Raw genomic sequence first — 40,549 nt, 5'->3', positions numbered from 1 at the left:
CTCGGAAACGATGTTCACGAGCAACCATCAGGTGGGGCCAGATCAAACCGTCGCAACACCACCGGCGAGTCGCAAACGGGGCCAGGTCTAGCCGTCGAGCCGGGGCCTCTTCAAGCTGTCATAGCCAGCCCCGTCATAGTCGAGCATCAGAAGACAGACAGCGTCATACGCGTCGTCTTCTTGCGCAAGCTTTCCGAGAAGGTCGATAAGCCAACGCGCCTTGTCCGGCTCTGAGTCGAGGATCGTGGACCGTAGCCCGTAGACGAACCCATGTGCCGCGAGTGGATGGCGCGAGCGCAGATTCTTCGCGTCGCCGTACGCCTCCTCAATTCGATTGGCAGCGTTCTTGCCAAATGAGGAGTCCATGCGTTTCGTGGAGATCAGGATTTCGGGCCCCGTCTCCCATGCACTCATGACTACATCAACTTGCTTGATGTAGTGTCTCCCAAGCACTTTCGCGTCGGTCGCAACAACACCTGGCAGTGGCGTCTGACGTGCCAATTGGCTCCCGATCTTGGTTCGGAGATCCTTAGTAGTGGCGCCGACAAGGAAGTTGGCGATCGGAGCCGGCACGACCCGCGGGTGCTCCGCACGCGGCCAAACCGCATCGGTAGCAAATCCGGCACGACGAAGCTCATACGCCACCCAAACATCGAGGGCGAGTGCGGGCACACCGCTCTGGCTATTCGCGTTCAGATACAGCGGGACACCAAGCAGCGCCTGAAGCGTCTCAATGTCTGGAACGTATTCGTCACCGTCCCAAGGCCCATTCGTGAACAGTGGAGTCGCTGCCGCGTCTGCGACGATGCGATCGAACAGTGGCCATGCCTTCTGTTTCATGCTCGGCTCAGCCACTCTTGCCCCTCGTCACTCGCCGCTGCAGGAAAGCAGCGTGATCCTCGCGCACGGCACGGAGCTGCGCGTCACTCAGGTCACCCAGCACAATCTCGTCGACCACAGCTGCGGCAGCCAGCAGATCCTTGGCCCGGAGGAGCCGCCGAACTCTGGGCTTCACCTTGATGAGGGATTCACGATGACTCACCATCGTTGCTGCACTCGGCATCCACCACCGATCAGCCTCTCGTGGTTCGAGCTTCAGGACACCCCCGCCGTAGCTCCGTCCGACGAGCTCACCGCTAAGCAGGGTCAGAGAATTGAGGCTGGCGACCGGGAGCACATCCCGTGCAAGGTCACGGATCGCCGGCTTGAGGTGTACGCCATGCACACTGTTTAGGTGCCGGACGTTCGCCTGGTTTGTTACAAGGCGCGGCGCGTCCGCGTTCATGTACGTGAGCAGTAGGTCCGCAGCACGGAGCACTGGCACTCGCCACCATGGATCTCGCACTTTGCACTTGTACGCCGTATCGACGCCGGTCGTGTGGCCGCTGTCGATGTATGCGAGCGTCTCAGGTGCGGGGCGCCTGCTCGGGTACAGAAGCCACGTCGCCTTGCCCTCCTTACCGAGCTGCGTCATCGCTGAATCTGTAAGGGCGAGACCTCTAAGGTGAGACGATCCCGGCGGAGAAACCCGAAGCAGGTCACGCCGCGGTATGCCGAGTTCGCGTACTCGCTCCGGCGAGAGGGTGAAGAACTTGTTTGCTCCCGTCACCATACCAAGCGTCGTATCGCCAAGGTCCTCGAGCGGGGCGAAAATGCCCGTCGGGATGACCTTGCTGATGGCCGATACAGTCTCATCCTGTACGAGCAGCGGCCTCCACCGCGCTGTCGGATCGGTCGTTGACCAGGTTGTTCCCATGTGCAGGGAATCGAGAGTCGTTGCATCACGGGTCTGCCGGAGCGTCGCTACCCCCGCCGGTTCACCCAACCATCCAGATGCCTTCACAAGCACAGTGTCGGCCTCAGCATCAGGGAAAATCTGCGTCTCGAATGTCACTAGTTCGACCGAGCTAAAGCGCTCCAAGAGGAATTGCCGAACCGGTGCGGCATAGTTTGTGGAGAGGAGCTCGGCCGGGAGCACCATACCTAACCGACCTCCAGGCCGAAGGTGCGCCGCTGCGTGTACGACGAAAGCAGCCCAGGACGAAGCAAGCCCTGTGAGCGCGACACCCTGCGCCTGCGCCGCGAATCGTGCGCGATCGCGTGCCTCGCCGGCGAAGTCTTGATAGCGGATGAAGGGCGGGTTGCCGATCACCGCCGCGTACGTGCCGGAGGGTTGGGTCAGGAAGAAGTCGCTGACGCGGATCCTGGCGGTGCCACCAGCCTCAGCCACGACCTCGCGCGCTGCCTTAGCCGACGCCTGATGAAGCTCGACCCCATGAACAACAGGCTCAGCTGCGCCAAGGGCGTGGAGACGCTCAACCGCAGCGACGAGGAACGCAGCCTCCCCTGCAGACGGCTCGAGAACCGAGTCTGTGACACTCTGAATAGCCCAGTCAGCCAGGTGCCTCGTCACGCCCGAAGGGGTATAGAAGGCCCCTCGCGCCTTCCGCAGTGTCGGGGTGTCAGGGTTCGGGGTCACTATCCATCTCCAGTTTGTGCGGGTCGACGATGCCGCAGCTGCCAAGTACCCGGCGCGAACGATACCGGACTACTCCCCCTCGATCCTTCGCACCAACCGCCACCACTCGCGCTCACGCGTCATGTGCTCCTCGAACCAGTCGGGCAGGCGTACGCCGTCACCTGCAGCAAGCAGGTCCTCGGCGTACTCGTCGCCTGGCGAATCGGGCAGGGGATCCATCCCCCGACCGTACGGCTGACCGTGCACGCACCGGTGTAGCCACGCCGTCGGCTACTCTGCCAGCTCCGCGTGAGCGGAGAATGCCGGCGCCCGTTCCGCGGTGAACCCGCTGCACGGTTGGCCTGTCAGCTGCGCGACCGCGCCGAGTACGGTCGCATGGCCGGTCGGCCGCCCTTCGGTGATCTGTCCATCTCCGTCAACCGTGACGTACCGCTTCTCGAATAACACGTCGCACCCCAACAGGCAGAACAACATCGCTGCGGCATCGAAATCCCACCGCTCCTCCTCCGAGCACAGCGCCCGCGGCTTGATGTGCCCGGCGACGAGCAGTTCCGCCGGGAGGACGCGGCCGCACAACCCGCAGGCAGCCGAACCGGCGGCACCCAGTAGGTGAGCACGAAGGGCTGCTTGCTCAACGCGCACCCTCCCGGCCGATGCCCGGTCAGTAGCACCGCCACCGGCCCGAGCCGCATCGCCGGCGCCGCCGGTCACCAGGTCGCTCAAGTCGGCCAGCGCCAGCAGGGCAGTGCCTTCGTCGTCGGTCAGCGGCGAGAGGTACTTCTGCGCCGCCGTGCCGTTGACGGTCAGTGGTCCATGCTCACCGTTCCTGACGATCCGCTGGTACACCTCGAGCGGAATCTGGACGGACGTCGTCAACGGCTGCACCCGTACCAACCAGCCGTTGTCGTGGTCCTCGTCGCGCTTGGTCGGGTAGCCGACGGGGCGAGAAGCAGCGCGCCACGGCTCAATGACCACGCTGACCGCACGAATCATCTTGTGCTCGTGATGGAACACGATGTCGCCGCGCTCAAGCTCCTTGATCGCGCTGCGGTCAGGCGGAATCCGCCCGGTGAACCACGGGCACGTCCACAACGTGCCCTGCTCGATCGCCACTGGGTAGTTCTTGCCTTGGCTGGCCCACCAGTACGCCATGATCAGTACAACCGGAACGAAGGGATCGAGTTCCGGATGGCCTTCAGCGCGATCGAAATCGGGACGTAGGAGTCGTGACACGTGTCCGTCGGAGCCGACGACACGATCCCGAGCACTCCGGAGTCGTTGTACACCGCTCCCCCGGAATCACCAGGGTATGTGCAGTAGGTCGCCGTGTTCACCACCTTCTTCCAGTCGTAGCCCTTCACCTGAATCTCTGCGCCCACTTCGGTGACCTTGCCGCACGTCGACCGCTCGTGGTTCTGGCCAACGGCGCAGGCAGTGTCGCCGACCCGGCTCGTCGAGGCGACCGCGGGGATCTGCTTCCAGCCGTAGCCCGTGAGCTTCTTGCCCGAGCGCATCTGCACCACTGAGATGTCAACGTAGTAACCGCCGCTGGGGATGGTGTACACCCGCTCCCACCCGATCGACACCCCTGGGTTGGCCGGGTCGTACACATCGAGCGTCGTCCCGTCACGGCGCTCGTAGTGGCTCCCGCTGCTCGTCCGGAAGCAGTGCCCGGCCGTGATGAAGTACCGGTTGCCGGCGTTGTCGGTGCCCGGGTACCCCACCGAGCATGACTTCGTGCTGTTGCCCCCGATGGCCACCACGAACTTCTGGCCCGGCCAGGCCCAATCAGCCGACGTCGCGTTCGCAGTACCGACGTTCGCCGCCAGTACACCCGTCGCCGCCACGATCGCCGCTGCCGCCCCTGCAAATAGTCGCTTCATGCTGGTTCCTCCCCAAGCTGCTGTCTGAACTTGCGGAGGACGCTAGCGCACGGCACCGACAGTTTTCTTGGGCTAGACCAAATCGCCGCCTGAGCTGCGACGTTGCCGTCTTCGTTGCTACGGTCCGTGCCCGTGGATCAGGCGGCCAAGCTGCACCAACTGCGGTCCGATCGGCAGTCCCGTCTCCGCCCACCGTCGGATCATCACGATCGTGGCCAGGTCGGCCATCGCCTCCACCAGCTTGACGAGCTCCATCACCTGGTGGTTGAGCGGTAGCGGCTCCAGGTCCTGCCGCAGACACCGAAACGTCGGCACCCCCTCGGTCGACAGCACCAGCACCTCGAGCGCCTGGCGCCAGTGCTCCTGACGTACCTGCTTGTTGTCCCCCATACCTATTGGACGCACCAGCTCCGCGTTCGGTTCCCAACTCGGGCGGATAGGGCAGAGCGATCAGGGCACCACCATTTCGCCAATCCGCCCCACTTACGCAAATGTCAAATTCTTGCTACTATAGTTTAGTAACCCACTTTAGTAACGCACTCACCGATGAGTGCAGAGGATTCAGCTATGAGGACCGAAATGGCGCCGCATCCAATAGAGAACGAACAGCACCCAGAATCAGCAGGCGACACACCGCAGCCGATTGACTACGGCAACGCCGAGCAATATTTCGGGAAGGCAGCCGTCGACGTTGCGCTCGAGCTCTTCGGCGATGACCTGACGCGTCCCGGTGTGCTGTACAGCGAAGCGGGCAGTGACTTCGACGTGCCATACAAGATCATCTGCACCGGCAACGGAAATCTGATGACCTACAACATGCTTGACGGCAAAGATGCTCCTGCCGGGAGTAGTGGACTCGACGGCTACGTCATCTCTCATGCCAAAGCGGAGCGACTGGCACATATCGTCATGGACTACACGCCGCCCTTCTCAACCGACTCAGCCACTCGATCTGACACCGAGCGATAGAAGTTTGCGCTAACCGCACGTAACTTTTTCTTGAGCCTGATCTCGGCAGCGCTGGTTCCGTTCAATGATCGCCTAATCTCGTACAGTGGATGCTCCGCTACTGTGGCGGCCGCCATCTCAGGTGTCGCGATGACCATCTCGGCTGATACCTCATTGCCGGACGCCTTGTCGGTTAGCTTGATCGTGATCTTCGTGTCCAGATACTTCGGCTGGCCGCGGACCGGAAGCGGAGTCCCATTCTCGGCGATGTAGTTGCGCTTGATCAGCTCCTCGCCGGTCGTCCGATCACGCATGATGCTGAATCCCGCGTCCCGCACTGCTGCGATGTATTGGCCATCATCGCGCAGGTCACCCGGGATGATCAGCCGGCCACGCACGACATCCTTGATCCTACTCACGTCGCCGCCGTTCTCGCGCTCCGTCTTCTCGGCCATCCGTCCGATGCTCTTGACCCCTCCTGGCGAGTAGGCGACACCGAGGCGTTCCCCGACGGCGGCCATCCGAGCTTGGTACTCACCGTCCACCCGGTGCGCCGCTTCCACCAGGAGGGCGCACTGCCGCATCACCTCTGGGCTTCCTACGTACTCCACCGCGGCTACTGGCTCGCCGGCGAACGACGCACGTGCTGCTTCGATCATGTGCTGCAGCTCGGCGTTGTTGGCGATGAACTGCTGCTCGGCATCGGTCAACCCACCGGCCAGCAGCTCGCCGAACATGCCGGCCAGTTGGTGCCTGAACTGGCGCTCGTACTCCGTCGTCCGGCGGAGCAGCTCGCCCGGCGCCGTCTCGTCCTCATGCTCGCGGTCGGTCTTGTCCAGGGTGGTGAGGGCAGCAGCTTCATCCGCCAGCGTCGCTACGTCGGCCGCCGCCTCGGGATCTTCCGCCGCCAGCGCTTCCACACCGGCGGTCACCAACTCGCCGTGACCACGCGCCTCCAACTGCCTGATCGCGTTGTCCTCAAGCGGCACACCCAGACGTTGCTCCTCGAGCCCCGCCAGCTCGGCAGGCAGTACATCCGCCTCGACGACCTGCTCACGTACCGCTGGCGAGAGGGCGGCATCTCCCCCGGCTTCGGCGACGTCATGCTCGGTGGCGTGAACGAAGAAGTCGCCCGACGTCTGCGCAACTTCACGCTCGGTGGCGCCTGGCAACCGCTCGCGCACCGTGGCCGCGACGTCCCGAACAATCTCTCGGGCTCGCTCCACTCCCGAGGTCACCCGCTCGCGAATCTCGTGGACTACGTCGCGCGGATCCATCTATATTGTTTATGCTTGTTCACTATCTTTAGTTATACGACAATCCGCGAGAATCCTCAATCCTTATTCTTACTTTGGACCAGCCGGGCCGCCGGCCGCAGCAATTTCGAGGTTCCGGATGCTATTCAACTGATCCGGCAGAAGCTGAATGGGACGATGCTCGATATTTCGATCCTTCGGAGAAAATAGGAGAGCAGTCATCTGCCCCTCGCGCTGCCCAATGCTGATCACTGCGCCCGCGAACGCGTCGCCGTCGGGTACGCGTTCCATGACACAGTATTTCATCTCCTGTCGGTCCCACACGAGACTTCCCGAAAGGGTGATCGTATCGATTTTGTACGGCTTCCCATCCACGACGATATGCGCTCCCAGGGTTCCGGCATCCAACGTGTGCGAGTGTGGCCGCTCTCCCAAGTCAGGAATCGTTGACGGTGGTGAGTGTGTTTCTATCGCGGCATTCATTGGTGCCACGATCGGATCCAGGTTGACCAGCAGGTCGACTGAGCGCATCAGCGCCTTCTTAACCAGCGCCGAGTACGTCGGCGCGAAATCAAGCGGCCGCCCCGTCTCGTCAAATATGGGCGCGTTCGCGTCGATCGTAAAGTTGGGAACGTTCCCCTCCATACCGAGCCACACCGACCAGTCCTTCCAATTCAGAAAGAAGTGCATGCCACGAATCGCCTCCTCGGGCTTTCCGCCCATCGGAGCCAGCTCAGGGAACTGCTCCTCCAGCGGTTTGACCCAGTCTGCGATCACATACAGATCAACCCCGTGATGTGCGGCCTTCCGGATCGCCGGTTCCGTGTATCCCGAAGTGGTGACGATCGCACGGTGTGTCACTGACGGCATATCGTTAAACTTGGCTACTAATGCCTCAACATCGGCAACATCAAGCTTGTTCTTCCAGTGCTTGACTTCGTATCCTTTGAAAGCGTGGACACCGCCATCTGGGTCCGAAGCTGTGACCGTGACGTCCACGTCGCGAGTCGTCTCTGATGCCACGTCTTGGACCATCCCGCCCAGAGTGACAGACACGTCAACCGCCTCAGCGTCCCACCTCAACGCACACAGTCCCACGAGGTACTGCACCAGCATCGGTGACAGTGGCAACTTCTCGGTAGATCCGGTCATGTCCGAATCTTAGGTCAGAGGCACCTCTGGACTGGCGAACCCCATCTCGCGTCACTCATCCCACCCCGGATCCAGCTCTGCCGACCGGTTGTGCCAGATCACCTCACCCAGCAGCTCGGGTGGGTCGATCACCACCACCGCTTTCTGGCTCAGGTGCCACGCGGTGGTCGTCGTGGCACCTCGCAGGTACCCGCGCACCGCCGTCACCGGGTCATCCCCGGCCGTCGCGCCCTTGACCAACGGCACGTAGAGGTCAACATGCCGGCCTCGGTACCCCTCCGGCACGTCCAGCGGATGCACGCCATGCACAGACCGCCCGAAGTCTCGCACCTGTCGTGCACGTCGCAGCTGATGCCTGCCCGGGTCGATCTTGGCGAAGAACGAGTGCACGTCGAGATCCTTCACCCGATGTTTGCCACCCGACGCGTAGTGCAGCGCGGCACCCTGCGTGAGGGCCGACAGCAAGTACGCATCCCGGTAGTCGGCCAGGTGCGGGTTGCGGTCGAAGAAGCCATCGAGCTCCTCGCGAGCGATCGCCGCCAGACGCCGCAGGTGCTCCTCGGTGACCAGCTCGCGCGAGTACTCAGAGACGTCGTCTGCTGCCATGCTCGCGAGCCTAGCGGCTGGCGCCGACAAGACAGGGTGATCGGCAGCAGCCCCTCGCCCCGGCTATCTGCTCGGTGTTCAGCCACCTGCATCAATAAGGGACGTCCTTCTGCCCATGCGTTGTCTCCACACCTGCCATCACACCAGAGGCCGATCAGTTCCGCTTCTCATGACAGTTCGTTCCGGCGACCTTCGTTGCGCCGTTCAACGGCACTACCACAACGTCTGTGCCACTATATGCACTGCGATCTCATAAGTAATGTTCTTTGCCGATCGAACCACAACGCTCAAGACTGTCCAGAACCCCGACGACGCTAGGGATGCACCGCTTGACCGCCGCGAGAAGCCATCGAGGAGTTCTCACCCTCATTCTGACGTTCGCCGCCGCGACTTGGCAGGTATGGTTATTTGGCTTCACTAACGCATCGCCAACACTCATAGTTGGATCGGCGGTCACGTGGATCCTGATTGCACTGTTCATCCTTACCGCCCCGCCCGAATGGCGCGAGCGCCTCACCCGTGTCCAGATTTCTGCGATTCTTCTATTCCAGGTCGTATTCTTCTGGGGACTCGCGAGCCACAGCAACGGCGTACAGAACCTCTCAAGCAGAATCCAGTCAGCCATACAGAACAACAACCCGAATAACACCGAGAAAGCGAGTGTAAATACATACGATCAATCGATACCAGGAACCGACAGGCTCGGCTTTATCGGTAGCCGGGCGCGATGCAATACATCGGATAGCGTTATCCTCCTACTGAGAACCACGGCACAGGGACGCCCCGGATCGAAGGTGGCAATCTGCCGCACCTCCATCGGCAGCCTATATTACGCTGGGGCGCGCGATACGCCATCCGATCCCGGCATCACGATCCGCAATGTAGAGTCCACTGCCTACGGATTCACTGCGCGCAACCGCGACCATGTTTACGAAGTTTCGTCTAGCCAGCTCGCAATCCGCAAAAATGGTGTGACGATATCACTTGAACCTGGAGTTCAGTATTGGAGATCTAGGTAGTCGATCACTCAGCAAGCTGAAGACCTCAAGCAGCTTTCACGCCCCAACAACTCATGACAGACGAGGATCCGCCAGATGTCAACCCAAGAACTTGTATCGTTCCATGATGGAATCATTTCTTACGGAACACCAGTGCTCGAAGCAACCAAGGCGGTTACCCCAATTCTCCGTTCAGCAGGATCGCTAATCACACGTATTTCTGCATGCTCGGTGGAAATCAAGGCGATTCGAATGCAGGCAGAACGCCTTGAGCGACGTCACCAGATGGCCGACGAATTGCTGGTGCAGAGGGCGAAGCAATTGGTCAACCATTTTGACGAGCTCGAGAGGCAATCTGCACAGGAGTCGATTCGGCTTTCGCAGATTGATCTCGCAATGTCGGGACTAAGTACGCGAATTATAGATCCCAGTCGGTCGGTTGAAGAAATAAGAGTACTTACAGAAATGCTTGACCTTCTCCTCGGCAGGAGCCTAGAGTTCGTAGCGTTGGCAAATGATCGTATCATTCACCTCAGTGATGCCATCTCAATCGAATCGACCGCTCGCGCCATCCGAATGCTGGATCTGTAGAAACAGAATGAATCGATCATCGGCAACAAGTTGGACGCTCTTCGCTCTTGGTAGCGTAGAGGCAGCGCTGTTATTGCTATCAATCGGACTCACCGTACAGTCGGTGGTCTTGATCGCAATATTGTGCATATTTCTAGCGCACTACTTGATGTCGGCACCATCGTCCACCCCAAAGCGACTTCCACCGTCGCATCGACGGAAGACGACTGTTGGCCACGGCGTCACGACCAGGTCAGCTCCCGCGATGAATACGAATATCGCAGTAACACCCCTCTACGCCCAAACTGTCACCGATGAGGCTCTAGCTGATTCGCGAGCGCTACGGATCGCGGTCTCGAAGGTCGAGACCGAGCGGTCAAAGACACAAGCACTTGTTCAGAATTCGCGAACAAAGATCGTCTTTGAAATCGCGCGGCAACAACACTACGCTAGTTTCAGAGCTGCAGATGCGGCTCATGCTCAGATCGAGTCTGTGCGTACCAGGATTGGTACGCTTGACGGTCAAATCAAGAAGGTTGTCGAGGCCCGCACCAGGTCGATCGAAGTCCGAAACAATGCGGTCGGAAGCAGCCGCGCCGTAGCCCAGAGTAAGGTGGACGCATTCCAGTCGGCCGTCACTAAAATGCGCTCAGCAAGGGACTCCCTAAGATCTGAGAGAGATCGAATGTCCGCAGCGCGTAACTCACTCAACGAACAAACAGCGCTTTTGCGCGACGCAATACGAGATCGCGGAGGTCACGAAGGACGACTTTGGTACGAACGGCTGGAGGCTCGAAAGAAGAAGAGGTGATTGCATGTCAAGCGCAAAGCAAGATGCATGCAATACGCTTGACTAATTAGTCATAGTATGTTATATTTGACTGAGAGTTTGCGGCGGGCTCAAACAATCCAGATTTGACGGATTGCGCTGGCCTGCCGCAAACCGGCAGGCCACGTGCCAGAAGATCTGAGCGGTGGATTTCGCAGAGGAGAAGCTGCGATGTCTCGTTCGTTGGAGAACTCAGAATGCCACCCCGAAGGGGATCTCGTCGGCCTCTTGGAGACGATCGCCGAAGATTGGCGATCTGACGAGCCTAGTTCTGAAGATCTCAGGAAGTTCGAATCGTGTATCGATCGCATCCGACACATTCTGTGACACGTAGGTCCCCCGTCCGCTGGGCGGGGGATTTTACCTATTCGAAGAGATGTCTTCCAATTCGCCTAGATTCCGCAGCATTGCTCCCGCATCCACCTCCAACCCCTCCGCGATCCGCACAATGTTGTGCAGGCTCACATTCCGCCGGCCCCGCTCGACCTGCCCCAGGTACGTCCAGTGCAGCCCCATGCGCTCGGCGGCAACCTCCTGCGTCAACCCCAGCTCCTTCCGGCGCTGCTGCACCCGTCGCCCGAACTCTCGGGCGACGTCCGACAGTGGCTCTGGAGATGGCTTTGACATGGCCGTACAAGCTCATCGGTCGCAAGACTAAGAATCCAGAGACGATGAGTCGGGTAGTGTTCGGCGATCGCTCCACCAGCATCGTTCGCGGAATCGGCCGGGACGACAGGGAGGCAGTAGGGCGAACCAGCGGCTCGTCCGCCTGGCCGGCTACTCCCCCTCGACCACCGGCGCCGGCAACCCGTCGATCAGCTCCCCCGGGGTGATCTCCAACCCCTCGGCAATCTTCAGGATGTTATGTAACGTGACGTTTCGCCTGCCACGCTCTACCTGCCCCAAGTACGTCCAGTGCACGCCGATCCGTTCGGCTGCCTTCTCCTGGCTGAGCGCCAGTTCCGTCCGCCTGGCGGCCACCCGTCGCCCGAATTCCCGCGTGGCGGGCGTAACGGTCGACTTGGACGGCGGGGGCACCCACTAACCCCACCTGTCACAACCCTGTGAATCCAGAGACTATGAATCCCTAGACTTTGAATCCTGGTACTGTTCTAGCGACCGCACCGGGTGCCACGGGCACCGGGCGCGGCCATTGACCTGCAGAAACCGGGAAAGGGGGTGGGTGACATGCGCGGAGGCGGTGAGTTCGTGGGTGGCGGCGAGTAGGCCCCACGTCACAGAAGAATCAGATCAGGCTGCCTCGCGATCGTCGCGGGGCAGTTCTGCTCTCAGCGCCCACGTGAACGCGAAGCCGCTGTGCGGCATGAGCCACCCTCGCGACTCGACGGTGATCGTCTTACCGGCCACTCCCCGCGGAGTACGAGTGACCTGCGGCGCGCGGGCTGAACCGACGGTGTCGCTGACGCGCATATCCACGATGTCGGTATCGGTGTAGTCCATCGTCAGGGACATGTTCCGTCCCGGCTGCGGAAGCTCAAAGAACAGTCGGTGCCCCCACTGCGGCGTGATCGTGCGGAACACTTGGCGGATGCGCACGGGTTGGCCGGATCTCGCAGTATCGGCCAACGCCACCGAGTAGGTCTGTCCGTTCTTGCGCACCGTCCGTCGAATCACCTGCGGGATACCATCCACCGTCAGCTCGAGGAGTTCGTAGCTCTCCTTGCTCGAGGCATCCATCCCTGGACGGTTGGTCATCAGCCACGGCGACGTCGCCGGAACATCGAGCAGCAGCTCGTTGTACTCCGCGCGATCGGAGGTGCAGGCGAACCGGCGCACTGTGCCGCTGGGCACCGTGGTGTACTCCCATTCCACGGTGACGTCGAACAGAGGAGTGCCTCCGGCACTCCTCTCTAAGGCCTTAGAGAGCCTGATGCGAACTTCGACGTCGTGCCAGCGTTCCGCTGCTTTGACCGCCTGGTCGCGGATGTCGGCGTAGATCTCTCGAGCGAACTGCTCGTCGCCGAGACGCAGGCTCATGGCGTTGGCCGCCAGGTCATCGAGCAGCTCCGGCGTGGCGACGCGGCGAAGATCCTCAGGGTGGATGGCGAACGCTTCCACGACCGCATCGCGGATCTTCGGGATGCTCCGGTCGATCCCCTTGTCCACCTGCTCAACGACCACGGCGGCTTGCTCCTTGCGCATGCCGTACTCGAAGTACGCCCCGATGACGCCGGCACCAAAGAGAATGCCGCCGAACTCACCGAAGGGGATGACGTGCAGCCAGTTCCACGGACCGAGCTCCAGGCCGTCGAACCATCCCGCGAAGGTGATCAGGAGGACGCCGGCGAATGCCGACGAGACGGCCAAAAGCGCCGCCTTGGTCTTGCGGAGTTCAGCGTTCACGGATGGGTGAGTGCGACGTGCCATTACTTAGGCATAAGTATAACAAACCGGCGGCCGTCTGCCCAGAGCAAAACTGTTGCTACACAGTCGAAGTTCCGTCAACTGAATCGGCGAGCAGGGCATAGACTTCGATGTCGCGGCGAGTACCGGCATGCTGGTACCGCGCCCGGAGCGTGCCCTCGTGCTCGAACCCCAGCCGCTTGAACAGAGCCGCTGAGCCGGTGTTGCCCGCCAGGATCCACGCCTCCAGCCGCAGCAGCCCGAGTTCACCGAATCCCCACACCACCATCTGCTCGACGCCGTACCGGCCAAAGCCTGAGCGACGATCCACCGGCGCCCACACGCATACCCCGACCTGCGCCACGCGGTTTCGCCAGTCGATGGCGTGAAGCGAGCACTCCCCCACGAGCCGCCCGTCGTCCTCCAGCACGAACGTGTACTCCGTCGCTGGCGCCGGCCCCGCGGTCGCCGCCACCTTGCGCCGGAGTTCCGCCTCGCTACGCGGCCGCCAATACGGTGGCCCAAACGCCGCCAGTTCCCGCCAGTCGGCGCAGGCGGCCACCACGGCGGGCACATGGGCGTCGGCTAGGGCAGACAGGACTACGGGCACGGGACCCCCTGGGGTGGCCTTACGGCGTCGTGGCGCGGGATAGGACTTATAGTCTATATCGGGAGGCAATTGCTTTGGCTCCCTACTATTTCCAAGCTCAAACCTGTCGGCGCTGACTTGTAGCCTGAAGAGCGAGTCGGAAACTCCGGCGAACGAAGGAGCGATCACGATGGCCAAGGGTGACATCGATACGTATCACGAGGGTGACAGCTGGAAGAACAAGGTCGAGGGCAACCAACGCGCCTCTGCCACGTTCAACACGAAGGCGGAGGCGGTCGCTGCTGGCCGCGAGGCAGCCATCAACCGTGGCGTCGAGCATGTCATCAAGAACATGGACGGCACGATCGGCGCGAAGAACACGTACCCGCGGTCACGTGACCAGCACCCGCCGCGCGGATAGCGCCAGCCATGGACAGGCCGTCATCGTTTCGGCCACCAGAGCCGTGCACGCATGACGCATGCGCTGCATCACGCACGGAGATGCACGCGGTAGCACGGGTTGCGCAGGCGCTGAGCGATGACGGTCTCCAGCGTGTGTGTACAAGGGTCAGGAGCGGCGCAGTACCTGACTACTGGTCAAGCCGGCACGTTGTCGAGATCAAAGAGATCACCGACGGAAAGATCAAGTCCTTCGAGGATGGATACCGGCGCGAGATCGGACAGCAGCCACACGTCGTCATCCCCGGAATGAAATCCGTATGGACCGTCATGATCAGCGCCGGGGATTCTCCCGAGATTCCCGGTCAATTCAGACGACCTCGGCTCAAGCATCTCGCTGAACGGCTCGCTCCCTACCTGCTCGAAGTCGAAGCACGCGATGTTGCTCATCCCCGCGAGGTACCGCATCTGTGGTATCCGATTCGCACCATGCTCGGAGGTGGGCAGTGCGATCCGATTGCGGCCACCGAAGCACCGCCGGGGATCTATTTCCTCGGGTGGGGTATCGGCCACAGTCGCCCGTGCGACATGAACCGCGTCATCGTCGACAACGTCCAAGACTGGCTGGCAAGCCCGCAGGCCACGAACGTCGTCGCGAGTCTGTGGGAGGCCCGTGTTCACCGCGTAGCGGCACTTACATGCGGCACCCTCGGCCGAGGACTCGACATCTGGCAGTCACTCGATCGCGACTTCCCGGACATCCACTCGACGCCGTCGCGAGAGCTGGAATTGCCCCACAGCATCGACAGCCTCGTGATCGTCGCCGGCGATCACATACTGCGGCATAGCTCATCGCTGCGCCAGAGCAACCAAGCATCGACGTGGTCGCGTACTCGATACACGCCGACCACAAGCTTGAGGTTCGCGGGGACAGCGATCTGACCACTCGTCGCCAGTCGCTACCCCTGGGACGGTGCTACGACGCAGCGTCCGAGTGAAGCCACCCGCTCTTATTTGCTTCTGTTTACTACTTTGGGTCGCAGGCATTGCCTGCTCGTACGCTCCCGCGCAGCAAGCTGGTCGTAGATTTGGCTGCGACACGACCGGCTTCTCTGAAGAACAGCCGTGTGCGCATGACAGAATCGTGAACTGGAGCAACCCGACGCGCCGAGCCGGAAGAGGGTACAAGTGGTCGATCTCACCGATATCGGAGATGATGAACTGTGGGACTCTTCGATCCAGCGGGTCGTGACAATTCGAGATCCAGTTCACGACTACGTCGAGCTCCCGTACGCCGTTGCGCCTGTGATTAGCCATCCTTTCATGCAGCGATTAAAGTCCGTCTCGCAAACGTCTATGTCGCTCGCGTCATTCCCCTCCATGACCGGTCATCGATTTGGGCATTCAATTGGTGCAGCTCATATCGCCGCACTCGGGTGGCGATACGCCTGGAAAAACACCACCCCTCTAGTGCGCCGGATGTTCCAGCAGGATGTTCTTTCGACGTTTGATTCCAACGGGGTCAAGATATTAGGAATTCACCTGGACACCGCAGATACCCAGCAAGAGTTTTTCGAACTTGTCGAGAACTCCATCGCTGTCGCCGCACTAATTCACGACATCGGCCATCCGCCCTTCTCGCATGCACTTGAAGGGTTCTATGCGAGTCATTTAGATACGATTCTCGCCGATCTCCCGAGACCGTATCGCGACGAGGTTATAGATCGTATGTCAAGGAAGTCTCCGCCACACGAAACAGCAGGCATCCTCATCTCGGAGCGGATACGTGAGGACCTACGCTCGCACGAGCAGATCAAATGGGAATTGGTACATACGATCCTCAGCCCTGCTGACGGCCTCGGATCATGGTCGCATAGCCTCCACGACCTAATATCAGGAGACATCGACGTCGATCGAATGGACTACCTGCTGCGGGATGCTCACTATTCAGGTACCGAGTTTGGGCTTTATGACCTTAGTCGCTTGGTTCATTCCCTCGAGCTACACCTATTGCGAGGAAGGGTCGATCCCTACGGCAACTCAGATGAGTCACAGGCACACTGGGCAATCGGTTTTGGTTTACGCGCAATATCTGCAGTCGAGGCGATGCTAGTCGCTAGATTTCAGTACTACCGGTGGGTGGTGTTTAACAGTCGCGTTGTCGCCATGAATAAGTATCTCGGTATATGCGCAGACTACTTACTGCGACTCGATTCCCGCGGCCCGAGCTCAATGGCCCATGTCCCAAAATTGAACTATTTCGCATCAGCGAGCAGAAGTACGAGGGACGTCTCCCGGGAGATGGCCACCGTCTCGGACAGCACTATAGTCGAGTGGATTAGATCCGGCAGGCGCCGCTACTCGCATGAGCGAATTGCTGTTGCGAGTGTCCCTCTCGGTGACGCAGATGAAATCGCCGAGTACGAGATCATAAGGGTTCGATTCTTAGCATTGGCTGACATCGTTCTCTTTCAAGGTGAGAACTGGATGCCCCTGTGGCGTACTCAGTGGGCATATCGGCAACATTGCCAAAGCTTGCTACCGCGACTATTGACTGGTGTGCGGCGTGCAATCGAAGAATATGAGCACTGGGCTGACGTACAGGAGCAGCGAAACGGAATCGACACCGAATCGGTGCGTTTCCGTCGCTCGCTCGTCCGAAAACTGGAATCCGCCATGCCAGCACATGACTCCGGCGACGGACCTCCGAAGGCGAAGGAAGCTGTCAACTTCATGAACACTGTCACCCGGATTCTACTTCGCGAGGGGGCGGAGACTCCCAACGCTGTACTAACTCGAGAGATCGAAGAGGCTGGATTCTTCGGTTCGTTCATGAACGATCGCGAGGGCATGGAGTATGGATTCTGGGTCTTCACCTACGATGATTTCGAACCCCTCAAATCTGACGGATTTGACCGCTGGACGACCTCTGTTTTTGCAAACAACGAGCGCAGGGCGGTTGCAGACATCGGTGACTCTTCGCTCATCCGGCTCGAAGAACGAGAGGCCGAGCGCGCCCATTTCAATTGCTACTTCGTTCACCCGAATCTCGACCGTGCACTGGATCTAGTGGAATCGGAGCGAGTTCAGACTTGGTTTACTCGCCACTTTCCAAGGTACGTCTACGACTCACTACTTCACTTACTGGTCCCGTAATTTCTAGGTTAGGACAGGTAATGATACAATGGAACACAGAGAATGCTAACGACTCCAGCGAAATGAAGGGAGGTGATATGGATGAGTTTGACGGACGCCCGAGGAGGCCTGGAAGAAATGCCCACATGGCCACCAGCGACGCAATAATTGAAGAACTTCTAATTTCACCAGGGACAGCGAAGACTGTGTCGGAACTGGCGAATGTCGCTCTAGAGGTACGCGGAGTGTCGAAATACCAGATGGCATACGCTGCGGTCGCAGCGCTCGGCCGGTACGGAATTGTCCAATACGACGAAGAGAGCGACACCGTCCTCATTACCTAGAAGTCCGGAGCAGGGCAAGTAGATCTACTCCCACGCCAACCCCGCGTACAGCCCGCCGCCCAAATCCGTGAACCGCACCCCCACGCGCCCGTGCTCGTCTGGAGTCAGCAACGTCTGCCGGTACGGCTCTCCCGGCACCTCCAAGTGCGACAGCCCTGAGAACCACCACACCCACTTCGGCCGTACACCACGGAACTCCGCCTCGAAGATTGCCACGCGGGTGGGTTCGTGGAACGCCTGCCAGTTGCCGACCAGCGGCTCGGGATCATCGGCCGACGTGGTCGGAGCGACGCGGTAGGCCAGGGTGTACACCTGCCCTCGCTCCATCGGGGAGGGGGCGTAGAACCGCAGGCGCCGGCCACGAGCGACCGCCTGCTCGTCGAGCCGCCAGCCACCGCCGAGGACCGAAACCTGCTCGGTGGCGGTGCTGGTGATCGCGAAGTACTCGGCTTGGTGGTACGTGGTCAGTAGCTGGAGCTCGTGGACGTTCTCCACCAAGTGCCCATCCTGGAGTACCACCCGGTTCTTGACCGCGATCAGAACGGCTCCGCCGTGCGACACGGCCGTTGGCAGCGGCACTGGTGACAGGGGGTACCACCCGGTCAGGAGTTGCGAACGCAGGCGCAGTAGTGCCTTCGCCTCTCGATCGGCCACAGCGTCACGTCGTATCCCCAGCTTGGCCCCCGCCACATCCCGGCGGGGGCCAAGTGCTGTTTCCGCCCCTCCCTCCGGGCTCAGGCCGAATACATCGAGCAGCAGCTGCGCATCTCCGGACGGTTGGCCGTCGAGCAGGCTCAGCGACTCGATCGCTGAAGTCAAGCGATCGACCAGTACGGGGAACCATTCATCGACGGGCCGTCCTCGTTCGTCGGGACTACGAAGCAACCCCACCAGTTCGTCGAGCCCGCCGACCCGCTTCGGCGTGACGCCGGCCCCCTTGCGGAGGTAGAGCAACTGGTCGAGCACGGTGTCGGCGAACCGGTTACGCCCTGCGCCACCGTTCTCCGTCGGCTGAAGTGGTGTTTGGCCACCTGCTCGTGTCCGATTCGACTCCAACTTTCCCTCCGGTTCAGTCCCACTCCGGTGGCCCCTCTGGTCAGCCTGAAAGAGCCTCTCTAGCGTCGCTACCAGCGATCAGGAAGTACCGGATGACCAGCACAAATGATCATCCCACGATCGCCCTCGGCGCACATGAACATCGGCGTCGAGCACCCCTAATCGTCTGCCGAAAGGTGATTCGTCATGCCCGAAATCCAGCCCTACACCCCCGCCGTCCCCTCGGTCCTCAGCACCGGCCGTCAGGCCCGCCAGGAAGCACGTGCACATTCGGCGCAGCTGGCACGTATCGAGCGCACCACGGATCTCCGCATCGCCGCCGTGCAGGCCGCCGCGGAAGTCCAGCAAGCCAAAGCTGACTGCGTAGCGAGGACGGGCGCCTACGCCATGCAGCAGGCGGCGTTGGTGAGCCAGATGGCCACCCAGCTGGCGATGGCCGCTCCGACAGCATCCGGCGACCTGGACTACCTCAAGACACTGACCGTCATGCAGCTCGGCCAGGTGGTCACCGACTGCGGGCGTCAGGTGAATCGCTCGTGATCCTCCCGTTCATCGCCGTTTTGGCGATCGGGACGCTGGTGGTCATCCTGTGGTGGTTCGCCGCCCAAGGTGCCCGCCAGCGAGAGCTCGACCGCATCGCCAGCCGCCGCCACGCCGAAGTCCTCCGTACCCGCCAGCTTCAGCGGCAAGCGGAAGCCCACATCAACGACGTCGTCACCGATGCCCTGCAGCAGATGACCCGTGCCGCAGTCAGGTCGCCCCACTCAGCAGCGTGCCTGTGCAACCGGTGCATCGCTCGCCACTGAACCATCCCCTCGACACCACAGGAGCTCCTCATGCGCCCCTACCGAATCATCATGACCAAGCTCGGCTTCGCCCCCGACAAGCAGCCGACCCCACCCGCGGGCGACGATCCCGCCGCCGTCGAGCAACTCGTCTACGATGCCCTGCGCGCCGTCGTCAACCTCGAACACGCCCTGCACCGCGTGACCGACCGAGCCGCAGCCACCGCCCCGGTGAGCACGGAGCACGTGCACAAGCTCCGGTGCGAGCTGGCTCTGTACACCATGTCCTGGCTGTCCAACTGGCCGACTGACCACGTCGATCCTGACGACGAGCCGTGGGACGAGTGATCCGCAGCTCCTGCACGTCGCCCGTTTCCATCCGCTTCATCCACCAGCCCCTGCAGAAAGGAGGGCACCGCCATGCCCAAACACGCCCGCACCACCTCCCGCTCACCCCAGTTCGCGAAGTACTTGACCTGCGTCGACGCCATCGCCAGTCCGGTCGTTCGCCGTCCGGATCCGGAACAGCTCCTACGTGCCCGCAAGACGCTGGGCGAGTTCATGACGGCGACGGTGCAGGCCGCGGCCACCGAACTCGGCTTCGGCTACATCGGGACGCCGGATGCACCGAGCACCTACCAGCAGCTCCGTGCAGCGTACGACCGGTCGGCATCAACCGGCGAACCGCTGCCCATCTCGGATGAGTACTGCGACGGCACCATCTACCTGACGCCCGAGGAGAACATCAAGTTCCGCTTCTGGCACGACACCAGCCATATCGCCCGGGGATTGAGCTTCCGTCTCGAGGACGAATGGGAACTTGCGCTCTGGCACCTGGAGCAGCTCCGACTGGCCGGGCTCGGACCGGGCACGTTGGAGTACGAGCTGTTCCGCATCGACGTCCTGGGACAGGTCATCGTGCAGGCACTCATTCAGCGGTTCCCGTACGACCAGCGGCTGTTCTCGCTGCATAGCCTCGACGTCGGCATGGACGCCGGCATCCTCGCCGAAGTCAGGCGGCGGCCATGAACAGCGGGGGAAACGACCCCGGTTCGTGGGTGGATCGACTGGTCGGATGGTGTTTCGGCCTGCTACTGGCCGCGGTGGCGATCAACTGCGCGGTGGCGCTCATCCAGCAGGTACTGCCGACGCTGGTGGTCGTCCTCGGCATCGTCGGCGTGGTCGCCGTCGTCATCCTGGCCGTGCGCTGGTGGCGGGATCGCTGGTAGGACCCGGGTGAGCGGGCGCACATCGAGCGTTGGCGCTCACAGAATGGCGCTCATTTCATCTCCAATTCACCTCTGGTCGGATCGTTTCAATCGGTGTTGTAGTTTGCGCAAACGCTCTTTCAAAATGGAGCACGTAGCCGCATAGTAGGGGCAGGACAACGAGCGCAAACGCTCGAAAGGTCACCTGCCGCAGCATCGGATCCATTCGCCCGATCGGCGGCATCACACAAACCAAACCAATTTCAAGGAGGGCGGAGCTATGTCAAAGACAGGAAGAATCAATCAGCGGCGGGGAGAACGGGGTATTCCGAAAACCCGGCAGCCGCGCCACATCACGGTCCGCAGTGTCCGGCGCGAACCGCCGGATCTGCGCAAGCTGGCCCGGGCGATCATCGCGCAGGCGCTGGCCGAAGCCAACGCCGACGCTGACGCAGCCAGCGATCGCGTACCGCCAGCCGCTGTCCACGAGGGCAGGGAGGAGGTGCGTCATGACTAATAACACCGCTCCCCCGGCATCACCGTCGCTGCGTCCGGGATCGCTGGTGTGGCAGCTGCTGTTTTTCCCGCAGCCCCTCGGTGAGACGGCCGCCCTCGGGCTGGTGCGCCACTGGGCAGCGCAGCGCCATGCGCCGCAAATCCTGCTCGAAGCCCGTGCTGACCGCAGCGGGGTGGAGTACTTGGTGGGCAGCCAGCTCCGGCATGCCGGGCAGCTCAAGCGCCAGATCGAATCCCTGATCCCCGGCGCGCTGGTGGTCCCCTTCACTCCCGAGGATCGGCAACCGGCTCGGGTGGCGCGCCGCCTGGTGCTCACCAGCCGTACCCGCCCCTTGGCGCCGGTTGACCGCGAGCAGTCGGTGCGGTCGGTGCTTTCGGCCATGACCGGCCTCCGCCCCAGTGAATCCCTGACCGTGCAACTGGTGCTTGGTCCGCGCCGTCGCCCGACGCTGCCGCCGGTTCGTCCGGCCCGCAGTGGTCAGTCTGTCGCCGGACGGCTGCTCCGCGGTGTGGAATCGGAACGACCCGACGCTCGTCAGGCGCTCATTCGCAAGCTCGGCGAGCACGGGTTCCGCGCCGTCGTCCGGCTGGCGGTGGACGCTCCCACCGAGGAACGCCGCAAAAGCCTGCTGCTGGGATTGGCGTCGGCGGTCAGCACCGTCGAAGCCGCCAGCAGCAGCCTCCGGCTCGCTTCGGAGCAGCCTCATCGGGTGAATGCGCCGCGCGCCAACTGGTCACTGTTCACGGCCAGCCAGCTGCTCAACGTGGCCGAAGTCAGCTACCTGAGTGCCTGGCCAATCACCGAGCGCGACGACCCGCTGCCCGGCCAACCGCCGAAGCACCCCAAGCCGCTGCGCCCGAGCGCGGCGTACGCGACGGGCGAGCGGATCATCGGCATGGCCTCAGCGCCGGGCACCGGAACCCCGGTCGGCTACAGCGTCATCGACAGCATGCGCCACACCTGGGCGCTGGGCCCGAATGGCACCGGCAAGAGCACCCTGCTGCTCAACCTCATCGTGCAGGACATCGCCGCTGGCCGGCCGGTCGTCGTCATCGAACCCAAGGATCTGGTGCGCGACGTTCTCGCCCGTATTCCGAACAGCCGCATCGACGACGTCGTACTGCTGGACCCGCTCGACGAGGCACCAGTAGGGATCAACCCGCTGGCACGCACACTGGGTGATCGCCGCTCCCCCGACCTTGTCGCTGACACCACCTTCGGATTGTTCGAGGCGCTGTACGGCGACAGCCTGGGACCACGCTCCAGCGATATCCTGCGCTACTGCCTCGGTGCCCTGGCCCTCCGCGACGACGCCTCCTTGGTGATGCTGCCGCTGCTGCTGAGCAATCCCGGCTTCCGACGCTCGATTACGCAGGTAGCCGTCAAGCGCGATCCCATCGGTGCGGGCAGTTTCTGGGCCTGGTTCGACGCCTTGTCGCCGGAAGCCGCCAGCACCGTGACGGCGCCGCTGAGCAACAAGCTGCGGCCCTTGCTCACCCCGACGCTGCGGGCTGTCCTCGGCCAAACCGCACCGCGCTTCAACGTCCGCCAAGTGCTGACCGAGAACAAGATCCTGCTGGTGCCGCTCCAAGTCGGCGTCCTCGGGCACTCCGCTGCGCAGCTGCTCGCCGCTGCGGTGCTGGCCGAACTCTGGCAGGCCATCCGCGAACGCGTGGCCATCCCTGAGGACAGCCGCACGCCGGTGCAGGTGTACATCGACGAGGTGCAGGACTTCCTGCGCCTGCCGACCAACCTGGCCGACGCGCTCGCCACCGCCCGATCCCTGCGTGCGGGCTTCACCCTGGCGCACCAATACGGGGCCCAGCTCCCCAAACCGATGCACGACGCCGTGGCGGCCAACGCCCGCAGCCGGATCTGCTTCCAGCTGTCGGCACCCGATGCCCGCCTGATGACCGCTGGGCAATCCACCCTCGCGCCCGAAGATTTCATGAGCCTGCCGGCCTATGCCGTCTACGCCCAGCTGGTTCGGGACAACACCGCGCAACCGTGGGTGTCAGCATCCACCGCGCCGCCGCCCGCTAAAACGAGCGATCCCGACGCCGTTCGTCGATCGTCCCGGGAACGCTACGGCCACCCCCTCGACACCGTCGAAGCCGCCTTCATGGCACTGGTCGATCCTCCCGCCGCTGACACCGACCAGCCCGTCAGCTACGGACGGAAGGCGAGGCGGCAATGAGCGGCCCGATCCACCTCATCACCAGCGGCCGAATCGAGGCATTGACGAGTGGCAGACGACTGACGAACGACGTCGAACCAGCAGATTCACCTGTTCCGATCGCTGTTCCGATCGCAGCACCTCATCCCAGCCCATCCGGCCAGCTCAACGCCACATCCGTTCCACCTCTGGAGGGGACTGATGCTGCGCAGCCGCGCAGCACACCCGCCCGCCAGACACGGCGTCGACTCGACCTCGAGGCACTACGCGGCGAACTCGGCGCACCCGGCTGGAACACGCTGGAGCTCATCGAGCAGCACCGTTTCCTGAGCACGCCGCAACTGACGCGGCTGTACTTCGCTGAACGGCACACACCCGATTCCGCTCCCGTGGCGGCCGGTCGCGTCACCCGTTGGCTCAAGCGGCACCGGCTGATCGATCGGCTGGAGCGTCGCATCGGCGGCATGCGGGCAGGCAGCAGCGGCATGGTGTGGTTCCTGACCGACCGCGGCCACCGACTGCTGCATCCGGATACCCGCCGCCGGTACCGGTCACACGGACCGAGCACCAGCTTCCTCACGCACACCCTGGCGATCGGGGACGTCCACGTCCGCGTGGTCGACGCCGCCCGGGCAGGGCAGCTCGACCTGGTGACGCTGGTGACCGAACCGCATGCCTGGCGCCGTTTCCTGACCCCGGCCGGCGTCGTCCAGCCGCTCAAACCGGACCTCTACGCCGAGCTGGCCATCCCGCCCGGGGGCGACGATCTGTTGAGCGTCTTCATCGAGGTCGATCTCGGCAGCGAACACCTCCCCACGCTGCTGCGCAAGTGCCGCACCTACGCCGACTACGCCCGCAGCGGCCACGCCGAACGCGATGGCGGCATGCCGCTGGTCATCTGGCAGATGAGCGCCCGCACCCCGGAAATCGCCCAACGCAGGCGCCAGCAGCTGGCCGACGGCATCGCCAAGGATCCCCGCCTCGACGCCCGCATGTTCCGCATCACGACCCCTGAATCACTCACCACAACGCTCTGCGCAGAAGCAGGGCAGGAAGGAGACGCCCTATGACCATGAGCACCACCACGAGCACCGTGCCGACGCGGTTCGGCACCATCCTGGCGGACCCGCCCTGGCTGCACCACCAAGTCGGCGGCCACGGTGCCAGCAACCACTACTCGCTCATGACCTTGGACCGCATCAAGGCCATGCCGGTCGCCGACCTCGCCGCCGACGACGCGCACTGCTGGCTGTGGGTGACGAACGCGTCCTTACGCGACGGCTACGACGTCCTCGACGCCTGGGGATTCACGCCGCGCTCCACCATGACCTGGGTGAAACCACGGCTCGGCCTGGGCAACTACCTGCGCAACGCCACCGAGCACATGCTGCTGGGTACCCGCGGGCATGCTCCGGTTCGCTTCAAAGCACAACCGACCTGGATGTTCGCACCGCTCCAGGCGCACAGCCACAAACCGGAGGAGCAGTACGCGATCATCGAGCGGATCAGCCCGGGCCCGTACTTGGAGCTGTTCGCCCGCCGGCCGCAACCAGGCTGGCACCGCTGGGGGAATGAGGTAGAGGCGCAGGTGGTCATTCCGGGCTACCCCGTGCCGAGTGATCCACCGTCGCCACCCCGCACGACTCACCAGGACGAGCAGCACCGTGTCGCCGCATAGGGCAGGCAGCACCTCGTCGGCAGCCTGCGGCTCCGGTTCCCTGACACATCCCGTGTCAGCCGAAGTCGCACCACGCCGAGGAGGGCACCATGTCCACACCCACCCCTGAGACGGGACTCAAGACGCTGGCCATCCGGCTCGCGCCCGACGTGCACGCACAGTTGGCGTTCATCGCCCAGCTGCGTGAGCACACGATCAACGACGAAGGCATCCACGCCATCGTCGCGCACATCGAGGAGGCACGCACCGATCCCGACCTCCTGGAACGAGCCGAAGCTGCTCGCCAGGAAGTCGAACGGGAAGCCGCACTCAAGCGGGAAGCCATCTCGCAGATGTTCGGCACCGAACCGCCCGTCAGCAAGTCCCGTCCCCGCCGTGGAGCCGCTGCCTCCAAGGCAGACGATTCCACCGGGTAGGCACCACCCGGCACCGGAGCCGGATGCTCACCCCGCTGAATTCCGCAAGGATTCGTGCGCGGTGAGCGTCCGCTCCGGCTCACTCCCAGGCCGCCACAAGGGCGAGCGGCAACGCTCGGAAATAGCTACGTCGAACGCCAGAGGAGATGCGTCCACTCGAGGTGAAAAGAGCAACAGAATAACGTTGTAGAAACGTACGAAATAATTGCATTGGCGCGAATAGTCGAGCTAAAATAGAAATAGAAAAGGAGAAATGCCGACCATGGCGATCAACGACGATTTACCTACCACCTTACGCACCCGCCGAAAGCAGATCGGCATGTCCATCCCCCGGTTGGCATCCCTGACCGGCATGGCTCACAGCAGCTACCGCCGGATCGAATCGGGCGAGGTCACCGCCCCGAGTCCGGAGCGTCTGACCGCCATCGCCGGGGCGCTCGACATGCCCGCCAGCGACCTGTTCGTCGCCGCTGGCTGGCTGTCGCCGAGGGACATGCCCACCCTGCGCCCGTACATGCGCACCAAGTACAACCTGACCGCCGAAGCCGCCGCCGCCATCGACGCCGAATTCAACGAAATCGGGCGCAAGTACGGCATCCAGTTCAACCGCGACACCGACGGACCACGCACGGGAGAAGACGAATAGCACCCAAGTAACCACAGCACATAACCGCCAGCCATATCGGACTGAGCAGAGAGGAGCCCACCGCCATGAACGACACCACGAACACAAGCACCATCGAGAAGAGCGTCCTGGCCACCCTTCGCTCGCTCAGCCCGACTCGCGACGACATTTCCTTCAGCGACGCCCTCCGTGTCGCCGAACTCCAGGCCAACACGCTGCTGCGCCTGCACGGCATCACCACCTGGCCGGTGCCCCGGGAGATCATCTCGGAACTGCCGAAGATCCGCATCCTGCCCAGCAGCAATGCCGCCGACGGCGCCAACTTCTGGGACTGGCGATCGAAGCAGTGGATCATCCTACTCAACCGCGCCGACTCCTGGCGCCGCCAACGCTTCACGCTCGCCCACGAGTACAAGCACATCATCGACCACCCGAACCGCGAGCGGCTCTACCATGGCACCCTGGCCGACCGCCACGCCGAACAAGCAGGCGACTACTTCGCTGGCTGCCTCCTCGTACCCCGACGCCTTCTGAAACGCGCCTGGGGCAACGGCATCCAGCGCCAGGACGACCTGGCGCGCGCCTTTAACGTCAGCGAGCAGGCGATTCGGGTACGACTGCGACAGACCGGGCTGGTCATGCCGACCGACACCCAAGTAGCCCGCAGTTGCCGTCCAACAGCGCGCAGCCGCTTCGACTACGCGCGAACACCCGCACTACAAGGAGGATTCTGATGGTCACGCTCAGCGACACCCAGCAGCAGTTGCGAGCTTTGGGCGACGCGGCCATCCGTCTCGCGGACGGCCAGCTTCTCGATCGCGAGTGGTTGGATCAGCGGCTGAGTAGCAGGGCGCCAGGCACGCCGGAGGTTCCAGCGAACGGACCTCTCCTGACCATGACAGAGGCGAGCGAGCATCTTCGTATCAGCCGATGGAGCCTGTACCAGCTCATCAACCGTCAGCAGATCGCCACCATCACGATCGGACGCCGTCGCCTCGTACCGGCCACCGAGATTGAGCGATTTGTCGGGTCACTCGCAACGACCGGAGGCGTGCAATGAGCCGCCGTCACCTCAACGAGGGGTCGATCTACCAGCGGCAGGATGGCCGGTTCGTCGGTGCTGCCTACATGCTCACCGCCAGCGGTAACCGCAAGCGCATCCATGTGTACGGCAAGAGCAGGAAGGAGGCGCACGACAAGCTGCTCGAATTGCTCGCGCAGGCAGCCAACTTCATACCTGTTGCGGACCGCCCCTGGACGGTTGGTGACTACCTCGACTACTGGATGACGGACGTGGCTCCTCGTGACCATCGACCCCGCACGATGGAGCTCTACGAGTCGTCGATTCGACTGCACCTCAAGCCATACATCGGGAATGTGCCGCTCAAGCGACTGACCGTCAGCATGTTGCAGCGCTCCTTGAACCAGCAACTGGAGGAGGGAAAGTCTCTCCGCGTCGTCGGCGTGGCACGCACCGTACTGAGCGCCGCATTGACCCGCGCTGTGCGGGAAGAAGTCCTGACCCGCAACGTCGCCCGGATCGTCGAACTCGCGACCGACGAGCGCAAGGAAATCACCCCGTGGTCGATCGAAGAGGTCAATCGCTTCCTCAACGCGGCCGCGCAGCACCGGCAGTACCCCACGTTTCTGCTGCTCGCGGTGTACGGCATGCGTCGCGGTGAGGCACTCGGCCTCCGGTGGCAGGACATCGACTGGGACAAGAGTCAGCTGCACATACGGCAGCAACTCCAGCAGGTACGAGGCCAGCTCCACGTTGGCCCCGTCAAGACGCGTGCCGGAAGGAGGAGCCTTCCGCTCATTCCTGCCGTGCGCGCTGCGCTCAACGCTCACGAGGCACGCAAGCAGCCGGCCGCTGACGATGCTCCTGCCGACATGCGCGACCTCGTCTTCCTGAGCGACAACGATATGCCCCTCTGGCCGCGCAACTTCGCGCGGATGTTCCATAAGATCGCGAGCGGAGCCGGGCTGCGTCGGATTCGCCTACACGACCTACGGCACTCGACCGCCACGCTGCTCAAGAACCTCGGCGTACCGGATCGCGACATCCAGCTGATCTTGGGGCACGCCCACATCTCGACGACCCAGCAGATCTACCAGCACGGCGACAGCGAAATCCAGCGCCGCGCCCTCAGCAACGTCGGCAAACGACTGCTGACGCGTGAGTTTGACAGCACACGTAGCTGTCAAAAACTGCTGTCAACCGCAGAATCTGACGTATCTTTCACAACAATACTGGGGCAAGAAAAAGCCACCCAACAGGGGTGGAATCATCTTGGAGGGCCATCCGGGGATCGAACCCGGGACACCCTGCTTAAGAGCTCGACTCAGCTCACCTTCGACCCCGCGCTCACCTCTGCTATCAACCAACTACGCGCACGGACAACCATGCACATAGTCGGCTCTGTTGCTGTCAAAGATTGCTGTCAACAATTCTCGTTCACGACGTACGAAGCATCTCTCGGCGAATGGCACAGCCTCCGGCGAGTGCTGACGCCCCGCTCGCGCCCGTGGCTTTGATCCCCTGATCCATCCGTCCCTACGATTTGGAGGTCAACATGACAACCACCCGCGAATCGGCGCTCGCCGTCTCGTACATTCGTGTATCCACCAAGGAACAGGCCGAGCGTGACGGTGACCCAGAGGGCTACTCGCTCCCCGCGCAGCGCGCTGCCAACGAACGCAAGGCCGCCATGATCGGCGCGCAGATCGTCGCCGAGTTCCCGGAGCGTGGCGAGTCAGCGAAGTCGGCCGACCGTCCGAAGCTCCAAGAGATGCTGCGATACATCGCTGCGCACCCGGTCGACTACGTCATCGTGCACAAGGTAGATCGCCTCGCTCGCAACCGCGCCGACGACGTGGCGATCAACCTGGCGATCCAGAATGCTGGCGCGCAGCTCGTGTCAGCTACAGAGAACATCGACGAGACTGCCTCGGGCATGCTGCTGCACGGCATCATGAGCTCGATCGCGGAGTTCTACTCGCGCAACCTCGCGACCGAAGTCATCAAGGGGATGGAGCAGAAGGCCAAGACGGGCGGTACCCCTGGACTGGCTCCGCTGGGCTACCGCAACGTCGGCACGATCAACAGCGAAGGTCGCGAAGTTCGCACCGTCGAACTCGATCCCGACCGCGCCCCTCTCATCACGTGGGCGTTCCAGCAGTACGCGACCGGCGAGTGGACGATTCGTCAGCTCACCGACGCGCTGGAGGCACGCGGCCTGACGTCACGGGGTACCCGGAAGCGCCCCGGCGCCCCGATCCGGGCGAACTCGCTGGCCAAGATCCTCAAGACGCCGTACTACAAGGGCACCGTCACCTACCGCGGAGCAGCGCACCCTGGCCGACACGTGCCGCTCATCGACGCCGACACCTGGCAACGTGTCCAGGAAGTCCTCGAGAGCCACAAGGTCGGCGAACGGAGCCGTGAGCACCCCCACTACCTGAAGTCCACCGTCTTCTGCGGCACGTGCGGCTCCCGCCTCATCGTGACCATGGCCAAGAACGGCCAAGGACGCATCTATCCGTATTACATCTGCATAGGGCGTCAGCAGAAGCGGACAGCCTGCCAACAGAAGGCGCTCCATGTCGCCACGGTTGAGGAGCTGGTCGAGGATGCGTACCGCGGATTGCAACTCACCACCGCGCAGCAAGCTTCCATTCGTGAGTTGCTGACCACGGAGCTGAGCAGCACCCGGTTCGCTGCCGATGTGGAGCGCCGCGACCTGACCATCCAGCGCGATCGTCTGCTCACCGAACGCACGCAGCTCCTCCGTGCGCATTACGCCGATGCCGTGCCCCTCGACCTCCTCAAGAGCGAGCAGGATCGCATCGCGCGCCAGCTGGCCGAGATCGATACCAGGCTCGCCGCCACGGACACTGAGATCAGCACCGTCGAAGCCAACCTGGAAGTCGCCCTTCGATACGCGAGCAACTGCCACGCCGGCTACCTCGCCGCAACGGATCAGCACCGCCGCCTGTACAACCAGGCCTTCTTCACCCGAATCGAGGTCCACGAGGACCGAGCAGAACCAACGCTCCGCGAGCCGTTCGGAGGCTTCTCGGACATCGTGAGCACTGTGGAGGTGGAACGCCAAGAGCCAGGTCAGCCGCTTGTGACCGTCGACGATTTACTAAGGTCGGACAACGAAAAACTTCCACCTTGCGGTGAAAGTTTGAATAAGACCGTTCTGGTGCCCCCGGTGAGACTCGAACTCACACTGGACGGGTTTTGAATCCGTTGCCTCTGCCAATTGGGCTACGGGGGCGTCCGGCGGACCGTCGGAAACAGTCAGCCGAGCAAGCTTACCGGGCGGGGTCGGCGGCCTCGGACTCGGCGTCCACGGAGGCGAGGAAGGCGTCGATCACGGGCCAGGTCTCGCGGACGGCGTCGGGGCCGGCGACGAGGCCGAGGTGGCTGGACTCGACGGTCGCGAACTCGACCCGCGGGGAGCCGGTGAACAGCTCCACGCCGTGACGCGCGGACTCCCACGCGCACAGCGCGTCCCGGTGCGAGCCGAAGAGCTGGACGGGCACGTCGATGGCGCGCAGATCGATCGTCCGATCCCCCAACTGCACCAGCCCGGCGGCCAGCTCACCGCGGAAGATCAGCCGCTCCCACAGTTGCGTCGCGAGCTTGCCGGGGTAGCCGGGGAAGGTGCGCTGGAACCGGTCGATGACCTCCATGCGCGCCAGCTTCTCGGGCTCGCCGAGGTTCTCCAACACGAATTTGGGCTTCTTGAGCTCGCGGTCCCACGACGTGGCGCGGTAAGCCACCTGCACGATCGGCGCGGGAATACCGCCCATGAGTGCGATCAGCGCGCCGGGGCCGAAGCCGTTCACCGGCTTCATCAGCGAGGTGACGAGCGGGTACGGCGGCTGCGCGGCGTACTTCAGCGGCGTGGCGATGGAGACGATCGAGCGGATGGAGTCCGTCGACGCGCCCGCGGTGAGGAAGGACAGCGTGCCGCCCAGGCTCCAGCCGTACAGGTCGACGCCGGCACCGTCGGGAACCTCCCCACCCCAGAAGTCGTGCAAGGTCCGGGCGATGGCCTGCGGGATGATGTCGAGGGCGAAGTCCTCGAAGCCGAGGCCACGGTCGCGGTAGCCCATCTCGCCGAAGTCGATCACGTAGGGAACGCGCCCCGTCGCCGCGAGGTGCGCGACGACGGACGTCTCGGGCGAGAGGTCGTAGCAGGTGGCGGGCGCGGCGATCGGCGGCACCAGCGACACCGGAGCGGCACCGGCGGCCGCGGCCGCTTCGAGGTCGGAATCCGAGGCGAACCGGCGGAGGGTGCGGTGATCGCCGTCGGCGACGACGACGTGCGGAGTGCGCTCGACGGGGCGGATGCCCTCCCCCAGAGTCAGCGCCCAGAGGTTGCCGGCGCGCTCGCGCAATTGAGTCAGGCTCAATACGTTCATGGCGCTACGGTACCGCGCGCCGCGGGTCCGAGTCGCGGCGCCCGGTAACGTACCCCCTGATGAAGGACACCGCGCCCACCCCGCACCGCGTGCTCGTCGCCGAGGACGAGGCGATCATCCGCATGGATCTCACCGAGATGCTCCGGGAGGAGGGCTACGACGTGGTCGGCGAGGCCGAAAACGGCCAGGTCGCCCTGGAGCAGGCCCGCGAACTCCAGCCCGACCTGGTGATCATGGACGTCAAGATGCCGGTCCTCAACGGCCTGGAGGCCGCCCAGGACATCGCCCGCGAACGGATCGCCCCCGTCGTGATGCTGACCGCCTTCGGGCAGCGGGAATTCGTGGAAAAGGCCCGCGAGGCGGGCGCGATGGCCTACCTGGTCAAACCGTTCACGAAGGCCGACCTGGTGCCGGCGATCGAGATCGCCATCAGCCGGTTCGCTGAGCTCAAGGCACTTGAGAAGGAGGTGACGACGCTCTCCAGCCAGCTCGAGACCCGCAAGCTGGTGGACCAGGCGAAGGGTGTCCTCATGCAGGCGCACGGCGTCTCGGAACCGGAGGCGTTCCGATGGATCCAGCGCACCGCGATGGACCGCCGCACCGACATGCGCACCGTCGCGCACCTCGTGATCGACACGCTGGGCACTCCCAACGACGCGACGCAAGCGCCCTGACGGTCGGTCAGACCGCGCGCACCGACCGCGACGGCGGCAGCTGCTGGCCCCGGTAGTACCCGGTGCGCGGCAGGTTCTGGAACGCGGGAGCGTCACCCGCGGCCTTGTCGTTCTGGCGGTCGATGACCTTCTTCACGGCCTGCGGCGACGTGCCCGTGTAACGGGCGATGTGCACGATCGGGATCCGCGCGGCGTAGGCGGCGAGGATCGTCTTGCGGTACTGCTCCTCCGCATTGGCCTTGAGGTGCGACCAGTGCGAGATCGGGCTGAGGAAGTCGCGGACCTCTTGAGGAGTGGGCTCGGGGACCTTCGGCATCTTTACTCCGTGCGTTCGAGCCCGGGGCGGGGTACCCAGGCGTTCTGACAGGGACGTTCGCCCCTTGATCGATCATGCGCCGCGCTTTGTTACACGTCGGTTGGATTAGTTTGCCCGGGGTGGTACAACGGGCAGCGATGCATCCCTCAGCAGTGGCGCCCGAGTCGCCGGAAATACTCCAGACATGGGTGTTCACCCCCGTGGTGACGAGCCTCATGATCGTCGCGTCCATTCTGTACGTGTACGGCACCGTCCGTGCCCGGCGCGCCGGAGTCGCATGGCCGATGGTCCGCGTTCTGTCGTGGTTCGTCGCCATGGCGCTGCTGGTCTTCTCGGTCAACAGTGTGATGGCCGAGCTCGCGACGCACCTGTTCTGGGCGCACATGGTGGTGCACCTCGTGCTCATCACGGTGGTGCCGATGTTCCTCGTGCTCGCCGAGCCGATCCGGCTGCTCGCCACGGCGACGGGCGAGACCGGCGATCGCCGCGTGCGCGCGTTCCTGGGCAATCGGGTCGTCCGCCTCGTCATGAGTCCGATCGTCGGCCTGCCGCTGTACGCGTTCGCCCTGATCGGCACGCACCTCACGGGCTTCCAGGACCTCGCCCTGGACAATCCGTGGCTCAAGCAGCTCGAGTACGCCGGCTACTTCGTGGTCGGCTGGATCTTCATGCTGCCGCTCATCGGCAACGAGCTGTGCGGCCCCACCAAGCTCTCGCACCCGCTGCGCTTCGCCTCGTTCCTGCTGGCGATGGGGCCGGACACCCTCGTCGGCGTGACGCTCATGATGACCACCACAGAGCTGGCCCCCGGCTACGCCGCGTCGCGCCTGGGGTGGGGCCCCACGGGGCTCGAGGACCAGTCGGCGGCCGGCGCCATCATGTGGTTCGGCGGCGACGGCCTCATGATGATCCTGCTGCTCGTGGTGGCCTTCCAGTGGATCACCGCGGAGGCCACCGGCAAGCGGGGCGGCGGGATGGGCTCCTGGCTCGACTCCGCTCGCCGCGGCCAGCTCATGGGCGAGAGTGACGTCGACGTCGACGTGGACGACGACGAGGCCGCACTGGCCGCCTACAACGCGCGCCTGCGGGAGATGAACCGCGGCCGCTAGTAGCGCACCGTGTACACCTGCGCGCCGGGGAACGTGCTGAACCGGACCGCGATCGCGGCGACCACCACGGCCGCGAGCACGCCCGCGCAGGCCCAGCCGAGCGCCTCGACCTGCTGGCGCGTCCGACGGTCCCTGGCGAGCAGTTCGGGGGCGTAGACGAAGCCCGCGGTCACCAGGGCGCCGAAGACGAAGCCGCCGAGATGACCCAGCCAGGAGATGCCGGACAGCGTGAACGACGCGACGACGTTGACGCCGATGATCAGCAGCAGTGACGTCGGGTTCAGCTTCAGCTTGAGGAAGAGCACCAGCTCCGCCCCGATGAGACCGAAGATCGCGCCGGAGGCGCCCACGGTGATGGTGTTCTCCAGCCCGAACCAGAGCACGGCGGCGCTGCCGCCGAGGAGCGACACCGCGTAGATCGCGGCGAACCGCGCCCGACCCAGTGCCTGCTCGACGTTGCGCCCGAAGACGTACAGCGTGAACATGTTCACGAGCAGGTGGATCGGCCCGAAGTGCAGGAACCCCGAGGTCACCGCGGTCCACCACCAGCCGTTCGCGGTGGCGGGCTCGGAGAGGGCGAACCGCGCGACCTCGTACGAGGCCATGTTCTGGTCGATACTGCCCGACTGCTTCGCGCTGAACGCGAAGGCGATCACGTTGACCGCGATCAGCGAGTAGGTGAGGACGGGCTGCCAGTCGCGGCGGACCGTCGTGCCGAGTGCGGTCACCGCCGGTCAGCCCGCGAGGGAGACGAGGACGGCGTTCGACGTCGAGGCCAGCTCCGCGCCCGCGACCGGGGACGCGGGGAGGCCCGCGACCGTGACTGCGTAGTTCACATCCGGGTCCACACCGCCGGCGGAGTAGTCGAACGGGAAGACGCACCTGCCCGACCGGAGGACGCCCTCACCGAGGTCGGCAGAGAGGCTGTCGCCGCCTCCGGCGCTGCGGAAGACCACGCGGGCACCCTCCCTGACGCCTGCCGCCTCACCCACGCCCGAGCACGACGTCTGCGACGGGCGGAACTCGGAACCGACGAGCACGACCGCGCCCTGCCGGTCGAAGGCCGTATTGGCGAAGCCGAAGGCGACGACGAAGACGCCCACCACCGCCATGATCACCAGCACGACCGCGGTGAGGACGGCGACCCAGGCGCGGGAACCGGGGCCGTGCCGGCGCCACGGCTGCTGCGGCCCCGACGGCTGCGCCGCGGGCAGCTCCGCGCGCCAATCGCGGCCGGGCGTGCCCTCCGGCACGTTCGGGATCGGACGCTGCTGCGTGTCCTGGCTCGTCGTCACTTCGCCCCCTTCGACGGGAAGTACTTGAGCACACCCTCCTGGGTGGTGCTAGCTACCAGAATGCCTTCCGAGTCGAAGAATTGCCCGTTCGACATTCCGCGACCGCCGTCGGCCACCGTCGAATGCGAGGAGTACAGGTTGAACCGATCGAACCGGACGCGGCGGTGGAACCACAGGGACTGATTGAGCGTGACCGCCATGATCCGGTCGAATCCCCACGACAGGCCGTGCCGGGTGATGATCGAGTCGAGGATCGTCGTGTCCGAGGCGTACGCCAGCGCGGCGTCGTGGATGACCTGGTCGTCGGGAAGGGTGCCCGCGGTTCGGATCCACACGTTGTTGTCCTCCTGGATCAGCCCCTTGCCCTTGGCGATCCACGCCGGGTCGTTGGTGAAGCGCATGTCCATCGGCTGCGGCGCGTCGACGAACATCGTGACCACGTCCTCGTAGCCCTTCAGGGTCTCCTGGATGTCCGGCAGGCCGTCGGGCCCCGGGACGCGCGGCGCGGGATCGCCGTGCACGAGCGCGTTCCGACCGTCGGTCTGGTACGCGAGCTGCATCAGCGCGACGACGGTGCCGCCCTGTTCGACCGAGACGAGCCGGTTCGCGACGTTGCGGGTGTCCCGGAGGCGTCGCACCACGAACTCCAGGTCGGCGGTCACTTCGCCGCCGTTGATGAAGTGCGTGTGTGCGGCGTGCAGGAACAGCGAATCCCGAGCTCCCGGAACGGTGTTCCCCGAGGCGACGATCGCCTGCGAGAGGATCTGGCCCCCGAAGGTGCGGGCCGCGACCTTGGCGGGGTGACGACCGAGGAATCGGTCCTCCCCCGCCTCCGCGAGGTCGAGCGTGCCGAGGAACTCGTCGAAATCGGTGAGTGTCTCCGTCATGGCGACGAGTATGTCAGCAGCTGGATTGACTGCTCGCCGTCAGTGGTCGTCTTCGCCGATCCGGTGGACCTGGATCAAGTTGGTCGAGCCGATCGTTCCGGGCGGCGCGCCGGCCACGATCACGACCTGATCACCCTTGGAATAGCGGCCGATACCCTCCAGCGAGTGATCGACCTGCTTGATCATCGCATCGGTGCTGTCCGCGCCGTCGACGAGGAAGGTCTCCGTACCCCACGACAAGGCGAGCTGGCTCCGCACCTCCGGCAGCGGCGTGAACGCCAACAACGGCAACCGGGTGTGCAACCGCGCCAACCGCCGCACCGTGTCCCCGGACTGGGTGAACGCCACCAAGGCCTTCGCGTTGAGCCGCTCCCCGATATCGCGCGCGGCATAGGAGATGATCCCCCGCTTCGTCCGAGGAACATGATTGAGCGGCGGCACCGACGGTCCACCGTCCTCCACCGCGCACACGATCTTCGCCATCGTCCGCACCGTCTCGATCGGATACTTGCCCACCGAAACCTCACCCGACAGCATCACCGCGTCGGCGCCGTCGAGCACCGCGTTCGCGACATCCGAAGCCTCCGCCCGCGTCGGACGACTGTTCTCGATCATTGACTCCAACATCTGCGTCGCCACGATCACCGGCTTCGCATTCTCCCGCGCGATCTGGATCGCCCGCTTCTGCACCAGGGGCACTTCCTCCAGCGGCAACTCCACCCCTAGGTCACCGCGCGCCACCATCACCGCATCGAACGCCAGAATCACGGCCTCGAGATTCTCGATCGCCTCCGGCTTCTCCAGCTTCGCCACCACGGGAACCCGGCGACCCACGCGATCCATCACCGCATGCACCCGCTCGATATCCGCCGGGGAGCGGACGAAGGAGAGGGCGATGAAGTCCACACCCAACTCCAACGCGAACACCAGATCCTCGATGTCCTTCTCAGACAAGGCCGGAACCGACACGTTCATCCCCGGCAGCGAGACACCCTTGTTGTTCGACACCGGGCCACCCTCGGTGACCTCACACACCACATCGTTGCCGTCGACCGAGACGACCCGCAGGCCGACCTTGCCGTCATCGACCAGCAGCCGGTCCCCCGGGCGCGCATCCTGGGCCAACTCCTTGTACGTCGTGGACACCCGATCGTGCGTGCCGACCACGTCCTCGACGGTGATCCGCACCGTCTCCCCCGTCTCCCACACGGTGCGGCCATCGCCGGCGAAGCGGCCAAGGCGGATCTTCGGGCCCTGCAGGTCGGCGAGGATGCCGACGGCCCGGCCGGTCCGGTCCGAGGCGGCACGCACCCGCGCGTAATTCACCCCGTGATCAGCATGTTCGCCATGACTGAAGTTCAGGCGCGCAACGTCCATTCCCTCCTCTACGAGGGCCAGGACCTTCTCATCAGTTCCGACAGCAGGGCCCAGGGTGCAGACGATCTTGGTTCGACGAGTCACGGCTCCCACGTTAGTCCCCTTTATTCCGCTCTGTGGAGTCTCTCGCTAACCCGTCGGTATCCATCCGGCGAACATCAGGCTCCGCAGCGGCCCCGTCGCTCGCCTTCTCGAGCGTCGCCGGCGCCGCGGCGGCTGTCGGTCCGTCCTGCTCGGGGACGGTTTCCGACGGTGCCGTCGACTGCTCGTCGAGGAACACCGAGTGCTCGCGCCCCTTCGGGGCGAGCACGAAGTAGGCGACGGCACCCGCGAAGACGAGCGCCGCGGTGAAGACGTTGATCCGGACGCCGAAGATCAGTGTCGCGTGGTCGTCACGCATGATCTCGATGAAGAAGCGGCCCAGGCAGTAGCCCGCGACGTACAGCGCGAAGAGGCGGCCGTGGCCGATGCGGAAGCGCCGATCGACGATCACCAGGAAGGCCGCGACCAGCAGGTTCCAGATCAGCTCGTACAGGAACGTCGGGTGCACGACCGCGAGGACGACGCCGGTGCTGTGGCCGTCGAGCACGTCGGGACCGCGCTGGCCGACGTCGTTGGCGCGCTCGTAGATCTCGAGACCCCAGGGCAGGCTCGTGGCGCCTCCGTAGAGCTCCTGGTTGAACCAGTTGCCGAGGCGGCCGATGGCCTGCGCCACGACGATCGCGGGCGCGACGGCGTCGGCGAACGGCCCGAGCTTGATGCCCATCTGCCGGCAGCCGATGGCGGCGCCGACGCCGCCGAGGGCGACGGCGCCCCAGATGCCGAGGCCGCCGTCCCAGATGCGGAAGACGGCGCCGAGGCCGCGGCCGTTCGGCCCGAAGTAGGTGCTGAAATCGGTCATCACGTGGTAGAGCCGGCCGCCGATGAGGCCGAACGGAACCGCCCAGACCGCGACGTCCAGAACCTGGCCGGGCTTACCGCCGCGGGCCACCCAGCGGCGGTCGCCCCACCAGCAGGCGACGACGATGCCGACGATGATGCACAGCGCGTAGGCGCGGATGGGGACGGGCCCGAGGTGCCATACGCCCTGGGCGGGACTCGGAATGCTGGCGAGGATCACGCCCGTCACCCTACTGACCTCGCCCCCGGGTCGTCACTGCGAGCGCAGCCGCTCCCACAGTTCGGGCCAGGCGACGGTGCGGCCGGTGTACAGCTGCACCACTGGATCGCCCGTGTCCCCCGGCGCCGGAACGGCCCGGCGGTGCACGAAGGCCTCGTCGAGCACGGGCGTCGGGTCGCCGATCCAGAGCACCGTCCGGGCGTCGGCGGGCGGGCTGCCGAAGTAGTAGTACGCGCGGTGCCCGCTGTATGCGCGGGGCAGGCCCTCATCGCGGCCGAAGAAGTCGACTGCGGCGGCGAAGGGGTAGCTCTCGGCGACGATGACGGCCCCGTCGCGCTCCGCGGGCGAGAGGGTCCGGTACGCGGCGGCGACGGTGTCCGACAGGTTTCGCAGCATCGTGTCCCCGTCGACGAGCATGGTGGCGGGCGCACGCAGCGGGGGCGTACCGATCCGTTCGGCCATCGCGGGCGACCATACGGGCGAGGCGGCGATCCAGCTCGCCGTGGAGCCGAGGAGGGCGAGCACCGCGATCGCCCGGAGCGCGCCGCGGGCCCGGCGCCCGCGCCGCGCGAGCCAGCGTTCCGCGACGACGGCGCCCGCCGCCATCGGCAGCGCGTACACCGCGGCCAGATAGTAGGCCCGGCCGTGGGTGAGCACGATCGCCACCACGACCAGCACCAGCGCGACACCGAGGAACCGGTACGGGCGCAGCTCGCGCGAGCGCAGCAACGCGACGATCCCGGCGAGCAGCAGCGGCAGCCCGATCAGCAGGCCCGCGCCGAACAGCCCGACCAGCGCGAACCCCGCGCCGCCGGGCCACTCCGCTTGCACGACGGCCCCCATCCGCGTGTACGCCCAGTCGTGGCCCGCCTGCCAGACGAGGGTCGGGACGATCGCGGCGACGGCGAGCGCGCCGCCGGCCCAGAGGGCGGGGCGGGTGAGCAGCCGCCGTGGTCCGCAGGCAAGGGCGCCGAGGGCGACCGCGATCCACAGCGCGGGCACGAGGAACTTGGTGAGCAGCGACAGTGCCGTGACGGCGCCCGCGAGGAGCAGCAGGCGGTCGTCACGGGCGCGCACCCACCGGACCAGCAGGTACAGGATGATCGTCCACCACAGCGGGTCGAGCGAATAGGTCGCGAGCCAGTGCCCGACGGAGCTCACGAGCGACATCGCGGCCGCCGCCGCGGCGAAGACCTGCGCCCCCGCGCGCCCGCCCAGCTCGCGGGCGAGGAGTCCCGCGAGCACGGTGATCGCGACGACGGCGAGCGTGGCGGGGAGGCGGAGCGCGACGAGGTTCCCGTGCGCGAGGTGATCGATCCCCGCAGCGAGCAGCGGCACGAGCGGCGGCTGGTCGAAGTAGCCGGCCGCGGGGTGGTCCCGCCCGGCGACGACGAAGTAGGCCTCGTCGAAGAAGTAGCCGTAGTTGCGGCTGCCGATGAGCATCACGGCGAGAACCACGGCGCCGACGCCGGCGAGGGGCAGGCGCGCGACGGGCGGCGGCGCGGCGCCGGGGCCTGCGCTGGGAGCGGTGTCGATGGCGTTGACCTGCGATGTCATGGCCTCGACGGTGCCGGACCGGGCGCGGCGCCGGTAGCGCCGTTCGGAGGTCCGTCGACCGACGAGAGTAGGTACCGGCCCCGTCGGGCGACTCCCTACGATGACGACATGTCCCTCGAACCCGGCCCCCGCACCCGCGCCGCCCACGCGGCGCTGCTCGCGGTGTCGGCGGCCGGCACCGTCGCGCTGGTGATGGCGCTGTTCCCCGGACTGCGCGGCGCGGACCTCTGGCTGGGCGTGGCGGCGATGCTCGCCGCCTCCGCCGCGGTCGGGTTCCTGCGGCCCGTCTCCGCGGCGCCGGTGGTCGCGGCCGCGGCCTGCTACCTCGTGCTCGGCCCGTGGGCGGAGGCCACCGGCTCCGGCGCGGCCTTCTGGGTCGCCGTCGCGGCCTCCCTCGTCTCCTCGGCGGCGGCCCAAGCGGTGCGGGACCGGCGCGAGGCCGTGATCGCCTTCGCCCCGTTCGTGGTCTTCGCGGCGGCGGTCGCGGCGTCCTCCCATTCGGTGTGGGGCGCGCTCGGCTCGCTCGCGCCGGTGCTCGGCGGCACGACCTTCGGCCTGGGGCTGCGTCTGCGCGATGCCCAGCGCGAACGGCGCGCACTCGCGGCCCGGCAGGCCCGGGCGGACGAGCGGCTGGCGCTCGCCGCGCAGCTGCACGACCTCGCGACGGCACGGCTCACCAGGATCGTGCTGGCGGCCCGCGCGGCGGAGCAGCCCGGCATCGAGGACGACGCGCAGGCCGCGCTCGCGGACCTGCGGCGCGTG

General features: G+C 64.5%; 47 protein-coding genes and 1 tRNA gene. 24 read left to right on the top strand and 24 right to left on the bottom strand.

Annotated elements, in window-relative coordinates; translation table 11 throughout:
- Window positions 1-87: 87 nt before the first annotated feature.
- From FK529_RS18980 to FK529_RS18960, 6 genes are all read right to left on the bottom strand, one after another.
- On the bottom strand, window positions 88-855 hold the full coding sequence (locus FK529_RS18980; protein WP_146564110.1) for a hypothetical protein: 768 nt from the start codon (window positions 853-855) through the stop codon (window positions 88-90).
- Window positions 848-2,479 (bottom strand): N-6 DNA methylase, encoded by a 1,632-nt coding sequence (locus FK529_RS18975; RefSeq protein ID WP_255304247.1) that lies wholly within the window; start codon window positions 2,477-2,479, stop codon window positions 848-850. The genes FK529_RS18980 and FK529_RS18975 overlap by 8 nt, the downstream gene beginning before the upstream one ends.
- A 69-nt stretch (window positions 2,480-2,548) precedes the next feature.
- A complete protein-coding gene (locus FK529_RS20110; RefSeq protein WP_158635159.1) occupies window positions 2,549-2,698 on the bottom strand; it encodes a hypothetical protein in 150 nt (49 codons plus the stop codon).
- A 51-nt stretch (window positions 2,699-2,749) separates the two neighbouring features.
- The gene (locus FK529_RS18970; protein ID WP_141660870.1) at window positions 2,750-3,592 is read right to left on the bottom strand and encodes a hypothetical protein; all 843 of its coding nucleotides are present in this window, start codon (window positions 3,590-3,592) and stop codon (window positions 2,750-2,752) included.
- A 41-nt stretch (window positions 3,593-3,633) separates the two neighbouring features.
- Window positions 3,634-4,326 carry a trypsin-like serine protease gene (locus tag FK529_RS18965; protein ID WP_068626338.1) on the bottom strand — a complete coding sequence of 231 codons (693 nt, stop codon included), beginning with the start codon at window positions 4,324-4,326 and terminating at the stop codon, window positions 3,634-3,636.
- Between the two features lie 153 nt (window positions 4,327-4,479).
- Window positions 4,480-4,752: a hypothetical protein gene (locus FK529_RS18960; protein ID WP_068626336.1), complete on the bottom strand. Its 273-nt coding sequence runs from the start codon at window positions 4,750-4,752 to the stop codon at window positions 4,480-4,482.
- Window positions 4,753-4,929: 177 nt separating this feature from the next.
- Here FK529_RS18960 and FK529_RS18955 point away from each other — a divergent pair, with 177 nt between their 5' ends.
- Window positions 4,930-5,331, top strand: a complete 402-nt coding sequence (locus FK529_RS18955; protein ID WP_141660869.1) for a hypothetical protein — start codon at window positions 4,930-4,932, stop codon at window positions 5,329-5,331.
- Here FK529_RS18955 and FK529_RS18950 read toward each other — a convergent pair.
- From FK529_RS18950 to FK529_RS18940, 3 genes are all read right to left on the bottom strand, one after another.
- Entirely contained in the window at window positions 5,277-6,587 is a 1,311-nt protein-coding gene (locus FK529_RS18950; RefSeq protein ID WP_146564109.1) for a hypothetical protein, read from the bottom strand. The two genes, FK529_RS18955 and FK529_RS18950, sit on opposite strands and share 55 nt — an antisense overlap.
- Window positions 6,588-6,656: 69 nt before the next feature.
- Complete coding sequence (locus FK529_RS18945; protein WP_068626333.1) at window positions 6,657-7,718, bottom strand: restriction endonuclease; 1,062 nt, start codon at window positions 7,716-7,718, stop codon at window positions 6,657-6,659.
- 51 nt (window positions 7,719-7,769) lie between these two features.
- Window positions 7,770-8,324, bottom strand: a complete 555-nt coding sequence (locus FK529_RS18940) for a hypothetical protein (RefSeq protein ID WP_141660868.1) — start codon at window positions 8,322-8,324, stop codon at window positions 7,770-7,772.
- A gap of 329 nt (window positions 8,325-8,653) precedes the next feature.
- Here FK529_RS18940 and FK529_RS18935 point away from each other — a divergent pair, with 329 nt between their 5' ends.
- Together FK529_RS18935 and FK529_RS18930 are read left to right on the top strand one after the other, a co-directional pair.
- A complete protein-coding gene (locus FK529_RS18935; RefSeq protein WP_146564108.1) occupies window positions 8,654-9,343 on the top strand; it encodes a hypothetical protein in 690 nt (229 codons plus the stop codon).
- A gap of 75 nt (window positions 9,344-9,418) precedes the next feature.
- Complete coding sequence (locus FK529_RS18930; protein ID WP_141660866.1) at window positions 9,419-9,913, top strand: hypothetical protein; 495 nt, start codon at window positions 9,419-9,421, stop codon at window positions 9,911-9,913.
- 1,168 nt (window positions 9,914-11,081) lie between these two features.
- Here FK529_RS18930 and FK529_RS18925 read toward each other — a convergent pair.
- From FK529_RS18925 to FK529_RS18910, 4 genes are all read right to left on the bottom strand, one after another.
- Window positions 11,082-11,348, bottom strand: a complete 267-nt coding sequence (locus FK529_RS18925) for a helix-turn-helix domain-containing protein (protein ID WP_082809223.1) — start codon at window positions 11,346-11,348, stop codon at window positions 11,082-11,084.
- Window positions 11,349-11,498: 150 nt separating this feature from the next.
- The gene (locus FK529_RS18920; RefSeq protein WP_068626327.1) at window positions 11,499-11,759 is read right to left on the bottom strand and encodes a helix-turn-helix domain-containing protein; all 261 of its coding nucleotides are present in this window, start codon (window positions 11,757-11,759) and stop codon (window positions 11,499-11,501) included.
- Window positions 11,760-11,972: 213 nt separating this feature from the next.
- Window positions 11,973-13,085, bottom strand: a complete 1,113-nt coding sequence (locus FK529_RS18915) for a C2 domain-containing protein (protein ID WP_231703177.1) — start codon at window positions 13,083-13,085, stop codon at window positions 11,973-11,975.
- 79 nt (window positions 13,086-13,164) lie between these two features.
- Window positions 13,165-13,695, bottom strand: a complete 531-nt coding sequence (locus tag FK529_RS18910; RefSeq protein WP_068626322.1) for a GNAT family N-acetyltransferase — start codon at window positions 13,693-13,695, stop codon at window positions 13,165-13,167.
- A 169-nt stretch (window positions 13,696-13,864) separates the two neighbouring features.
- Between FK529_RS18910 and FK529_RS18905 the strand changes: the two genes are divergently transcribed.
- From FK529_RS18905 to FK529_RS18890, 4 genes are all read left to right on the top strand, one after another.
- Entirely contained in the window at window positions 13,865-14,095 is a 231-nt protein-coding gene (locus tag FK529_RS18905) for a DUF2188 domain-containing protein (protein ID WP_068626320.1), read from the top strand.
- Between the two features lie 80 nt (window positions 14,096-14,175).
- On the top strand, window positions 14,176-15,015 hold the full coding sequence (locus tag FK529_RS18900; protein WP_141660865.1) for a hypothetical protein: 840 nt from the start codon (window positions 14,176-14,178) through the stop codon (window positions 15,013-15,015).
- Window positions 15,016-15,261: 246 nt separating this feature from the next.
- Window positions 15,262-17,229, top strand: coding sequence for an HD domain-containing protein (locus FK529_RS18895; RefSeq protein WP_146564106.1), 1,968 nt, complete (start codon window positions 15,262-15,264; stop codon window positions 17,227-17,229).
- A gap of 77 nt (window positions 17,230-17,306) precedes the next feature.
- Window positions 17,307-17,552, top strand: coding sequence for a hypothetical protein (locus FK529_RS18890; protein WP_146564105.1), 246 nt, complete (start codon window positions 17,307-17,309; stop codon window positions 17,550-17,552).
- A 24-nt stretch (window positions 17,553-17,576) separates the two neighbouring features.
- On the opposite strand, the gene FK529_RS18885 is transcribed toward FK529_RS18890, so the two are convergent.
- The gene (locus FK529_RS18885) at window positions 17,577-18,518 is read right to left on the bottom strand and encodes a hypothetical protein (RefSeq protein WP_068626802.1); all 942 of its coding nucleotides are present in this window, start codon (window positions 18,516-18,518) and stop codon (window positions 17,577-17,579) included.
- Window positions 18,519-18,794: 276 nt separating this feature from the next.
- On the opposite strand from FK529_RS18885, the gene FK529_RS18880 reads away from it, so the two are divergent.
- Complete coding sequence (locus tag FK529_RS18880) at window positions 18,795-19,148, top strand: hypothetical protein (RefSeq protein WP_068626803.1); 354 nt, start codon at window positions 18,795-18,797, stop codon at window positions 19,146-19,148.
- On the opposite strand, the gene FK529_RS20105 is transcribed toward FK529_RS18880, so the two are convergent.
- Window positions 19,130-19,372 carry a hypothetical protein gene (locus tag FK529_RS20105; RefSeq protein WP_158635158.1) on the bottom strand — a complete coding sequence of 81 codons (243 nt, stop codon included), beginning with the start codon at window positions 19,370-19,372 and terminating at the stop codon, window positions 19,130-19,132. The genes FK529_RS18880 and FK529_RS20105 overlap by 19 nt on opposite strands.
- Window positions 19,373-19,444: 72 nt before the next feature.
- Here FK529_RS20105 and FK529_RS18870 point away from each other — a divergent pair, with 72 nt between their 5' ends.
- The 13 genes from FK529_RS18870 to FK529_RS20825 all read left to right on the top strand — a co-directional run bounded on the left by FK529_RS18870 (window position 19,445) and on the right by FK529_RS20825 (window position 30,266).
- Window positions 19,445-19,741 carry a hypothetical protein gene (locus FK529_RS18870; RefSeq protein ID WP_068626806.1) on the top strand — a complete coding sequence of 99 codons (297 nt, stop codon included), beginning with the start codon at window positions 19,445-19,447 and terminating at the stop codon, window positions 19,739-19,741.
- Window positions 19,742-19,813: 72 nt separating this feature from the next.
- Window positions 19,814-20,422, top strand: a complete 609-nt coding sequence (locus FK529_RS18865) for a hypothetical protein (RefSeq protein ID WP_082809430.1) — start codon at window positions 19,814-19,816, stop codon at window positions 20,420-20,422.
- Window positions 20,419-20,622: a hypothetical protein gene (locus FK529_RS18860; protein ID WP_068626808.1), complete on the top strand. Its 204-nt coding sequence runs from the start codon at window positions 20,419-20,421 to the stop codon at window positions 20,620-20,622. The genes FK529_RS18865 and FK529_RS18860 overlap by 4 nt, the downstream gene beginning before the upstream one ends.
- A 259-nt stretch (window positions 20,623-20,881) precedes the next feature.
- Complete coding sequence (locus FK529_RS18855) at window positions 20,882-21,118, top strand: hypothetical protein (protein ID WP_141661050.1); 237 nt, start codon at window positions 20,882-20,884, stop codon at window positions 21,116-21,118.
- A complete protein-coding gene (locus tag FK529_RS18850) occupies window positions 21,111-23,315 on the top strand; it encodes a type IV secretory system conjugative DNA transfer family protein (RefSeq protein WP_068626810.1) in 2,205 nt (734 codons plus the stop codon). Before FK529_RS18855 ends, FK529_RS18850 begins: the two co-directional genes overlap by 8 nt.
- Window positions 23,312-24,364, top strand: coding sequence for a replication-relaxation family protein (locus FK529_RS18845; protein WP_082809431.1), 1,053 nt, complete (start codon window positions 23,312-23,314; stop codon window positions 24,362-24,364). The genes FK529_RS18850 and FK529_RS18845 overlap by 4 nt, the downstream gene beginning before the upstream one ends.
- Complete coding sequence (locus FK529_RS18840) at window positions 24,361-24,972, top strand: MT-A70 family methyltransferase (RefSeq protein ID WP_068626812.1); 612 nt, start codon at window positions 24,361-24,363, stop codon at window positions 24,970-24,972. Before FK529_RS18845 ends, FK529_RS18840 begins: the two co-directional genes overlap by 4 nt.
- An 89-nt stretch (window positions 24,973-25,061) precedes the next feature.
- Window positions 25,062-25,388 (top strand): hypothetical protein, encoded by a 327-nt coding sequence (locus FK529_RS18835; RefSeq protein WP_068626814.1) that lies wholly within the window; start codon window positions 25,062-25,064, stop codon window positions 25,386-25,388.
- Window positions 25,389-25,650: 262 nt separating this feature from the next.
- Window positions 25,651-26,034: a helix-turn-helix domain-containing protein gene (locus tag FK529_RS18830; RefSeq protein ID WP_068626995.1), complete on the top strand. Its 384-nt coding sequence runs from the start codon at window positions 25,651-25,653 to the stop codon at window positions 26,032-26,034.
- A 65-nt stretch (window positions 26,035-26,099) separates the two neighbouring features.
- Complete coding sequence (locus tag FK529_RS18825) at window positions 26,100-26,747, top strand: ImmA/IrrE family metallo-endopeptidase (protein ID WP_068626816.1); 648 nt, start codon at window positions 26,100-26,102, stop codon at window positions 26,745-26,747.
- Window positions 26,747-27,073, top strand: a complete 327-nt coding sequence (locus tag FK529_RS20405; RefSeq protein WP_068626818.1) for a helix-turn-helix domain-containing protein — start codon at window positions 26,747-26,749, stop codon at window positions 27,071-27,073. The genes FK529_RS18825 and FK529_RS20405 overlap by 1 nt, the downstream gene beginning before the upstream one ends.
- On the top strand, window positions 27,070-28,551 hold the full coding sequence (locus FK529_RS18815) for a tyrosine-type recombinase/integrase (RefSeq protein ID WP_068626819.1): 1,482 nt from the start codon (window positions 27,070-27,072) through the stop codon (window positions 28,549-28,551). The genes FK529_RS20405 and FK529_RS18815 overlap by 4 nt, the downstream gene beginning before the upstream one ends.
- Before the next feature lie 38 nt (window positions 28,552-28,589).
- Window positions 28,590-30,266, top strand: a complete 1,677-nt coding sequence (locus tag FK529_RS20825; RefSeq protein WP_082809490.1) for a recombinase family protein — start codon at window positions 28,590-28,592, stop codon at window positions 30,264-30,266.
- On the opposite strand, the gene FK529_RS18800 is transcribed toward FK529_RS20825, so the two are convergent.
- Window positions 30,223-30,299, bottom strand: a tRNA-Leu gene (locus tag FK529_RS18800). The two genes, FK529_RS20825 and FK529_RS18800, sit on opposite strands and share 44 nt — an antisense overlap.
- Before the next feature lie 37 nt (window positions 30,300-30,336).
- Window positions 30,337-31,452, bottom strand: coding sequence for an alpha/beta hydrolase (locus FK529_RS18795; RefSeq protein WP_146564104.1), 1,116 nt, complete (start codon window positions 31,450-31,452; stop codon window positions 30,337-30,339).
- 59 nt (window positions 31,453-31,511) lie between these two features.
- On the opposite strand from FK529_RS18795, the gene FK529_RS18790 reads away from it, so the two are divergent.
- A complete protein-coding gene (locus FK529_RS18790; RefSeq protein WP_146564103.1) occupies window positions 31,512-32,126 on the top strand; it encodes an ANTAR domain-containing response regulator in 615 nt (204 codons plus the stop codon).
- Between the two features lie 7 nt (window positions 32,127-32,133).
- On the opposite strand, the gene FK529_RS18785 is transcribed toward FK529_RS18790, so the two are convergent.
- A complete protein-coding gene (locus tag FK529_RS18785) occupies window positions 32,134-32,442 on the bottom strand; it encodes a helix-turn-helix domain-containing protein (protein WP_146564102.1) in 309 nt (102 codons plus the stop codon).
- Between the two features lie 188 nt (window positions 32,443-32,630).
- Between FK529_RS18785 and FK529_RS18780 the strand changes: the two genes are divergently transcribed.
- Entirely contained in the window at window positions 32,631-33,551 is a 921-nt protein-coding gene (locus FK529_RS18780) for a cytochrome c oxidase assembly protein (RefSeq protein WP_158635157.1), read from the top strand.
- On the opposite strand, the gene FK529_RS18775 is transcribed toward FK529_RS18780, so the two are convergent.
- The 6 genes from FK529_RS18775 to FK529_RS18750 are packed head-to-tail and all read right to left on the bottom strand — an operon-like array spanning window position 33,548 to window position 39,787.
- Complete coding sequence (locus FK529_RS18775) at window positions 33,548-34,279, bottom strand: rhomboid family intramembrane serine protease (protein WP_146564100.1); 732 nt, start codon at window positions 34,277-34,279, stop codon at window positions 33,548-33,550. The genes FK529_RS18780 and FK529_RS18775 overlap by 4 nt on opposite strands.
- A gap of 6 nt (window positions 34,280-34,285) precedes the next feature.
- Window positions 34,286-34,846: a hypothetical protein gene (locus tag FK529_RS18770; protein ID WP_146564099.1), complete on the bottom strand. Its 561-nt coding sequence runs from the start codon at window positions 34,844-34,846 to the stop codon at window positions 34,286-34,288.
- Window positions 34,843-35,733 (bottom strand): acyl-CoA thioesterase, encoded by an 891-nt coding sequence (locus FK529_RS18765; RefSeq protein WP_146564097.1) that lies wholly within the window; start codon window positions 35,731-35,733, stop codon window positions 34,843-34,845. Before FK529_RS18765 ends, FK529_RS18770 begins: the two co-directional genes overlap by 4 nt.
- Before the next feature lie 39 nt (window positions 35,734-35,772).
- Window positions 35,773-37,194: a pyruvate kinase gene (pyk, locus tag FK529_RS18760; RefSeq protein ID WP_146564095.1), complete on the bottom strand. Its 1,422-nt coding sequence runs from the start codon at window positions 37,192-37,194 to the stop codon at window positions 35,773-35,775.
- Window positions 37,195-37,204: 10 nt separating this feature from the next.
- Window positions 37,205-38,230 (bottom strand): prolipoprotein diacylglyceryl transferase, encoded by a 1,026-nt coding sequence (gene lgt, locus FK529_RS18755; RefSeq protein ID WP_231703176.1) that lies wholly within the window; start codon window positions 38,228-38,230, stop codon window positions 37,205-37,207.
- A gap of 33 nt (window positions 38,231-38,263) precedes the next feature.
- Entirely contained in the window at window positions 38,264-39,787 is a 1,524-nt protein-coding gene (locus FK529_RS18750; RefSeq protein ID WP_146564093.1) for an ArnT family glycosyltransferase, read from the bottom strand.
- A gap of 108 nt (window positions 39,788-39,895) precedes the next feature.
- Here FK529_RS18750 and FK529_RS18745 point away from each other — a divergent pair.
- The coding region (locus FK529_RS18745) for a hypothetical protein (RefSeq protein ID WP_205124407.1) at window positions 39,896-40,549 on the top strand (654 nt) is incomplete at its 3' end.

This window comes from Tsukamurella asaccharolytica (assembly GCF_007858435.1).
Classification (GTDB): Bacteria; Actinomycetota; Actinomycetes; order Mycobacteriales; family Mycobacteriaceae; genus Tsukamurella; species Tsukamurella asaccharolytica.
Note: the sequence above shows the minus strand (reverse complement) of the source record. Positions and strands in the feature narration are given on the sequence as shown.

Coding starts and splice junctions, on each gene's coding strand:
- FK529_RS18940 (WP_141660868.1), bottom strand. CDS start 8,324: ATGGCAGCAGACGACGTCTCTGAGTACTCGCGCGAGCTGGTCACCGAG.
- FK529_RS18825 (WP_068626816.1), top strand. CDS start 26,100: ATGAACGACACCACGAACACAAGCACCATCGAGAAGAGCGTCCTGGCC.
- FK529_RS18930 (WP_141660866.1), top strand. CDS start 9,419: ATGTCAACCCAAGAACTTGTATCGTTCCATGATGGAATCATTTCTTAC.
- FK529_RS18945 (WP_068626333.1), bottom strand. CDS start 7,718: ATGACCGGATCTACCGAGAAGTTGCCACTGTCACCGATGCTGGTGCAG.
- FK529_RS18955 (WP_141660869.1), top strand. CDS start 4,930: ATGAGGACCGAAATGGCGCCGCATCCAATAGAGAACGAACAGCACCCA.
- FK529_RS20405 (WP_068626818.1), top strand. CDS start 26,747: ATGGTCACGCTCAGCGACACCCAGCAGCAGTTGCGAGCTTTGGGCGAC.
- FK529_RS18925 (WP_082809223.1), bottom strand. CDS start 11,348: ATGTCAAAGCCATCTCCAGAGCCACTGTCGGACGTCGCCCGAGAGTTC.
- FK529_RS18795 (WP_146564104.1), bottom strand. CDS start 31,452: ATGAACGTATTGAGCCTGACTCAATTGCGCGAGCGCGCCGGCAACCTC.
- FK529_RS18900 (WP_141660865.1), top strand. CDS start 14,176: ATGCACGCGGTAGCACGGGTTGCGCAGGCGCTGAGCGATGACGGTCTC.
- FK529_RS18750 (WP_146564093.1), bottom strand. CDS start 39,787: ATGACATCGCAGGTCAACGCCATCGACACCGCTCCCAGCGCAGGCCCC.
- FK529_RS18865 (WP_082809430.1), top strand. CDS start 19,814: ATGCCCAAACACGCCCGCACCACCTCCCGCTCACCCCAGTTCGCGAAG.
- FK529_RS18905 (WP_068626320.1), top strand. CDS start 13,865: ATGGCCAAGGGTGACATCGATACGTATCACGAGGGTGACAGCTGGAAG.
- FK529_RS18815 (WP_068626819.1), top strand. CDS start 27,070: ATGAGCCGCCGTCACCTCAACGAGGGGTCGATCTACCAGCGGCAGGAT.
- FK529_RS20825 (WP_082809490.1), top strand. CDS start 28,590: ATGACAACCACCCGCGAATCGGCGCTCGCCGTCTCGTACATTCGTGTA.
- FK529_RS18850 (WP_068626810.1), top strand. CDS start 21,111: ATGACTAATAACACCGCTCCCCCGGCATCACCGTCGCTGCGTCCGGGA.
- FK529_RS18835 (WP_068626814.1), top strand. CDS start 25,062: ATGTCCACACCCACCCCTGAGACGGGACTCAAGACGCTGGCCATCCGG.
- FK529_RS18765 (WP_146564097.1), bottom strand. CDS start 35,733: ATGACGGAGACACTCACCGATTTCGACGAGTTCCTCGGCACGCTCGAC.
- FK529_RS18890 (WP_146564105.1), top strand. CDS start 17,307: ATGGATGAGTTTGACGGACGCCCGAGGAGGCCTGGAAGAAATGCCCAC.
- FK529_RS18785 (WP_146564102.1), bottom strand. CDS start 32,442: ATGCCGAAGGTCCCCGAGCCCACTCCTCAAGAGGTCCGCGACTTCCTC.
- FK529_RS18860 (WP_068626808.1), top strand. CDS start 20,419: ATGAACAGCGGGGGAAACGACCCCGGTTCGTGGGTGGATCGACTGGTC.
- FK529_RS18855 (WP_141661050.1), top strand. CDS start 20,882: ATGTCAAAGACAGGAAGAATCAATCAGCGGCGGGGAGAACGGGGTATT.
- FK529_RS18790 (WP_146564103.1), top strand. CDS start 31,512: ATGAAGGACACCGCGCCCACCCCGCACCGCGTGCTCGTCGCCGAGGAC.
- FK529_RS18840 (WP_068626812.1), top strand. CDS start 24,361: ATGACCATGAGCACCACCACGAGCACCGTGCCGACGCGGTTCGGCACC.
- FK529_RS18845 (WP_082809431.1), top strand. CDS start 23,312: ATGAGCGGCCCGATCCACCTCATCACCAGCGGCCGAATCGAGGCATTG.
- FK529_RS18830 (WP_068626995.1), top strand. CDS start 25,651: ATGGCGATCAACGACGATTTACCTACCACCTTACGCACCCGCCGAAAG.
- FK529_RS18960 (WP_068626336.1), bottom strand. CDS start 4,752: ATGGGGGACAACAAGCAGGTACGTCAGGAGCACTGGCGCCAGGCGCTC.
- FK529_RS18870 (WP_068626806.1), top strand. CDS start 19,445: ATGCGCCCCTACCGAATCATCATGACCAAGCTCGGCTTCGCCCCCGAC.
- FK529_RS18950 (WP_146564109.1), bottom strand. CDS start 6,587: ATGGATCCGCGCGACGTAGTCCACGAGATTCGCGAGCGGGTGACCTCG.
- FK529_RS20110 (WP_158635159.1), bottom strand. CDS start 2,698: ATGGATCCCCTGCCCGATTCGCCAGGCGACGAGTACGCCGAGGACCTG.
- FK529_RS18880 (WP_068626803.1), top strand. CDS start 18,795: ATGCCCGAAATCCAGCCCTACACCCCCGCCGTCCCCTCGGTCCTCAGC.